This window comes from Nonomuraea monospora (genome assembly GCF_039531895.1).
GTDB lineage: Bacteria > Actinomycetota > Actinomycetes > Streptosporangiales > Streptosporangiaceae > Nonomuraea > Nonomuraea monospora.
In genome coordinates, this window is sequence record NZ_BAAAQX010000033.1 from 55317 (window position 1) to 112421 (window position 57105).

48 protein-coding genes (2 of these 48 running past the window's edge) are annotated in these 57105 nt (G+C 73.6%); 14 read left to right on the forward strand and 34 right to left on the reverse strand.

Annotated elements, in window-relative coordinates:
- The 15 genes from ABD331_RS44320 to ABD331_RS44390 form a co-directional block, all read right to left on the reverse strand.
- Nucleotides 1-663, reverse strand: partial view of a hypothetical protein gene (locus ABD331_RS44320; RefSeq protein ID WP_344489180.1) — the start only. Its footprint begins 1236 nt before the window's first position; the window shows 663 of its 1899 coding nt (coding positions 1-663); it begins with the start codon at nt 661-663; its stop codon lies off the left edge, out of view.
- Nucleotides 664-704: 41 nt separating this feature from the next.
- Nucleotides 705-1571, reverse strand: coding sequence for an ABC transporter permease (locus tag ABD331_RS44325; protein WP_344489182.1), 867 nt, complete (start codon nt 1569-1571; stop codon nt 705-707).
- 31 nt (nt 1572-1602) lie between these two features.
- Nucleotides 1603-2697 (reverse strand): ABC transporter substrate-binding protein, encoded by a 1095-nt coding sequence (locus ABD331_RS44330; protein ID WP_344489184.1) that lies wholly within the window; start codon nt 2695-2697, stop codon nt 1603-1605.
- An 11-nt stretch (nt 2698-2708) separates the two neighbouring features.
- The gene (locus ABD331_RS44335; protein WP_344489186.1) at nt 2709-4310 is read right to left on the reverse strand and encodes a carboxylesterase/lipase family protein; all 1602 of its coding nucleotides are present in this window, start codon (nt 4308-4310) and stop codon (nt 2709-2711) included.
- Nucleotides 4311-4364: 54 nt separating this feature from the next.
- Nucleotides 4365-5165: a GntR family transcriptional regulator gene (locus ABD331_RS44340; RefSeq protein ID WP_344489188.1), complete on the reverse strand. Its 801-nt coding sequence runs from the start codon at nt 5163-5165 to the stop codon at nt 4365-4367.
- Between the two features lie 17 nt (nt 5166-5182).
- Nucleotides 5183-6034 carry an amidohydrolase family protein gene (locus ABD331_RS44345; RefSeq protein WP_344489191.1) on the reverse strand — a complete coding sequence of 284 codons (852 nt, stop codon included), beginning with the start codon at nt 6032-6034 and terminating at the stop codon, nt 5183-5185.
- Nucleotides 6035-6069: 35 nt separating this feature from the next.
- Entirely contained in the window at nt 6070-7050 is a 981-nt protein-coding gene (locus ABD331_RS44350; protein WP_344489195.1) for a substrate-binding domain-containing protein, read from the reverse strand.
- A gap of 69 nt (nt 7051-7119) precedes the next feature.
- Complete coding sequence (locus ABD331_RS44355; protein WP_344489198.1) at nt 7120-7998, reverse strand: hypothetical protein; 879 nt, start codon at nt 7996-7998, stop codon at nt 7120-7122.
- Complete coding sequence (locus ABD331_RS44360) at nt 7995-9146, reverse strand: DUF3500 domain-containing protein (protein ID WP_344489201.1); 1152 nt, start codon at nt 9144-9146, stop codon at nt 7995-7997. Before ABD331_RS44360 ends, ABD331_RS44355 begins: the two co-directional genes overlap by 4 nt.
- A complete protein-coding gene (locus ABD331_RS44365; RefSeq protein ID WP_344489204.1) occupies nt 9143-10033 on the reverse strand; it encodes a substrate-binding domain-containing protein in 891 nt (296 codons plus the stop codon). Before ABD331_RS44365 ends, ABD331_RS44360 begins: the two co-directional genes overlap by 4 nt.
- Nucleotides 10033-11676 (reverse strand): thiamine pyrophosphate-binding protein, encoded by a 1644-nt coding sequence (locus ABD331_RS44370; RefSeq protein ID WP_344489207.1) that lies wholly within the window; start codon nt 11674-11676, stop codon nt 10033-10035. The genes ABD331_RS44365 and ABD331_RS44370 overlap by 1 nt, the downstream gene beginning before the upstream one ends.
- Nucleotides 11673-12689: an amidohydrolase family protein gene (locus tag ABD331_RS44375; protein ID WP_344489210.1), complete on the reverse strand. Its 1017-nt coding sequence runs from the start codon at nt 12687-12689 to the stop codon at nt 11673-11675. The genes ABD331_RS44370 and ABD331_RS44375 overlap by 4 nt, the downstream gene beginning before the upstream one ends.
- Entirely contained in the window at nt 12686-13543 is an 858-nt protein-coding gene (locus ABD331_RS44380; RefSeq protein ID WP_344489212.1) for an HpcH/HpaI aldolase family protein, read from the reverse strand. Before ABD331_RS44380 ends, ABD331_RS44375 begins: the two co-directional genes overlap by 4 nt.
- The gene (locus ABD331_RS44385) at nt 13527-14438 is read right to left on the reverse strand and encodes an SRPBCC domain-containing protein (RefSeq protein WP_344489216.1); all 912 of its coding nucleotides are present in this window, start codon (nt 14436-14438) and stop codon (nt 13527-13529) included. Before ABD331_RS44385 ends, ABD331_RS44380 begins: the two co-directional genes overlap by 17 nt.
- A 16-nt stretch (nt 14439-14454) precedes the next feature.
- Complete coding sequence (locus ABD331_RS44390) at nt 14455-15261, reverse strand: ABC transporter ATP-binding protein (protein WP_344489219.1); 807 nt, start codon at nt 15259-15261, stop codon at nt 14455-14457.
- Between the two features lie 358 nt (nt 15262-15619).
- Here ABD331_RS44390 and ABD331_RS44395 point away from each other — a divergent pair, with 358 nt between their 5' ends.
- On the forward strand, nt 15620-16804 hold the full coding sequence (locus ABD331_RS44395) for a lactonase family protein (RefSeq protein ID WP_344489222.1): 1185 nt from the start codon (nt 15620-15622) through the stop codon (nt 16802-16804).
- A gap of 32 nt (nt 16805-16836) precedes the next feature.
- Nucleotides 16837-17838, forward strand: coding sequence for a hypothetical protein (locus tag ABD331_RS44400; RefSeq protein WP_344489225.1), 1002 nt, complete (start codon nt 16837-16839; stop codon nt 17836-17838).
- A gap of 5 nt (nt 17839-17843) precedes the next feature.
- Here the strand turns inward: ABD331_RS44400 and ABD331_RS44405 are convergent, their stop codons facing one another.
- The 7 genes from ABD331_RS44405 to ABD331_RS44435 all read right to left on the reverse strand — a co-directional run bounded on the left by ABD331_RS44405 (nt 17844) and on the right by ABD331_RS44435 (nt 26141).
- Nucleotides 17844-18581, reverse strand: coding sequence for an enoyl-CoA hydratase/isomerase family protein (locus ABD331_RS44405; RefSeq protein WP_344489228.1), 738 nt, complete (start codon nt 18579-18581; stop codon nt 17844-17846).
- 18 nt (nt 18582-18599) lie between these two features.
- A complete protein-coding gene (locus ABD331_RS44410; RefSeq protein WP_344489231.1) occupies nt 18600-19229 on the reverse strand; it encodes a response regulator in 630 nt (209 codons plus the stop codon).
- Complete coding sequence (locus ABD331_RS44415) at nt 19226-20254, reverse strand: sensor histidine kinase (RefSeq protein WP_344489234.1); 1029 nt, start codon at nt 20252-20254, stop codon at nt 19226-19228. Before ABD331_RS44415 ends, ABD331_RS44410 begins: the two co-directional genes overlap by 4 nt.
- Nucleotides 20255-20450: 196 nt before the next feature.
- A complete protein-coding gene (locus ABD331_RS44420; protein WP_344489237.1) occupies nt 20451-21626 on the reverse strand; it encodes a hypothetical protein in 1176 nt (391 codons plus the stop codon).
- 93 nt (nt 21627-21719) lie between these two features.
- Nucleotides 21720-22292 carry a dienelactone hydrolase family protein gene (locus tag ABD331_RS44425; RefSeq protein ID WP_344489240.1) on the reverse strand — a complete coding sequence of 191 codons (573 nt, stop codon included), beginning with the start codon at nt 22290-22292 and terminating at the stop codon, nt 21720-21722.
- 44 nt (nt 22293-22336) lie between these two features.
- On the reverse strand, nt 22337-25810 hold the full coding sequence (locus tag ABD331_RS44430; protein WP_344489242.1) for a WD40 repeat domain-containing serine/threonine protein kinase: 3474 nt from the start codon (nt 25808-25810) through the stop codon (nt 22337-22339).
- A gap of 202 nt (nt 25811-26012) precedes the next feature.
- Nucleotides 26013-26141, reverse strand: coding sequence for a hypothetical protein (locus ABD331_RS44435; RefSeq protein WP_344489245.1), 129 nt, complete (start codon nt 26139-26141; stop codon nt 26013-26015).
- Between the two features lie 37 nt (nt 26142-26178).
- On the opposite strand from ABD331_RS44435, the gene ABD331_RS44440 reads away from it, so the two are divergent.
- Nucleotides 26179-26349 carry a hypothetical protein gene (locus tag ABD331_RS44440; RefSeq protein WP_344489248.1) on the forward strand — a complete coding sequence of 57 codons (171 nt, stop codon included), beginning with the start codon at nt 26179-26181 and terminating at the stop codon, nt 26347-26349.
- On the opposite strand, the gene ABD331_RS44445 is transcribed toward ABD331_RS44440, so the two are convergent.
- Nucleotides 26309-27820 carry an MFS transporter gene (locus tag ABD331_RS44445; RefSeq protein ID WP_344489251.1) on the reverse strand — a complete coding sequence of 504 codons (1512 nt, stop codon included), beginning with the start codon at nt 27818-27820 and terminating at the stop codon, nt 26309-26311. The genes ABD331_RS44440 and ABD331_RS44445 overlap by 41 nt on opposite strands.
- 321 nt (nt 27821-28141) lie before the next feature.
- Between ABD331_RS44445 and ABD331_RS44450 the strand changes: the two genes are divergently transcribed.
- Nucleotides 28142-28999: a siderophore-interacting protein gene (locus ABD331_RS44450; protein ID WP_344489254.1), complete on the forward strand. Its 858-nt coding sequence runs from the start codon at nt 28142-28144 to the stop codon at nt 28997-28999.
- A gap of 164 nt (nt 29000-29163) precedes the next feature.
- Here the strand turns inward: ABD331_RS44450 and ABD331_RS44455 are convergent, their stop codons facing one another.
- Nucleotides 29164-30681 (reverse strand): ATP-binding protein, encoded by a 1518-nt coding sequence (locus tag ABD331_RS44455; protein ID WP_344489257.1) that lies wholly within the window; start codon nt 30679-30681, stop codon nt 29164-29166.
- Nucleotides 30682-30872: 191 nt separating this feature from the next.
- Here ABD331_RS44455 and ABD331_RS44460 point away from each other — a divergent pair, with 191 nt between their 5' ends.
- From ABD331_RS44460 to ABD331_RS44470, 3 genes are read left to right on the forward strand one after another with little or no spacing between them, the layout of a single operon-like run.
- Nucleotides 30873-34328: an nSTAND1 domain-containing NTPase gene (locus ABD331_RS44460; RefSeq protein ID WP_344489260.1), complete on the forward strand. Its 3456-nt coding sequence runs from the start codon at nt 30873-30875 to the stop codon at nt 34326-34328.
- Between the two features lie 29 nt (nt 34329-34357).
- Nucleotides 34358-35008: a hypothetical protein gene (locus tag ABD331_RS44465; RefSeq protein WP_344489263.1), complete on the forward strand. Its 651-nt coding sequence runs from the start codon at nt 34358-34360 to the stop codon at nt 35006-35008.
- Nucleotides 34981-37464, forward strand: coding sequence for an NACHT domain-containing protein (locus ABD331_RS44470; RefSeq protein WP_344489266.1), 2484 nt, complete (start codon nt 34981-34983; stop codon nt 37462-37464). Before ABD331_RS44465 ends, ABD331_RS44470 begins: the two co-directional genes overlap by 28 nt.
- A 57-nt stretch (nt 37465-37521) precedes the next feature.
- Here ABD331_RS44470 and ABD331_RS44475 read toward each other — a convergent pair whose 3' ends face one another.
- The gene (locus ABD331_RS44475) at nt 37522-38055 is read right to left on the reverse strand and encodes a GNAT family N-acetyltransferase (RefSeq protein WP_344489269.1); all 534 of its coding nucleotides are present in this window, start codon (nt 38053-38055) and stop codon (nt 37522-37524) included.
- Complete coding sequence (rsgA, locus tag ABD331_RS44480) at nt 38052-39134, reverse strand: ribosome small subunit-dependent GTPase A (RefSeq protein ID WP_344489272.1); 1083 nt, start codon at nt 39132-39134, stop codon at nt 38052-38054. The genes ABD331_RS44475 and rsgA overlap by 4 nt, the downstream gene beginning before the upstream one ends.
- A gap of 296 nt (nt 39135-39430) precedes the next feature.
- Between rsgA and ABD331_RS44485 the strand changes: the two genes are divergently transcribed.
- Nucleotides 39431-41503, forward strand: a complete 2073-nt coding sequence (locus ABD331_RS44485) for an MFS transporter (RefSeq protein ID WP_344489275.1) — start codon at nt 39431-39433, stop codon at nt 41501-41503.
- Nucleotides 41504-41542: 39 nt separating this feature from the next.
- On the opposite strand, the gene ABD331_RS44490 is transcribed toward ABD331_RS44485, so the two are convergent.
- The 5 genes from ABD331_RS44490 to ABD331_RS44510 form a co-directional block, all read right to left on the reverse strand.
- Nucleotides 41543-42067 (reverse strand): hypothetical protein, encoded by a 525-nt coding sequence (locus ABD331_RS44490; protein ID WP_344489278.1) that lies wholly within the window; start codon nt 42065-42067, stop codon nt 41543-41545.
- Nucleotides 42068-42241: 174 nt separating this feature from the next.
- Nucleotides 42242-42499 carry a hypothetical protein gene (locus ABD331_RS44495; RefSeq protein WP_344489281.1) on the reverse strand — a complete coding sequence of 86 codons (258 nt, stop codon included), beginning with the start codon at nt 42497-42499 and terminating at the stop codon, nt 42242-42244.
- Between the two features lie 132 nt (nt 42500-42631).
- Nucleotides 42632-43210, reverse strand: a complete 579-nt coding sequence (locus ABD331_RS44500) for a TetR/AcrR family transcriptional regulator (RefSeq protein WP_344489284.1) — start codon at nt 43208-43210, stop codon at nt 42632-42634.
- Complete coding sequence (locus tag ABD331_RS44505) at nt 43207-43896, reverse strand: SDR family NAD(P)-dependent oxidoreductase (RefSeq protein WP_344489287.1); 690 nt, start codon at nt 43894-43896, stop codon at nt 43207-43209. Before ABD331_RS44505 ends, ABD331_RS44500 begins: the two co-directional genes overlap by 4 nt.
- A 33-nt stretch (nt 43897-43929) precedes the next feature.
- On the reverse strand, nt 43930-44910 hold the full coding sequence (locus tag ABD331_RS44510; protein ID WP_344489290.1) for a patatin-like phospholipase family protein: 981 nt from the start codon (nt 44908-44910) through the stop codon (nt 43930-43932).
- Between the two features lie 143 nt (nt 44911-45053).
- Between ABD331_RS44510 and ABD331_RS44515 the strand changes: the two genes are divergently transcribed.
- The gene (locus ABD331_RS44515; RefSeq protein ID WP_344489293.1) at nt 45054-45707 is read left to right on the forward strand and encodes a class I SAM-dependent methyltransferase; all 654 of its coding nucleotides are present in this window, start codon (nt 45054-45056) and stop codon (nt 45705-45707) included.
- On the opposite strand, the gene ABD331_RS44520 is transcribed toward ABD331_RS44515, so the two are convergent.
- The 3 genes from ABD331_RS44520 to ABD331_RS44530 all read right to left on the reverse strand — a co-directional run bounded on the left by ABD331_RS44520 (nt 45694) and on the right by ABD331_RS44530 (nt 51380).
- Entirely contained in the window at nt 45694-46890 is a 1197-nt protein-coding gene (locus ABD331_RS44520; protein ID WP_344489296.1) for an FAD-dependent monooxygenase, read from the reverse strand. The two genes, ABD331_RS44515 and ABD331_RS44520, sit on opposite strands and share 14 nt — an antisense overlap.
- A 113-nt stretch (nt 46891-47003) precedes the next feature.
- Nucleotides 47004-50012 (reverse strand): ATP-binding protein, encoded by a 3009-nt coding sequence (locus ABD331_RS44525; protein WP_344489299.1) that lies wholly within the window; start codon nt 50010-50012, stop codon nt 47004-47006.
- A gap of 69 nt (nt 50013-50081) precedes the next feature.
- Nucleotides 50082-51380: an FAD-binding oxidoreductase gene (locus ABD331_RS44530; protein ID WP_344489302.1), complete on the reverse strand. Its 1299-nt coding sequence runs from the start codon at nt 51378-51380 to the stop codon at nt 50082-50084.
- Between the two features lie 47 nt (nt 51381-51427).
- Between ABD331_RS44530 and pdxR the strand changes: the two genes are divergently transcribed.
- The 5 genes from pdxR to ABD331_RS44555 all read left to right on the forward strand — a co-directional run.
- Nucleotides 51428-52843: a MocR-like pyridoxine biosynthesis transcription factor PdxR gene (gene pdxR, locus ABD331_RS44535; RefSeq protein ID WP_344489305.1), complete on the forward strand. Its 1416-nt coding sequence runs from the start codon at nt 51428-51430 to the stop codon at nt 52841-52843.
- Between the two features lie 202 nt (nt 52844-53045).
- Nucleotides 53046-54068, forward strand: a complete 1023-nt coding sequence (locus ABD331_RS44540) for a FecCD family ABC transporter permease (protein ID WP_344489400.1) — start codon at nt 53046-53048, stop codon at nt 54066-54068.
- Nucleotides 54068-54868: an ABC transporter ATP-binding protein gene (locus ABD331_RS44545; protein ID WP_344489308.1), complete on the forward strand. Its 801-nt coding sequence runs from the start codon at nt 54068-54070 to the stop codon at nt 54866-54868. Before ABD331_RS44540 ends, ABD331_RS44545 begins: the two co-directional genes overlap by 1 nt.
- Nucleotides 54865-55845: an ABC transporter substrate-binding protein gene (locus ABD331_RS44550; RefSeq protein ID WP_344489311.1), complete on the forward strand. Its 981-nt coding sequence runs from the start codon at nt 54865-54867 to the stop codon at nt 55843-55845. The genes ABD331_RS44545 and ABD331_RS44550 overlap by 4 nt, the downstream gene beginning before the upstream one ends.
- Nucleotides 55842-57105, forward strand: partial view of an MFS transporter gene (locus ABD331_RS44555; RefSeq protein WP_344489314.1) — the 5' portion only. Its footprint extends 23 nt past the window's final position; the window shows 1264 of its 1287 coding nt (coding positions 1-1264); the start codon lies at nt 55842-55844; its stop codon lies beyond the right edge, outside the window. The genes ABD331_RS44550 and ABD331_RS44555 overlap by 4 nt, the downstream gene beginning before the upstream one ends.

A 57105-nucleotide genomic window follows, 5' to 3' on the forward strand; every position in this document is an offset into this window, starting at 1 on the left:
GAAGCCGCTGCCGTCGGGGCGGATGACGTAGACGCTCAGCTCCTGCGTGTGCTCCCAGCCCTTGCCGTCGTTGTGGCCGCGCCACGGCGTGTTGCGGTCGCTGGAGAAGGCGATCCACTGGCCGTCGGGCGACCAGGCGGGCCGGAAGTGGCCGTCGGGGAGCGCGGGGTCGCCGGCCACCGCCGCGCTGCTGGTCAGGCACTTCAGCTTGCCGGCGCGCAGGTCGTACACCCAGATGTGCGCCTTGCGGTCGCCGCGCGTGGAGACGAACGCCAGCTTGCCGCCGTCGGGCGACAGGACGGCGCTGTCGTCCATCGCCGGGCCGGTGAGCAGCGGCTGGATGTTCGTCCCGTCGATGCGGGCGCGGTAGAGGCAGGAGTTGCCGTCGCCGGTCCGCTCCGAGGTGAAGACGACCGTGCGGCCGTCGGCCGACACACTGGCGTGGTAGTCGAAGCCGGGGGTGGCGAGCAGCTTGCGCTCGTTCGTGCCGTCGGCGTTGGAGATGTACAGGTCGGACGTGGAGGGGCCGATCCGGTTGATCAACATCACGCCCTTCTTGCCGCTCCCGGCGGCGGCCACCGCGAAGGGCTGCGGGAGCAGGGCGGTGCCGACGGCCGCCGCGCCGGCGGCCAGGAACGACCGGCGCTTCATTCCGTTGTCCATCGTCGTACCAGGTCCTTTCTTCGGGGGGTGGGTCAGGCGCGTCAGGAGTGCTCCGCCGCCGACGGGCGGCTGCGCGGGGTGAGCCCGAGGCGCTTGAGCGCGAGGCTGTCGAGCCAGCTCAGCAGCCCGTTCAGGATGAGCGTCATCGCGATCAGGACGATCAGGCCGGCGAACTCGCTGGCCGCGTCCAGGTTCTGGGCGGCGGTGAACAGCCCGTGGCCGAGCCCCTCGGTGGAGGCGATGAACTCGGCGCCGATGACGCCGAGGATGGCGAGCGGGCCGCCGGTCTTCAGGGCGGCGAAGAACGGCGCCGCCAGCGTGGGGATCGTGACGTAGACGAGCAGGTGCAGCCGGCGCCCGCCCATCACCTGGACGATCTCCACCAGCTCCCGCTCCCGCAGCCGCAGACCCAGGTAGATGTTGTAGAACATGACGAACGCCGGCCCGATCATCGCGATGGTGATCTTCGACCAGGCGCCGATCCCGAAGAACAGCAGGAACAGCGGCGCGAGCGCGATCTTGGGGATGCCGTTGAAGGCCGCGATCAGCGGTTCGAGCACCCGGCCCGCCAGCGGGAACGAGCCCAGCACCAGCCCCAGCACGGCGCCGAGCACGACGCCCATGGAGAACCCGGCCACCACCTCGATCACCGTCGCCCTGATGTCGCTCCACCCGGACGCCGAGCCGAGCAGCTCCACCAGCGACGCCGCCACCTCGGTGGGCCTGCTGACGGCGTACTCGGGCAGGACGGGGCCGCTCAGCACCTGCCACAGGCCCAGCACGACCGCGATCACCACGACCCGCAGCGCCACCAGGGTGCCCTGGCCCTGCCACCGGTCGCTCCGCTTCCTGGCCGCGACCACGACCTCGGTCTTCTTCCTCACCGGACTGTCGGTGGCAGCCACCATGTCAAACTCCTTTCCGTCCGCGGCGGCAGGGTCATGCGCCGCCGCCGGACGGCACGTACGTGTTGGTCCAGTCGTTCGGGGTGACGGTCATCACCTTGGGCAGCACCCCGAGCCCGTTGACGAAGTCCAGGGTCTTCTTCCACGTCGCGTCGTCCATCGCGGCGCTCGCCGGCCAGCCGGCCTGCTGGAGGCTGGCCTCCAGCACCGGGACGGGAATGCCCTTCATCTCCTTGGAGGCCAGGTTCAGCAGCTCGTCGTCGTCGAGGTGGGCGCCCATGTACGCGGTGGCCTCCTGGACCGCGGCCACGAACTTCTTGGCGACCTCCGGGTTCTTGTCCAGGTAGTCCTTGCGCGCCACGATCAGCTCGCCGTAGCCGGCCTGCTCGCCCGACCATTCGGGCACCCGCTTGGAGTCGGCCACCACCAGGCCCTCACCGGCCTGCTCGATGGACAGCGGCGTCGGCTGGCCGGTGATGAACCAGTCGATCTGGCCGCTGTTGAGCGCCGCCTTGTTCGCGGCCGGGCTGGGCAGCGACACCCACTTGACCTTGGCCGGGTCGACGCCGCGCGCCTTGAGGAAGTTGCTCGCCTGCGCCTTGGTGTTGGCCGAGCTGGCGCCGCCGATGGAGCCGTCCAGCGCCTTGGCCGCCTCCTCCACCGGGGTGGCGGCGGTCAGCTCGTGGGCGTCGGCGAACTTCTTGCTGACCACGATGCCCAGCGGGTTGCCCAGGCCGTCGGCGGCGACGGCGACCTGCGGCACCCCCTTGGCCAGCGCGGACAGGAAGCCGGTGGGGCTGGAGTTGAGGAAGTGCACCGAGCCCGACTCGAGCGCGGCGGGGCCGGTCGAGGCGTTCGTCGAGACGAACGTGACCTTGAGCCCCTGCTTGTCGAAGTACCCCTTGGCCTGCGCCACCCGCAGCGGCAGGTCGAAGATGCCCTCGCCGCTGCCGACGCTGATCGCGACCGGGCCGCTGCCGCTCTGGCCGCCGGACCCGGAGTCGCCGCACGCGGCCGTCAGCGAGGCGCCGAGGGCCAGGACGCCGGCGAGCGCGACGGCCCGCCAGCGCCTACGGGTCACCGATGCGCGGCTGCCGACGAGAGCGCCGTCCGTGAGGTGGTGTCCCATGTCATCTCCTGTCACCATGCTTCTTCCTGACTGAAGAAGCGCTTCCAGAACTTGAGGCGGGCGGGATCCGCCACGGGGATCGGCCCGAAGGCGTCGCCGAGCTCCATCACCACGGCCGAGCCCGGCGCGTACGCCGGCCAGTGCGGCAGCCCCGGCCCGTTGGGGTCGCCCGTGGCGGCGAAGTTGGCCCAGTACGCGGACATGACCTCGGCGATCCGGTGATCCTCACCGGTCCATCCGGCGCCGCCCCCTGCCGCACCGTCTTCGCGAAGGTTGCCGAACACGAACTCGATCTCCGAGCCGTGCGAGGCGCGCCGCGGGTCCTGGCCCCGCACCGGCGAGGCGTGGGTCCAGTGGTAGGTGTGAACGGGCAGGCCGGCGTGCTCGCTCCAGTCCGCGGCCCACAGGTACGTGGAGACGCGGGCGTTGTCGCGCACCGCCGCGCAGTGCGCCCTGGCCGCCTCGTCGTCGGTGCTCGCCGGGTAGAGCCGCAGGAACTCCTCCGCCAGGGCGCCGAACCTGCGCCGCGCCGCGGCGGTGAAACCGTCCAGCGTGACGTGCACCGGCGGCATGCCAGGACGCCACGTGCCCGCCCCGGCGGCGCGGTAGGTGGCGAACGTGCTCTCCGGCACCGCGCCGCTCTCGTCGAGGTTGTTGCCCGCCAGGTAGCCGACCACGTTCTGCGCGCCCTTGGCGTAGGTGTCCGCGTAGCCCGCCGGGATCACCCAGCCGTCCACCACCGGCCTGAACAGCGGAGGCTTGGCCGGGCCGCCGGTCTCCACCGCGTCGTCCACCGCGGCGTCGCCGTCCACCAGCCGCTGCCAGGGCAGCGACCGCAGCAGGGCTGTTGACGTGCCGCCGCGCTCCTCGGCGTACCGGGTGCCGGAGCGCTCGGCATCGGGCAGCGTCCGGTACGACGTCGCCAGGTAACGCAGCTCGGTGTCGCGGCTGTGCCGGGCGTGGCTCTGCGCGACCGCCCGGTGGAACAGCCCCTCCGCCAGCGGCGACATGGCCAGGAAGTTCACCGCCCCGGCGCCGGCCGACTGACCGGCGATCGTCACCCGCCCCGGGTCGCCGCCGAAGCCGGCGATGTTGCGCCGCACCCAGCGCAGCACCGCCACGCAGTCGAGCAGCCCGTAGTTGCCCGAGGCCCGCTGCCCGGACTCCTCGCTCAGCTCGGGGGTGGCCAGGAAGCCGAGCGCGCCCAGCCGGTAGTTGAAGGTGACCACCACCAGGCCCTTGCGGGCCAGGTGCTCGCCGTCGTAGCGGGGCTCCGCGCCGGAGCCCACGCGGAAGCCGCCGCCGTGGATCCAGACCAGCACGGGACGCCGCTCCCCGGCGTCGGCGGCGGCCGTCCAGACGTTGAGGTACAGGCAGTCCTCGTCCATCGGCAGGCCGGCGCCGACGTCGGCGTTCGGGGCTTGCGGGCACATCGGGCCGAACGCGTCGGCCCTGCGCACCCCGGGCCAGGGCGGCGCCGGGCGCGGCGGTCTCCACCGCGCCTCGCCGACCGCGGGAGCGGCGTAGGGCACGCCACGGAAGACGGTGACCTCGTGGTCCCGCCCCGGCACGCCCTCCACCAGCCCGGATTCGGTTTCCACTGGGTGGCGCATGATTGGGGGGTCCTTTCCTGGCCGTGCGGCGAAACGGCTCGCCGCACGGGGCTGTCAGTCGGCCGCGTGCGTGACGGCAGGGGCGACCGGGGCGGGCGGCTCGGCGAGCCCGGCGTCCTGCCCGGGTGGCGTGTCCTGGCCGGACGGTGCGGCGCGGTCGAGCGCGCCGGCCTGGCCGGATGCGGTGGCCGCGGCGGCGTTGTCGGCGATCGTCTGGAGCAGCAGCGCCCGCCGGGCCGAGGCCACGTGATGGCGCATCGCGGCCACCGCCGCGTCCGGGTTGCGGGTGACGATGGCCAGGAGGATCGCCTGGTGCTCCTCCAGCGACCCGCTGCGCGGGTGCTGCGCGGACAGGTTGCGGTACTGCCGCATGACCAGCGGATACAGCAGCGTGTCGTACGCCCGCGCCAGGATCTCCTGATGCGCGGCCTCCTTCACCTGCTGGTGGAACCTGCGGTTGGCCTGCGAGTACCCCGCCTGGTCACCGAGCCTCTTGCAGCCCTCCATCGCCGCCAGCGTGCCGCGCAGCTCGCCGATCTCCTCCTCGGTGGCCCGCTCGGCGGCCTTGCCGGCCAGCGCCGACTCCAGCACCTCACGCGCCTCCAGGATGTCGGCCGCCTCGGCGGCGGAGAAGCTGCGCGTCCGCACGCCCCGGTTGACCTCGCTGGTGACGTAACCCTCCTGGGTGAGCCGGACCAGCACGGCCCGCATGGTGCTGCGCGAGACGTTGAACCTGCTGGTCAGCTCGACCTCGGTGAGCCGCGTGCCGGGCGGCATGCCGCCCGACAGCAGCAGCGAGCGCAGCCCCTCGTACGCCTGGCTCTGCCGGGTCTGCGAGTTCCTGTCCGGTTCCACGGCGTCGACCATGGAAGTCAGCCCGTGTACCCGAGACTCGGATACAACCGGCGCGCCGTGCCCGCGAAGATCTCCGCGCGGGCGTCCTCAGGCAGGCCGGCGAGCACCTCCTCGGCCAGGCGCACCAGCTCGGGCAGCGACTGCTCGGCGGCCGGGCAGTTCGAGCCCCAGGCGATCCGCCCGGCGCCGAACGACTCGATCACCGGGTCGAGGAAGCCCGCCGCCTCGGCGCCGGCGTCCTGGAGCCGCTCCAGGTTGCGGTGGGTGAGCTTGAGGTGGAGGTTGCCGTGCCGGGCGAGCCTGGCCACCTCGGCGCCCGCGCCGGCGGGCGAGGCGGCGATGTCGGGGTAGCCGATGTGGTCGAGCAGCACCCGCACGCCGGGGAAGCGCTCCAGCACCTCCTCAAGCTGCTTGGTGGCGGGCCCGAGGCGCATCTGCAAGCAGACGGTGACGTCCAGGTCGCCCGCCTTCTCCCAGAACGCGTACGTCTCCGGCGCCGCGAACCACTCACCCTGGACGGGCACCGTGCTGCCGCTGGTGAACAGCCGCACCCCCGCCAGGCCGCCCCCGGCGGTCGCGGCCTCCAGGGCGGCGGCGGCGTCCGGCCGCAGCGGGTCGAAGGTGCCCACCGCGACGAAGCGGCCGGGCCGCCGCGCGGCGCTGTCCACGACGTAGGAGTTGTCGTAGCCGTACGCGGTGGTGGCCTGCACCAGCACGGCCTGCGCGATGCCCGCCTCGTCCATGGCGGCGGCCATCCCGCCGGCGGTGACCGGCCTGGACTCCGCCCACTCCGACTGCTTGCCGCCGAGCGGCGCGCGCGGATATCCGGCCAGGTCATCGGAGATGACATGGCAGTGCGTGTCGATCATGTGCACGTTCTCGTCTTCCTTCCGTACGGGACGCGTCAGGCGTCCTGGTAGTCGCCTTCCGCGAACAGCTCGCGCACGTCCGCCGGGAAGCCCTCGTCCAGCAGCCCCTGATCGCGTGCGAAGCGCACCATCGCGCGCAGGCTCGGCTCGTTGACCCCGATCCCGTAGGGGATGGGGTCGCCGCCGAGCTGCCGCGCCTGGCGGGCCAGCCGGGGCACCGCCGACCAGCCGGGGTCGGCGGCCAGGTGCCGCCGCTTGCTCCCGGCCAGCGCCGCGTACAGCGCGGTGGGCAGGCCGGGGTCGCGTTCGACCAGCTCGGAGCGGATCGCGATCACCGAGTGCAGGGGATAGATGCCGGTGCGCAGGTACCAGTCGGTGGTCAGCACCTCGGCGTCGGCGAACAGCGGATAGTCGTCGCCGGCCTCCTCGGTGGTGAGCCCGGCGGCCGTCCAGTTCGCGCGGGGCGGGCCCGCCCGGCCGGTCCCGGCGTTGCCGGTGAGCGCGGCGTCCAGCTCCCCGGCGCGCAGCAGCTCGCCCAGGGACCGCCCGTCGGTGACGCGTTCGACGTTGGCGGGGACGCGGCCCTCGACGTGGTCGTCGTCGTCCACCACCCAGGTGATCTTCTGGTGCGCCACGCCGTACTCCTCGGACAGCACGCCGCGCACCCACACGCCGGTGCTCACCGAGTACGCCCGCACCCCGATCCGCCGTCCCTCCAGGTCGCGCGGCACCCGGATGCCGGAGCGCGCGCCGCACCGGACGTCCTCGTGGTGGAAGCGCCGGTTCAGGAACACCGGGATCGCGGTGAGCGGCACGCCCGCCTGGCGGGCCATCAGATAGGACACCGGCGCCAGCTCGCACACGTCGAACTCCAGGTCCCTGATCATCCGCCGGTAGGCGGCGATGATCGGCCTGACCTCCACCGGCTCGACGCGGTACCCGTCCACCTCGACGTCGCCGTCCAGCAGCGCCCGTCCGTGCGGGTACTCGCCGAGGGCCACCGAGAGCTTGTCCATTGCCTGCCTTCCGATCCGAGCGTGAGATGTGTGGTGGGGGACCGGCCCCCGATCGCCGGCCATCCGGCCTCAGCCGCCCAGGCGGGACGGCGGGACGCCGAGCGCCGCGCAGGAACGCGCGACCAGCTCGTCGAAGTCCACCGGCCGGGGCAGCGCGTCCTGCTCCAGCGCGTACGCCGCCGCCTGCGTCACCGGCCCGCGCAGCGCCTCGAAGCCGACCGGGTTCATGTCCACGGGACCGTTGCGAGGGGTGGCGGCCAGTACGTCGCGCATCGCGTCGTACGCCGCGAGGATCGCCGCCGAGTACGCGCCCGCCGCCCGCTCGCCGACGCCCACCACGTGATTGACCGGGACGAACCCCTTGTCCTTCGACCAGGCCGTGGCGACCGTCGCGGGGTCGGGGATCGCGGTGCGGACGCGGTCGTCCGACGGCAGCTCGTTGCCCATGATCCCGAAGTCGACGCGGCCCTCCAGGAAGTCCGCCTGGAGGCGGGCGCCCTCCGGCGCGCGGCGCACCCACGACGGGTCCGCCTGGCCGTCCACGTGGCCGCCCTCGTACACGACCCAGTCGACCTTGCGCAGGTCCACGCCGAACTGCTCGCTGAGGAACCCGCGCACCCAGACGCCGGTGGTCTGGCTCCACGAGCGGATGCCCACGGTGCGGCCCTCGACGTCGTCCACCGTCAGGTCGCCGCAGGTCACCAGCGTCTGGTGCTGGAAGCGGCCGAGCGCGGTGACCGGGAGCAGCAGCACCGGCCGCCCGTGCGCGACGGCCTGCAGCAGCGTCACGATCGGCAGCTCGCACAGGTCCGCCGACGACTCGGCGATCATGGGGCGGGCGGCCCTGTTCACCGGGCGCACGTCCAGCCGCTCCGCCTGCGTGCCGGTCCCGCGCGCGGCCGCCCGCACGGCGTCCGCGAGGTCGTCTCGGCCCAGAACGAACTTCACTTGCTCTCCCTCGGGTGGAACCGTTCGTGGTGCCGGCGCAGCAGGTCGATGCCGTAGTCGCCGCCGTTCGGCGTGCGGACCACGGTGTGGATGTGCCGCCGCGTCGGCGTGTCGTTGTCGAACATGACGCCGGCCTGGTGCTCGAACTCGATGAGGATCACCGGGCTGTGGATCCGGTAGTAGAAGACGTCGTTCACGTCGCCGATCCAGGAGAAGTACGTCTCCCGCTCATGCGCGAGGACCTCCTCCATCCGGACGGCGGCCTGGTCGTCGCGGGCCCTGTTCACGTACAGGCCGATCAGGTCGGCGGCGATCGCCCGCTGCGGCCCGCTCAGCTCGCCCAGGGGCAGGCCCGCGTAGTTCAGCTCGAAGTTGTCGCGGAACGCGCCGGCGAACAGGTCGGGCGGCATCTCCTCGGCGATCACCGCGCGGTCGCGCTGCTCGCCGGTCAGGCTGTGGAAGAGCCGCTCGCCGACGGCCTCCTCGCGGCGGAACGCGGTGGTGCCCGCGTACCTGCCGGACTCGGCGACCACCGGCTCCGCGCCGAGGAACGACGGCGTGAGCACCATCTGGTCGCCGACGAACACGCAGTTGACGCAGACGTGGTGGCCGTCGAGCTGCCAGCCCCACGGGCGGCCCTTCTCCGGCGAGCCGTAGACGCTGAACCAGTACATCCACTCGTTGAGCAGGTGCTCCTCGCCGCGCAGCTCGCCGATCGTCAGGTTGAGCCGCATCATGTCGATGACCTGCGTGTATCCGTACGCGCTGAGGCTGTCGCGGACGAGGGCCAGCGCCCTGTCACGCTTGGCCTGGTCGAGGTCCTCCAGGCACAGCCCGTGGCGCAGGAAGTAGCGGGCGCCGTTCGCCCAGTGCCGCCAGGTCACGTCGTCCATGCCGAACCTGCCCTGCGCCAGCTCCCGCGGAGTCAGCGCGGCCAGGTAGTCCTCGGCCGTCCGCCGCACGCCGGCCACGTCCAGGCCGGTGGTGCGCAGCGGGAACAGGCCCGGCCGCACGCCCTCGGAGGTGGCGACGCCGCGGAACGGCTCGTCGGCCGCGCGCCGCCGCCAGTCGATCTTCGCCAGCAGTTCCGGCGTGAACTCGGCCGGTTTCCTGGTGGGGGCGTGGCCCCGCTGTCGCAGTCCCGTCATCGCAAGAGGTCCGTTTCCTTCTCGATCGCGCCGACGTCGATGGGCGAGCGCACCAGCTCCTGTTCGAGGGCGTACCGGGAGGCGAGGGCCAGGCAGCCGGCCAGCTCCTCGCTCCAGCCCGCGGCGACCGCGCGCCCGGCGGGCGAGTCGTCGCGGCCGGCCGCGGTGGCGTCGATCGCCTCCGTCAGCGCGTGGTAGAGGGCGCGCACCGCGCCGGGGGCGGCGCGCAGCACGTCGTCGCGGACGACGACCACGTGGTTGGCCGGGACGAAGCCGTGGCGCTCCACGTAGGCCCGCGCCGCCGCGTCCGCGTCCTGGATGACCGGGACGAGGCCCTCGCCCTGGCCGCCGATCGCCCGGGGGCCCAGCACGGCGGCGGCGACGTCGCCGTCCCGCAGCAGGTCGGCGACCCGGCCGGCCGACGAGCGGGTCACGTACGCAGGCTCCCGATACTGGCGCACGTGCGGCTCTTCCGTGGTGACCCAGGTGACGTCCGAGGACTCCAGGCCGTACTCCTCGCGCAGGATGCCGCGTACCCACAGGCCCGTGGTCTGGCTGTAGGCCCGCACCCCGACGCGCCTGCCCGCCAGGTCGGCCGGCGCGAGCGCCGGGCCGTCCGGCAGGCGGGTGAGCGAGCCGTGGTGAGTGCCGCCGATCAGCACCACGGGCAGCAGGGTGATCGGCACGCCCGCCTCGCGGGCCTGGAGGTAGGTCGCCAGGGCCAGCTCGCAGACGTCGAACTCCAGGTCGCGGACCATGCGGGCGAACGCCCTGTGCAGGGGCGCCGTCTCGGTGAACCGGCAGGTCACGCCCTCGACGGGGATCGTTCCCGCCTTGAGCGGCCGCGTGTGCGGGTAGTCGCCGAGTTGGACGGTGAGCGCGGTCATCACACGTCCTCGCCGTGCAGGAGGCGGCGATACGGGACGCTCATCACGCCGCGGCTGATGCGCACGTCGATCACGGTCGGGCGGGGCGCGCGCACGTACTCCGCGAGGGCGGCGCGCAGCTCGCCCGCCGTCCTGACCGTGGCCCCGCCGCCGCCCAGCGCCACCGCGACCGGGCCCAGCTCGGGTGTCGGGATCAGCGCCAGCTCAGGGTCCAGCCCGGCCGCCGCCGCCTTGTGGAACTCGGCGCCGAGCCCCTCGTCGTTCATGACGACGACCAGGATCGGGATGCCGTACCGGCAGGCCGTCTCGAACTCCGGCAGGTGCATCAGGAAACTGGCGTCGCCCTCCACCACGAAGGCCGGCCTGTTGCCGTTGGCCACGATCGACCCGATGGTCAGCAGCGGGGCCTGGCCGATGGCGCCGAACATGCCGTAGTTCGACAGCACGTCGCGGGAGCGCTGGAAGAGCATGGTGCCGAAGTCCGTCTGGTGCCCGCTGCCCAGCACCAGGCCGATCTCGGCGGGGATCTCCTCGTCCAGGACGTGGATCACCTCGCGCGGGTCCATCCGGCCCGGCTCACCGCGGAACTCCGCGGGCGCGACCAGCGGGGCGGTCAGCCGGTGCAGCACCTCCGCCGTGTGGTAGCCCTCGATCCGGCCGTCCAGCGCCTGGCTGAGCTGGGTGAGGCCGGTGACCGCGTCGGCCCTGAGGTAGGCGTCGGCCACCGCGCCGTTGCCCATGACCAGGTGCGGAGCCGTGTCGATCTGGACGTATCGGGCGTCGGGGAACAGGTAGCCGTGCTCGATCGTGTAGTGGTTCAGGCTGGCGCCCACCGCGATCACGCAGTCGGCCTCCTGCAGCAGCTCCATCGCGACCTTGTTGCCGTACAGGCCGGCGATGCCCACGTGGTAGTCGCTGTCGCCGCACAGCCAGTTCTTCGCCTGGAGGGTGGTGGCCAGCAGGGCGCCGGTCTGCTCCTGGAGGCGCAGGATCTGCTCGCCGGCGTCCGCGCGGCGGGCCCCGCGCCCGGCGATGATGACCACGCGCTTGCTCGACCGGATGATGTCGCGGGCCCGCTCGACGGCGGCCGGGTCGGGCAGCGAGCACACCCGCGGGATGAGGGCGGTGGAGGGCACGTAGTCGTCGAGCTCCTCGCACTCCTGCTTCTGCACGTCGATCGGCGCGCTGACCATGATCGGCCGGGACTCGGTCCTGGCCAGGTAGAACGCCTTCTGCACGGCTTCCGCCGCGAGGTCGGCCCGCGACACGTGCACGAACCCGCACTCGATCGCGGCGGCGAAGCGCCGCTGGTCCAGGTACTGCACGGCGCCCTGGTCGCCCCACGGCGTCTCGCCGCAGAAGGCCACCAGCGGCGTACGCGCCCGGCTGGCCACGATCATCGACGTGGCGAGCTGCGCGGTGCCCGGCCCGCTGGTCGTCGTCACGACGCCCGGCTGCCCCTTCGCCCGCGCCCACCCGTCGGCCATGCCCAGGCCGGAGCCCTCGTGCCGCACCTCGAACAGCCGCACGCCCCGCTGGGCCAGGGCGTTCATCCAGTGCATGTTGGCGTCGCCCATCATGCCGAACACGTCGCTGGTGCCCTCCGCGACGAACGCCTGGGCCAGAGCCTCGTAGACCTTCATTTCAGAGCTCCTTCAAGCCGGCCGAACACGCGCAGCGCGTTGCCGCCGTAGATCGCCTCGTCCGCCGTGCCGATGGAGTCCAGCACGTACTTCGTGTCGTCGAACCGCCGCCCGGTCTCGGGGTCCACGGCGCGGACGGCGCCGATCATCTCCGAGGCGAACAGGATGTTCTCCTGCGGGATGACGTCCAGCAGCAGCTCCATGCCGCGCCGGTGGTAGACGCAGGTGTCGAAGAAGACGTTGTTCAGCACCGCCTCCTCCAGCGGCGGCCGGCCCTGGTCGATCATGAACCCGCGATAGCGGCCCCAGTGGTACGGCACCGCGCCGCCGCCGTGCGGGATGATCAACTTCAGCGTCGGGAAGTCGACGAACAGATCGGACATGCAGAGCTGCATGAAGACCGCGGTGTCGCCGTTCAGGTAGTGGGCGCAGGTGCCCTGCAGCGCGGGGTTGCGCGACATCGCGACGTGGATCATCGCGGGCACGTCCAGCTCGACCAGCTTCTCGTAGAGCGGGTAGTAGACCCGGTCCGTCAGCGGCGGCGCCTGCCAGTGCCCGTCGGAGGGGTCGGGGTTGAGCAGGCAGCCGACGAACCCCAGCTCCTCGACGCACCGCTCCAGCTCGGCGACGCTGTTGCCGATCGAGGCGGGCAGGGCGTCGCCCGGCGACTGCGGAAGCTGGCAGGCCCCGACGAACCGGCCGGGGAACAGCCCGCACACCCGGGCGATCAGGTCGTTGCTGACCCGCGACCAGTCCAGGCTGGTCCGCTCGTCGCCGTAGTGGTGGGCCATCTTGCCCGCGCCGGGGGAGAAGATCGTGACGTCGGTGCCGCGCTCGCGCTGCAGCTTGAGCTGGCCGTTCTCGATGGCGGCACGGATCTCGTCGTCGCCGATGCTCAGCTCGTCAGGGGAGACGCGCGCCCCCGTCGACTCGAACGCCTCGATCTGCCGCTGCCGCCACCGGCCGAGCGCGGGCGGCGCGGTGGTGAAATGACCGTGACAGTCGATGATCATGAATCACTCCTGGTGAGGGTGCGGCCCAGGTCCAGGCCCGGGTACGAGCGCACCGGGGCCGACATCAGGAACCGGTAGCCGTCGTCCAGCACCTGCTTGACGTTGTCGGCGGTGACATGCGGATGGCCGACGGCCACGCCCCGCTCGCCGCAGACGTCGAGGATGCGGCGCTTGGCCTCCATCACGCGCGGATGGTCGTACTGGCGGGGCACGCCCAGCTCCTGGCTCAGGTCGCCCTCGCCGGGCAGCACCAGGCCGATGCCGGGGACCTGGTCGAGGATGTCCGGCAGGTTCTCCACGCCGCGCTGGCTCTCGATCATCAGGCCGACGAGGATCTCGCCGTCCGGGTCGAGCGGCCAGACGTCGCTCCTGGCGTAGTACTCCTGGTTCGACACGCCCCAGTAGCGGGCCGCCGCCGCCGGGCTGTCGCCCCGCACGCCCGCCGGCTCGTAACGCTCGGTGCCCGGCAGGCGCGGGTAGCGGCAGGCCGCCACCGCGTTGTACGCCTCCTCCACCGAGGTGACGTGCGGCCACACGATGCCGTACGCGCCCAGGTCCAGCGCCTGCTTGGCGTGCCACTGCGCCTTCTCGCCGCCGTTGGCCGGGATGCGCACCAGCGGGGTGACGCTGGCCGCCAGGCTGTCGGACTGGAAGATCTGGCGGCGGTTCAGCAGGTACTGCAGGCTGTCGCGCAGCGCTATGACGTCCCACGGCTTGTGCTCGGCCTCGAAGATCAGGCCGTCGTAGCCGGCCGTGCTGAACTCGACGGCCACCGACGGGTCGGCGGCGGCGAAGGACGCGAAGACGTGCCGTCCCGCCGCCAGGCCGTCGATCACCCTATTGAGCCTGGGCATTGCCTGTGCCCGCCTCCTTCGACTGGTGGATGGTCATTTGTGCTGGGTGGCGCCGCCGCCTCAGCCGCGCCCACCAGGCGCGCAACCGCCCGAACAACCCGCCGGGCAACGGCGCCGCCCCCTTGGCGGTGCCCGCACCCGCGCCTGCGCCTGCGGTGGTGCCTGCGCCTGCGCCTGCGCCTGCGCCTGCGCCTGCGCCTGCGGCGGTGCCTGCGCCTGCGCCTGCGGCGGTGCCTGCGCCCGCGCCTGCGGCGGTGCCCGCGCCTGCACCCGCACCAGCACCAGCGCCTGCGGCCGTGCCTGCGCTTGCACCCGCACCCGCACCCGCGCCAGCACCAGCACCAGCACCAGCGCCTGTGCTTGCGCCTGCGTCTGTGGTTGCGGCGGTGCCTGCGGCCGTGCCTGCATTGGGGGGCGCGCCGGCCGTGGCCGCCGCGTCGGTGGTGGTGGGGGTGGCGCAGTGCTGGATGAGCCGGTCGGAGAACTCCCTGGTCATCCGCGTGACCACGGCGCCCGCCCCCGACTCGACCAGCCCGGCGAGCTTGCCGTTGATGCTGATCTCCCCGCTCACCGCCACCCGCGCCCCATCGGCCCCTTCCACCACCCGGAAGGTGGCGTCCGCGGTGAACCGGGTGGCCCGCTGCCCGTCCCGCCCGCGCGCCGACAGCCGCCCCTCGAACTCGTCAGGGGTCAGCTCCAGCGTCACCCGGGCGGCGAACTTCACCCGCACCGCGCCGAACTTGACGACCAGCGTCCCGTCGAACGAGCCGTCCTCGTGGGCCGCCCCCAGCTCGGCGCCGCCGATGCAGGACACGACCTGCGCCGGGTCCGAGATGACCTCCCACACGCGAGAGCGGGGGCTCGGGACGGCGATCTCCTCAGTGATCGATATCAAGGTTGCCGCCCTCGCCTCACGCCGTCGCGTCCGAGGTCGCGGGCTCGGAGCTGAACAGGCTCCAGAGGTCGTTGTAGAGCTCGGCGAACTCGCGGGAGTCGACGAGCGAGCTGATCTTGCGCGGCCGTTCGAACGGGACGGGCAGCACGCGGCGGATCCGTCCGGGCCCCTCTGACATCACGACCACCTCGTCGGCCAGGTAGATGGCCTCGTTGAGGTCGTGGGTGACGAAGACGAGCGTGCCGTTCTGCTCCTCCCACAGGTTGAGCAGGTCCTGCTGGAGCCGGAGCCGGGTGATGGCGTCCAGGGGGCCGAAGGGCTCGTCCATCAGCACGATCGACGGGTCGTAGATGAGCGCCCGCGCGATGGCGACGCGCTTCTGCATGCCGCCGGACAGCTCACGCGGGAAGTGGTTCTCGAACCCGGTGAGCCCGACCACCTTGATCCAGTGGTCGATCCGCGCGTCGCGCTCCTCCTTGGGGACCTTGCGGAACTTCAGCGCCAGGCCGATGTTGGCTTTCACGCTGAGCCAGGGGAGCAGGTTGGCCTGCTGGGTGACGTACGCGGCCTCGGAGTTCACCCCGGTGACCCGCTCGCCGTCGAAGTGCACGTCCCCCTGCGTCGGGAAGAGCAGCCCCGCGGCCAGGTTCAGGATGGTGCTCTTGCCGCACCCGCTGGGCCCGATCACCGCGACGAACTTGCCGCGCCCGACCTGGAACGACACGTCCTCGATGGCGGGCCGGTGAGCTCCGGGGAACTCCAGGGTCACGTGCTCGAAACGAAGTGCGTCCGGTTGGGGGGCGAGATGGTCGTTGGACAACATGTGCCTCCTTGACCGCCGGAAGCGGCGGTAGGGAAGTTTGTGTGCGTATGTCCGGGTGGTGGCGACACCCGTGCGCACAGTCGCTGATGCGTTGGTTCGTGGTTGGTGCGTCTGGCGTTCCCACGCCGATCCGCTCGCCTGCTTCGTGACTGAAGGATTGTCCGACAAGCGATGAACGAAACGTAACAGCGGCGACTCATAACCGCAAGACTCCGCATCCTGTGAGAAACCTGATTGTCCAACAATCGCCATCGGTACTAGACGATCAGCCCTGGGCGGCCTCAGACTGTGGCACTACGTGGTTGGTGTCCGGCGCTCTCATGACCGTGTTCCTCGCGGACAGAGAGGCCATCGCACCATGTGGGACCTTGAACACCCTGAGACCGACACCTCGCCGGCCTGGCGGCCCTCCCGCAGGAAGGTGCTGGGCGCGCTGGCGGCGTCTGCCGTCGCGGCGACGCTCACCGGCGCGCGCGCCGCGAGAGCGCAGACCGGCTCCCGGCCGGAGCTGCTCTACATCGGCACCTGGCGTGGCACCCAGGTGAACGGCGCCCGCTTCGACGCGGGCGACGCCACCCTGACGTCGCTCGGCGTCGTCGCGCAGGTCAACTCGAGCTGGCAGGCCAAACACCCGTCCAAGCCCGTCCTGTACGTCGGCAGTGGCGACGCCGGCGGCACCGTCTCCGCGTTCACGATCGACAGGACCAGCGGCGCGCTCGCCCTGATCGGCAAGGTGACGACGGACAGCGCGGGCACCGCGGGCGGCCTGTCGTACATCGGCGTCGACCGGCACTCGGGCACCGTCCTGGCGGCGAACTTCGCCGCCGGCCTGACCGCCGCCCTGCCGATCGTGCGCGACGGCGGGCTCGGCTCCCCGGCGTCCATCGTGGTCGACACCGGCTCGGGCCCGCACCCGCGCCAGGCGGGCCCGCACCCGCACCACGTGGTCGTGGACCCGACCGGCAGGTACGCGCTGGTCGCCGACTTCGGCGCCGACCGCGTGTTCGCCTACCGCTTCGACCGCGCCACCCGCGTCCTGACCCCCGGCCCGGTCGCCTACGCGGTCAACCCCGGCTCAGGCCCGCGCCGCCTGTGCTTCCACCCCAACGGCCGCACCCTCTACCTGCTGAACGAGCTGACCGCCGACCTCCAGGTCCTCGGCTGGAACCCCAGGACCGGGGAGATCACGCAGGTGCAGAGCCTGTCCACCGACTCGCCCGAGTACACCGGCGCCAAGAGCGGGGCCGAGCTGGGCATGAGCCGCGACGGCCGCTTCGTCTACGCCTCCAACCGGGGCGAGCACACGATCGTCGTGTTCGCCGCCGACCGCAGGACCGGCCGGCTCACGCTCGTCCAGCGCGTGCCCTGCGGCGGGACGTCGCCGTGGAGCTTCACCATCCACCGGAGCAACCGGTGGATGTTCGTGGCGAACCAGGTCAGCAGCACCGTCAACCTGTTCGCGCTCGACCCGCGCTCCGGCAGGCTGACCGACACGGGCACGTCCATGGCCGTGCCGAACCCGGATTGCGTCACGTTCGCCTAGGCGCACCGGAGGATGATCGTTACCCTGCCAGCATGCCACTGAGTCTGCGATCATCCGGCGCGGCGGCCGTGACCGCCGCCGCGCTCGCCACCACCGCCCTCGCGCCGGCGGCGCCCGCAGCCGCCGCCGACCGCGTCTTACGGGTCTACAGCAACAACCTCGAAAATCTGGTGTTCAACAACGCCGACGGCACCTGCACCCGCGTCTCGGGCCCCGACCACCTGCGCTCCATGCTGGTCGACGACAACGGCGCGACCGGCACCTCCGGCGTGCAGGCCCCCGACCTGCTCATCGTCCAGCAGGTACGCGGCACGGGCCAGGCCGGCGCCTACGCCGACCAGCTCTCGGCCAAGTTCGGCTACGCGGCGGGCACGTACCAGGCGATCGTCGCCTGGGACGACCCCGAGCCGTGGGGCGGCAGCCACCACTGCAGCCAGCAGGACCTCGGCGACCTGAAGAAGAAGCAGACCAACGCCATCCTCTACAACACCAGGACGCTCAGCCTCGGCGACACCTCCAAGTACTGGAGCGCGGGCTGGCTCAAGCCCGGCACCGCCTACGACGGCGGCGCCGGCTGCACGCTGTACAAGCCGCCGAGCAACGACGCCAGCGCCGCCAACACCCACAAGTGGAAGCGCACCAGCGCCATCGCGGCGCGCTTCACCATCAAGGCGACGGGCACGTCCGTCTTCGCCGCCACCATGCACCTGCCCGAGCAGAACGGCGCCAACGCCTGCGCCGGAGACGGCGACACCGGCATCGGCGGCTCCGGCATCCACGTCGGCGCCGACGCCACCAGCCTGATGAACGCCTCGACCATCCGCGTCATCGGCGTCGACGCCAACCGCGCCGGCATCGCCCCCGCCACGCTCAGCGGCTTCGGCATGACCGGCTACGGGACCAAGGCCACCATGGGCGCCAAGAAGATCGACTACCTGTTCGTCAAGGGCGCCGTGCGGTCGTCGAGCGTCGGCCACACGGTGAGCGGCACCAGGTCGAACCACCTGGCGCTGTACGGGTTCATCACGTACTGAGCCCGTCAGGGGCGGCGCAGGGAGGCCAGGTAGCCGCGCAAGGTCGCCATCGTACGCTCCGAGCTCCACATCCTCAGCACCTCGACGTCGTCCGACGCCTGGAACGCGCGGACCCGTTCGAGGGCGGGCGTGTGGAGCTGGCGCTTGGAGAAGGCGTACACGTCGGACGGCACCGCGCACAGCTCCTCCGCGCGCCGCAGCGCCTCCGTCACCAGCCGGTCGGGCTCCACCACCTCGTGCACCAGCCCGATCTCCGCCGCCCGCCCGGCCGGCAGCCGCTCCGCCCTGAGCACCATCGTGTCCAGCGCCGGGCCGACCGCGTGCCGCATCACCTCCAGCGGCACCGTCGGAAACGGCACCCCGGCCGCCAGCTCGGTCAGCCCGATCGTGCCGCCCGACATCAGCCGCACGTCGCAGGCCGCCGCCAGCACGCACCCGCCCGCCAGCGCGTGCCCGTTCACGGCGGCCACCACCGGCTTCGGATGCCCGAACAGCGCCAGCACCGCCTCGCTCAGCGCCGGCAGGAACTTCTCGACGTAACCGGGACCGCCCTCCACGATCCGCTTCAGGTCCACGCCCGCCGAGAACGCCCGGCCGCCGCCCGTCACCACCACCGCGCGGGCGTCGGCCACCGAGGCCAGCACCTCGGGAACGGCGCTCAGCAGCTCCAGGTCCAGGACGTTCACCGGGCCGTTGGCCAGGGTCAGCACGGCGATGCCGCCGTGGTCGGCTGTCTCGATCATCTGAGGTCCTCTCCCTCGTCAGGTCACCTGGCCGCTGCTCCAGGCCCAGGCGGCGATGCCCACCCGGTTGGCGGCCCCCACCTTGCGCTGGATGTGGGCGACGTGCGTCTTCACGGTGCCCGCGCTGATGGTCAGCTCGGCCGCGATGCGGGCGTTGGTGTGCCCCCGCGCCACCAGCCGGGCGATCTCCAGCTCGCGGGTGGTGAGCGGGTCGTCCAGCGGGGGCGGCGGGCGGTGGTTCAGGGCCTTGAGCAGGCGTACGGTCACCTGCGGGCTGATCAGGGTGTCGCCCGCCATCGCCGCCCGGACGGCCTCCACCAGCAGGGCGGGGCCCGAACGTTTCAGCAGGAAGCCGCAGGCGCCGTGCCCCAGGGCGGTGTGGACGTACTCGTCCAGGTCGAACGTCGTCACCACGATCACCCTGGTCTCGGCGGCCAGCCGTCTGGTCACCTCCAGGCCGTCCACGCCGCCCGGCATCCGGATGTCGGCGAGGACCACGTCGGGGGTCAGGTGGCGGGCCAGCTCGATGGCTCGCGTACCGTCGGACGCCTCGCCGACGACGGTCATGTCCGGCTGGGCGTTGAGGATCAGCCGGAAGCCGATCCGCACGTCCTCCTGGTCGTCGGCGAGCAGGATCCGCGTCGTCATGCCGGGATCTCCGCCACGACCTGCCAGCCACCACCGTGCGGCCCCGCCGTCAGCCTTCCGCCGCGCGCCTTCAGCAGGTCGCCCAGGCCCGCCAGCCCGAAACCCCCGCCGGCCCTGGTGCCCGGCGAGCTGCCGCCACCGTCGTCCGCCACCCGCACCCGCACCATCCCGCCCTCCTCACGCACCTCCACCACCACGACCGTGGCGCGCGGCGCGTGCCGGCGCACGTTGGTGAGCGCCTCCGTCACCACACGGTAGGCCAGGGACGACACCTCGCGCCGCGGCGCCGCCTCCACCGTCAGCTCCACCCGCACACCCGGCGAGAACGCGTCCGCCAGCCGCTCCAGCCCCTCGACGCCCGGCCCCCGCTCACCCAGCGCGTGCACCGTACGGTCCAGCGAGGCCAGCGCCCGCTGCCCGGCGTCCTCGATGCGCCGCAGCGCGTCCGCCACCGGCTCCGGCAGCGCGCCCGCCACCACCTGCGCGGCCTGCGCCTGCACCAGCATGCCGTTGACGTCGTGGGCGACGAAGTCGTGCAGGTCGCGGGCCAGGCCCAGCCGTTGCGTCCGGGTGGCCTCCTCCACCGCGCGGCGCCGGTTGTCGTCCAGTCTGCGCAGGTAGAGCCCGATCCCGGTGGCCGCCACCGCGCCCATGGCCCAGGCCGAGCAGGCGCCCAGAGCCAGTTGGGGCGGGCCCGGCCAGATGGCGCGCAGCAGGATGAGCGCCACCGCCGCGCCGCTCAGGGTCGCCGAGACGGCTGCCTGGCGGGCGGGGGAGTGGCGGATGGTGCGGACGGTGAGCAGCAGGAGCACCGCCACCTCGGCCACCAGCGCCACGACGTTCGCGCCCGTCCAACCGGCCAGCGGATGCGCCAGCGTGACGGCCAGCGACACCACCCCCGCACCCCCGGCCACCACCGCCGCCCGCGCCACGCTGCCCGCCTCCGTCCCGACGACCGCCCGTGCCGCGCCGGCCGCCCGCGCGGCTCCGGGTGCCCCGGCCCTCGCCCTGCCGTCCCGCTTCACGATCGCGAGCCTAACCACGCACGGCCACCTGTCCCACCCCCGCGCTCGCCCCCACGCGCGCTCGCCCCCACGCGCGCTCGCCCCCGCCTTACGCTGGCCCGGTCTTGCGCTCGCCCCGGCCACGCGCGCCCGTCAGCCGCGCCCCGCGACGGTCGCGGCGCGCGTGCCACCTGCCTGCCACGCGCGCCCATCGGCCCTACGCGCGGAGGTCCGCCGGTTGGGCGGGCAGGGGGTCGCCGAGTCCGCAGGAGCGGCACCGGCCGCGGCGGCGCAGGTGGTAGGCGAGGGTGGCGGCGGCCAGGGCCACCCCCCACAGCGGCCACAGCAGCGACGGCACCCAGGTCGCCCACATGTCCCACGAGTAGTCGTGCACCATGCGCAGCCGCCAGAACGTCAGCCCTCCCGAGAACACGATCACCGACACGACGGAGGCGGGCACGACGGCCAGCATGGGCGGCACCGGCCGGCCCGCTCTGAACCAGATCCACCACGGGTACACCTCGCCCCAGCGCTGCGCCAGCCCGAGCGTGAGGATCGCCCCGCCCAGCCCCATCAGGCTGAGGAACAGCCCGGCCCAGCGCAGCCCCGACTCGTCCAGCCACTGCCAGAACTCCTGGGTGATCCCGAGCGGGAGGCCCGCCGCCCAGGCGAAGCGGCTGGCGTCGTACCCGGCGGGGATGGCCGCCGCGACCACCACCGCCCACACCCCCCACCGCCGCGCCGCCTCCGGCGTCGCCCACCTTGCCACCCGGCCCGAGCCCCCGCCCCATCCCGCCGCACGGTCCGAGTTCCCGCCCAGCCCCGCCGCACGGCGCGGGCCCCCGCAGGCCGCCGCGCCGTGCGAGCCGCGCCCGCAGGCCGCGCACCGTCCCGCCGTCCGCCGCTGGTAGGCCAGCGCGGCCAGCGCCCACAGCAGCCCGCCCACCAGCACGACGAACAGGTTGATCCGCGACCACGGCACCAGCTCGGCCATCGGCTGCCCGCCCGGTACCCCCGTGAAGAGGAACACCGCCAGCAGCGGCGCGTAAGCCACCACCATCAGCACCCGGTTGTCCGGCACGACCACGGTGAGCCCGGCCGCCGCCACCCACGCGAACCCGAGCAGCACCGGCCGCCCCCACCGCACCCCCCGAGCGCTCGCCACCCCCGCGAAGCCCCCCACCAGGCCGAGCACCGCGATCAGCGGCGCCGCCACCTCCGGGCTCGCGTCCCCCAGCACCGACAGCCCCGGCTCCCAGTCGGGATCGCTCCTGCCGAAGGGGAACCCGGCGCCGCCGAACGCCCAGAACAGCCCGAGCGCACCATAGCCGAGCGACCACGCGGCCGCCGCGTACCCGGCCCACCGGGGCCAGGACGCCATGATTCTTCTCATGGCTCAAGCCTGGTGCGGGCCGGGGACGGCGCCCATCCGCCGTTCGGCAGATCTCGGCCGGCACGACCGGCCGCGACCCCGCCGAAGGGCGGATCACAGACCGGCGAGGAAGTCCTCGGCGATGGCCCAGGCGCGCCCGGCCGCCTCGGCGTCGTAGTCGGCCAGGTCCGGGTCGGTGAACAGGTGGCCCACGCCGGGGTAGCGGAAGACCTCGACGTCGGCCCGCGCCCGCCGCATGCCGAGGTACCAGCTGTTCAGCCAGTCCGCGGGCTCGTAGGTGTCGGGGTCGGCGACGTGTAGTTGGACGGGCAGGTCGTCGGCGGAGACGCCGTCGGCCATGTCGGACGTGCCGTGCATGAGCAGCAGGCCCAGGGACCGCTCGTCGCCCAGGGCCAGGTTCTGCGCGATGGCCGCGCCGAGGGAGAAGCCCGCGTAGACCAGGCGCTCGCCGGACAGCGGGGCCGCGGCGGCCACGGCCCGCTTCAGCAGCTCGTCCCGGCCGATCTCGTCCTTGATCGCGATCCCCTCCTCGGGGGTGTCCACGACCCGGCCGTCGTACAGGTCGGGGACGTGCACCTCGTGACCGGCCGCCCGCAGCCGGTCGGCCGCCTGGTGGACGGCCGGACGCAGACCGTACATCGAGTGCAGGAGCAGAACGCGTGCCATGCGGGCAGCCTATCCAGTGAGGTCAGGCCGGGGGCGTGGAGGTCTCATGGGTGGGGCTGCGCGCAGGGGTCGCGGTAGGGGACGCCGCCCAGGTACCGGGACCACTCCCGCTTGGACAGCGTCCGCCCCGCGCTCTCGCACACGAGCGCCGCCACCGCGTCGCCGCCGACGGGGATCGTCGTGACGGTCCGGTAGCCGCGCACCCCGGCGTACAGCACGCTGTCGTCGGCGCTGAAGCGCAGCTCGTCGCCGAACCCGATCGGCACGGCGGCCACCTCCTGCCGGGTGGCGACGTCCCAGACGTGCACGGAGTACTCCTCCTGCCGCGTGCTGCTGACGGCGGCGACGAGCGTGCCGTCGGAGCTGAAGGCGATGTCGGAGACCATGGTGGCGCCCGCCGGGCGCAGCAGCGGCGGCAGCTCGGTGCCCTGCGCGTGGTCCCAGAGCTGCACGGCGGACGAGCCGAACGCGACCAGCGGCTTGGTGCGGGCGGCGGCGATGGCGACGCTCTCCCCGCTGTTGAAGCCGGATCCGGTGAGCCGCCCGGTGTCCAGGTCGAGCATCCTGCCGCCGGTGGTCACCACGGCGGTGCCTGAGTGCACCACGGCGAAGTCGCCGGTGCCCGTGTCGAGGTGGTGCCGCTTGAGCACCTTGCCGGTGGCGGCGTCCAGCACGAGCAGCTCGTTGCGGGCGTCGCGCTGGCTGGTCTCGGCCAGCGAGAGCACCAGCCTGCCGCCGTCCGGTGTGAACGCCGTGGCGACCACGCTCTGCATCGCAGGGACCGGCCAGTTCCACAGCGTCCGCCCGGTGGCGACGTCCCACGCCCGCAAGGTCCTGGTGTCGTCCGTCACCCCCACCAGCCGCCTGCCCTGCGGGTCCAGCTCGTTGGACGCCGACTCCGCCGAGTCCGGCAGAGGCGCGCCGAGCCGGCGGCCGTCCCACGTGCGCAGCCGGTCGTCCGGCTCGGCCGTGACCAGCAGAGGGCCGTCGCCGAGGCTGATCAGCCTGGCGCGGCCGGGGAGCGTGCCGGCCAGGGCGCGGGAGCCGGTGCCCAGCGTGACGGTCGAGTGGTCGAGCAGGTACCGCACGGTGCCGCCGCCCTCGATCCAGGCCTGCTCCGGCTCGCCCTCGGCGTGGTAGGTGAACACCTCGTCGCCGCTGCCCGCGTTCCACACCCGGATCGTGTTCCGGTACAGGCCGAGCAGCCGCGTCCCGTCCGCCGACGCCCACAGGCGGGCGCCGGTGTCGAACACGTCCCAGAACGGCTCGTCCTCGTCGGGGATCCGGCGGCCGGTGCGCGTGTTCCAGGCCTTGACGTCGCCGTTCGCGCAGTACATGCGGGAGCTGTCGGGGGAGAACGCGATCGCGTGGCAGGTCTTCGGCGACCACGACACCACCGACAGGTCGGACAGGCGGATCACTTTCATCCCCTCGTTCAGCCCCATGCCCGCGACGAACTCGCCGGACGCCGAGATGGCCGGTGACACGCCCGCCTCCATGTCCGGCCGGTAGGCGCGGCCGGTCCTGACGTTCCAGAGCAGCTCCACCGAGCCCATCCGGGTCACGCTCACCAGGTCCTCGTTGTCGCCGAACGCCAGGTCGGGGCGCGGCGTGCCCTCGGGCACCGCCTGCTCGCGCAGCTTCCTGCCGCTCATCGTGTCCCAGGCGGACATGGTGTTCTCGCTGAGCACGACGAGGGTCGCGCCGCTCGGGCTGAGCGCCGCCGTCCCCGGCAGCGAGGCGAACCCGGCCGGCCACTTCCAGTACGCGCGCTGCCGCCTGGCGGCCACGTCGTAGACGCGCACCCCGTCATCGCCGGCCACGGCCCTGATCCGCCCGGAGACGGCCGAGGCCGCCGCCGTCACGCCCTTGACGGCGGGGTCGCGGAAGGCCGCGCGCTCCGGCATGGTCAGCGAGCCCATCAGGCTCCGCCGGGTGTCGGGGCCTGGCGCGAGCCGCCAGCCGGTCACGCTGAGCAGCATCGCCGCGACCGGGTCGGTGGTGCGCAGCCGGTCCGCCTCGGCCGCGACCTGCCGGCCGACGGCCAGGTCGCGCTGCCGGGCGACGGCCTCGCCCTGCTCGGAGGCGCGCCTGGCCTGGACGAACGCCACCCCGGCGGCCACCGCCGAGACCACCAGCAGCCCGGCCAGCGCCACCGTGACCGTGCGCCGCCGCCTGGTGCGCCTGCGGGTCAGGGCCGTCGCCGCGTGCAGGAAGGACCGTTCGGCGCCGGTCAGCCGGACGTGCGTGCGTCCCGCCGCGGCCCAGGTCAGCACCTGCTCCAGGCGGCTGCCCTGCAGCAGGTCGCCGTCCTTGCGGCCGTGCTCGATCCAGTGGCGGGTGGCGGCGGAGAGCTGGGCGAGCGTGGCCAGGCCGGCGCGGTCGGCGTCCACCCACAGGCGTAGCCGCAGCCAGGCGCGCAGCAGCGCGGGGCGCGAGAGCGCGACCGCGCCGTCCCGCCGGGTCAGCAGGTAGGCGAAGCGCTCCAGGATGTGCTGGATCTCGGGACGGCCGTCGGTCAACTCCTCGACGGCCGCCCAGCGGACCGTCTCGTGCCCGTCCTCGGTGACGGTGACCAGGCGCAGGAACACCTCGGCCGCCAGATCGCGCTCCTCGGCGGGGAGGGAGGCGTAGACGTCCTCGGCGATGGCGCCCAGCTCCGGGTCGGCCGTCTGCGGCACGTACATGCCCGCGGCGGAACGGCTGCCCGCCGCCAGCAGCCCGCGCACGTCCCCGCCGTCGCCCGACACCAGCGCCAGCAGCAGGTCACGCGCGGACGGGCGGGCGGCGGGGTCCTTCTCCAGCGCCGCGGCGACGAGCGTGGCCAGCCGGTCAGGCAGCATGCTCAGGTCGGGCTGCGCCGACAGCACCCGGTGCATGACGCCGCCCAGGTTGTCGGCGCGGAACGGGTCCTCGCCCGTCGCCGCGAACACCAGCACCGCCCCCCACGCGAACACGTCCGCCGCGGTGCCCGCCCGCTGCCCGGTGAACACCTCGGGCGCCATGTAGCTGGGCGTGCCCGCCACCTCTCCCGTCCTGGTCAGCGACATGTCGGTGGTCCGCGCGATGCCGAAGTCGATCACCCGCGGGCCGTCGGGGCCGAGCAGCACGTTGTCCGGCTTCAGATCGCGGTGGATCACGCCCGCGTCGTGGATGGCGGTCAGCGCCGTCGCCACCGCGGTCGCGAGCCTGTGCAGGTCGTCGCCGGTGAACCTGCGCCCGCCCTGTACGGCCCGGCGCAGGCTCTGCCCCGGCACGAACTCGCTGACGATGTACGGCGCGTCGCCGCCCAGCTCGACGTCCAGCACCTTGGTCGTGCAGAACGACGCCACCCGGCGCGCCGCCTCCGCCTCCTTGGCGAACCGGTCACGCGCCTCGGCGCGCAGCACCTTCACGGCTACGCGGGTCCCCGCCGCGTCGTAGGCCTCGTAGACGACGCCCTGGCCGCCCGCGCCCAGCCGGCCCGCCAGCCAGTAACCGCCGATACGAGGCGGGTCGCCCGCCAGCAATGGATCCACGGCGGGTTAGACGCCGGCCGCCCGGCAGAGGTTCTGCCCAAATGATCAACGGCTGCCGACGGTGAGCACCCAAGCCCAAGCCACGGGTCGCCGGCGCGTTCCCCGGCACGGCGTCAGTGCCAGGCGTCCAGGTGCCCGCGGATCTGCACTGGCCGTAGTGCTCGACGCAGTGGTCGAAGTAGGCCACGGCCGCCGCCACCGCTCAGTCGCTGATCCGCACCGCCGGGCTGCCGACGATGTCGCGGACCACCTCGGGCCGGTACGGGCCGCCGTGCGTGAGCATCCAGTTGCCCAGCCCGAGTGCCTCGGCGGCCAGCCGCATGCTCTGCATCGTCGCTGAAGTACAGCCAGCACCAGTCGAGCACCTTGTGGTAGTCGCGCTCGATCTCCACCAGGCGTTCCCGCTCGGTGCCAGGGTCGTAGACGAACGCGCGTTCTGCTTCCTGCGCAGGAGGGAGAGCGGGGAGCGGTTCGTCCGCGTCAAGCGGCGGGTGACCGTCAACGAGTGGATCGAGGGGTTCGTGGTGGCGAGGGGGTGAACTTGTCCTGACGGGTCGGCTTCCTGGTGGGGCGGGCGCAGGCGTACAGGACGGCCAGCGCCGCCATCGTGGCGGTGGCCGCGGCGGCGAGCGCGAAGCCCCCGTGCGCGCCGAACGCGTCCACCGCCCGGCCCGAGGCCGCCGCCGCGATGGCCGAGCCCGCCGCGCTTGCCGAGTTCAGCCAGGTGAACGCCTGCGTCAGGACGTGGCGGTGTACGGTCGCCTCGGTGAGCACGCTCGCGATCACCAGGATCGGCGGGATCGCCGTCCCGGTCAGCGCCACCGCCACGCCCATGCCCGGCAGCGAGCCCGCCAGCGGCAGCGGCACGCAGGCCAGCGCCAGCGCCGCCGTTCCCACCGCCAGCTGCACCCTCGGCTCCGCGCGCCACCTGCGCAGGCCGTACAACCAGCCTGCCAGCAGACCTGCGCAGCTCGACGCCGCGTACAAGGGGGCGGCGGCGCCGGGGACGCCCTGCTCCACCGCGAAGGCGGCCACCGAGACCTGCATGGCGCCGAAGAACACGCCGATGGCCAGGTTGAGGGCGGCGAGCACGACGAACCCGGGCCGCAACAACGACCACCCCGCCCGCTCCGCCCCAACCCTGACGACCGCCGCCTGCGCCTGCGCGGCCTGCGCCTGCGCGGCTTCAGCGCGCATCGCGTCTGCGCGCGCCCGCATGTGCGCCACTTCTGCGCGCGGTGCCTGCGTGCGCGGTGCTTCTGCGTGCGGCGCCTGCGCGTGCGGTACTTCTGTGCGCGGCGCCTGCGTGCGCGGTACTTCTGCGTGCGGCGCCTCCGCACGCGCTGCCCCCTCACGCGGCACGGTCGCATGGGGCGTCGGCGTCGCGCCGTGGGACGGGGCCGGGGGTGGGGGTGGGGCGGTGCGGTGTTGGGCAGCGAACGCGAGGCCACCGGCCACCACCAGCCCACCCGCCACCACCGACCCGACCGCCGGACGCCCACCGGCCCCCACCGCGCTGACCAGCACCGGCCCGACCAGATAAGCCATCCCGTTGGCCATCGACTCCAGCGCGAAGGCGGCAGGCAGCTCACCTGACCGCCCACCCCGCAGCAGGGCCGACCACCGCGCCGCCGACAGTGCGCCGAGCTGCGGTATGGTCGCCCCCACCGCCGCCCCCGCCACCGTCATCGCCCAGTTCGCCCGCCCAGGCCCGACCACCACCAGCAGCGCCACCACGGACGCGGCGTGGGCGAGGAGCGCGGGCGGCAGTACGCGGGTCTGCCCGTAGCGGTCCATCAGCCGTCCGAGCTGCGGCCCTGCCACCGCCTCCGCGACGGCGAACCCGCCGGCCACCAGCCCCGCCACCCCGTAGGAGCCGGTCCTGTGCTGCACCAGCCAGACGATGCCGAGGCTGGTCATGGCGATGCCGACCCGCCCGCCGGCGGCGGTCAGGAAGAAGGCGGCGGCGCCAGGGGTGCGTAGGAGATCACGATAGGTCCCCGGAAACATGAAGCGTCCCTTTCGCCGCCCGGCGGGGCGAACCACCCGGGGTCGTCGGCGTCCGGATGTGCCGACCCGTGGTCTCGCCTGGAACCGTCCAGCGCCGGCGTGGAGTGGGGACGCGCGCCCCACGCCGGGCTCCTTCACCGGGCAGAAGTCTCACGTTGGATCCCCGAGCCTAGGCAACGGGTCGCGGACGCGTCCAGGGGTTTGCGGACGAGCGCCGGACCGGCCTCGGTGTGCGGGCCGCCTGGGAACTGGGCAGATGGCAGGGGCACTTGACGGTCGGCGGCTAAGTTAGGCTTACCTAATCTAGCGAGGAGGAGTCCCATGGCGACGGAATCGACCAGGCGTGCCCCTCGGTGCACCACCTCTGTGGTGCTGCGCACCGAGCAGCTCACCCCCCACATGATCCGCGTGGTGCTCGGCGGCGAGGGGCTCGCCGAGTTCAAAGCGGGTGAATTCACCGACCACTACGTGAAACTGCTGTTCCCGGTGCCAGGCGTGGAGTACCCGGAGCCGTTCGACATGGGGGTGATCCGCGCCGAGCTGCCCCGCGAGCAGTGGCCCACGACGCGGACCTACACCGTCCGCTCCTGGGACCCGCAGGCGCGGGAGCTGGCCATCGACTTCGTCTGCCACGGCGCGCAGGGCCTGGCCGGGCCGTGGGCGATGCAGGCCGAGCCGGGTGACGTGATGCGATTCATGGGCCCCGGCGGCGCCTACGCGCCCAGCGCCGAGGCCGACTGGCACCTGCTGGCCGGCGACGAGAGCACCCTGCCGGCCATCGCCGCCGCGCTGGAGCGGCTGCCCGCCGGCGCGACCGCCAAGGTCTTCGTCGAGGTGGAGGACCCCGCCGAGGAGCAGGAGCTGCCGACGGACTGCGCGGCCGAGATCGTGTGGCTGCACCGCCAGGGCGGCCCGGTGGGCGAGGCGCTGGTGCGGGCCGTGCGGGAGGCCAAGTTCCTGGACGGTACGGTGCACGCGTTCGTGCACGGCGAGGCGACGTTCGTGAAGGAGCTGCGGCGCTACCTGCGGGTGGAGCGGGGCGTGCCGATGGAGCAGCTCTCGATCTCCGGCTACTGGCGGCTGGGGCGCGACGAGGACGGCTGGCAGTCGTCCAAGCGGGAGTGGAACCAGCGGATCGAGGAGGAAGAGGCGAAGGTGCTGAGCGACTCGCCCGCGTGATGAGCCGGTGACCGTCCGGCCGCACTCCTCCGGCGGCCTGGGCGGTCACCTCCCGCCCGCCGCACCCTCCGGCGGCCTGGACGGTCACCTCGCGCCGACCGCACTCCTCTGGCGGCCTGGGTGGTCACCTGCCGCCCGCCGCACTCCTCCGGCGGCCTGAGCGGTCACCTCTCGCCCGCCGCCGAGGTCCGGGCGGCGTGGTCGCGTACCAGGTCGTGGGGTTGGTAGCGGCCGGGTGCGATCTCGCGCAGGAGGTGCACGTCCAGGAGCCCCTCCAGCAGCCGCGCCGCACGCGCGGCGGTGGTCCCCAGCGAGGCGGCGGCCTCATGGACGTCGAAGACGGCCCCGAAAGCGCCCAGCATCCGGTACGCGCGCCGCTCCCCGGCAGCCAGCCCCGCGTAGGACAGGTCCAGGGCGGCGGCCACGTCGTGCCGTCCGGCCCGCAGCTCGCCCAGCCGGTCGACCGCCAGCAGGTCGAGCAGCTGCCGGGCGCTCCAGGTGGCATGCGCCCGCAGCCGCGCCCCCGCCACGCACACGGCCAGCGGCAGCCGCCCGCACCGCTCGACGACCTCGCGCAGGACGTCCAGCGGCACGTCCGCCACCCGCCCCACCCCCGCCGTCCTGATGAACAGCGCCACCGCCTCCGCCACCGGCGGCACGTCCAGCGACAGGCTCTCTCCCAGGCAGCTCAGCCGCCGCCGGCTGGTGACGATCACCCGGCAGCCGGGCCCGGCGGGCAGCAGCGGGTGCACCTGGTGGTCGTCGGCGGCGTCGTCCAGCACGACGAGGACCCGGCGCTCGGCCAGCACGCTCCGGTACAGCGCGGTGCGGTCGTCGAGGTGGCAGGGGATCCTGTCGCAGGGGACGCCGAGCGCGCGCAGCATGCGGGCCAGCGCCTCGCCCGGCTCGACCGGGGCCGCGCCGGGGGAGTGGCCGCGCAGGTCCACGAAGAGCTGCCCGTCGGGGAAGCGGTGCGCGAGCCGGTGGGCGGCGTGCACGGCCAGCGCCGTCTTGCCGACCCCCGCCATGCCGTCCACGGTCGCCGTCCTGCCGATCCCGGCCAGACCGTCCATCATGGTCGTCCTGCCGATCCCGGCCAGACCGTCCATCATGGTCGTCCCGCCGACCCGCGCCATGCCGTCCATCGCGGCCGTGCCCGCGCCGTCCCCCTCCAGGATCGCCAGCTCGCGCCCCCGGCCGACCAGTGCCGTGACGTCGGCGGGCAACTGGCGGGGGACGATCGCCGCCGCACACGGCGGACCTTCCCCGGCCCGCTCGCCGTTCCCGGCGGCGGCCGTCACACCGCGCGCGACGGAGGCCAGCAGCGCCCGCTCCTCCCCGTCCAGCTCCAGCGCCTGCGCCAGAAGCAGGACCGACGTGGTACGGGGCTGCCAGAGCCCGCCGCTCTCCAGCCTCCGCACGGTCCTGACGTTCAGCCCCGCCCGCTCGGCGAGCTGCTCCTGCGTCAGCAACGCCCGCTGACGCCACCCCCGCAGCAACGCCCCCGACGACGACTCCGCCCCCGCCCCCGCGCCCGCGGTCGCACCTGCCCCGCCGCCCGCGCCCCCGACGCCGCTCGCGACCGCGCCCCCGACGCCGCCCGCGCCCCCGAGGCCGCCCCCGACTGCGCCCCCGACGGCGCTCCGCCCGGTGCCGAGCACGGCAGATCGTGCTGAGTGCAATGTGTCTCCCCGACATCCCCCGTTGAGGATCTCCGGCCCGCCCCCGCGAAGCCGGTCCCCTCCCGATCAACTGAACAGCAAGGTCCATCAGAACCGCGTTCGCGCCGTTCCAGCCACTGACGGGACGACATTGGACGAAATCGGACGGTACTCGTTTGATGGGGAAAGCCGCGTTTGTCAGAATGACCGCCATGGGCGATCGGGGGGACCATCCGGACGAGGTGTGCCCCTACCAAGGCCTGGCGCCGTTCGAGACGGGCGAGGCCGAGCTGTTCTTCGGCCGCACGCGCGCCTCGCGCGACCTGCTCGACCGCCTGGCCAAGCGCCTGACCGGGCACGGCTCGATCCTGCTCGTCTCGGGCGCCTCCGGCGTCGGCAAGTCGTCGCTGTTACGCGCCGGCCTGCTCCCCGAGGTGGCCAGGGGGACGCTGACGGGGGCGCGGGAGTGGCGCTGCCTGCTCATCACCCCCACGGCGGACCCGTCGCGCGCACTCACCCAGGCGCTGGACGGGAACGATCCGCGACGGCCGGGCGAGCGGGTGCTGCTGGTGGTCGACCAGTTCGAGGAGCTGTTCACGCTGGTGCCCGGCGAGCGGGAGCGGCAGGCGTTCGTGGCGGCCCTGCACGCGCTGGCCGACGGCCCGGACGGCGCCGCGGTGGTGATCGGGGTGCGCGCGGACTACTGGGACCGCTGCGCCGCCTACCCGCAGTTCGCCGAGGCCATCCAGGACGGCCAGGTGATCGTCGAGCCGATGACGGAGCCGGACCTGCGGCTGGCCATCACCGGGCCGGCCGCCGCTGCCGGGCTCACCCTGGAGCCGGGCCTGGTGGAGATCATCCTGGACGAGCTGCGCGCGGGAAGGGACGCGGGCGGCCGGTTCCAGGCGGGCGCCCTGCCGCTGCTTTCCCAGGCGCTGCGCAACACGTGGGAGCGGCGGGTGGACGGGATGCTCACCGTCCACGGGTACGAGGAGTCGGGCCGGGTGCGCGACTCGGTGCGGCGCACGGCCGACGAGGTGCTCGACCGGCTGTCGCCGCAGGACCGCAAGGCCGCGCTGCGGATCTTCCGCAGGCTGACCCTGATCACGGCGGGCGGCCAGGTGGCGCGGCGCGGCGCACGCCTGACGGAGATCCACGCCGCGGCCTCCGCCCCGTCGGAGGAGCTGCTGTCCGCGTTCGCCGACCGGCGCCTGCTCACCCTGCACGAGGACACCGTCGAGATCGCCCACGACGCCCTGCTGACCGCCTGGCCCACCCTGCGCCAGTGGCTCGAACCGGACCTGGCCGCCCAGTCCGTCTACGACCGGCTGCTCGACGCCGCCGCCCAGTGGTCCGACAACCACCGCGACCAGGCATTCCTCTACCGGGGGGCCCGCCTGCTCGCCGTCCAGGACAGCCGCCCCCGCTGGGACCGCGACCCCGACAGCTTCCCGCCGCCCGGCCCCACCGCGGAGGCCTTCCTGGCGGCCTCCGTCAGGGAGGCCAGGCGGGCCGGCCGCCGCCGCAGGCTCGCCGTCTCCGGCCTGGCGGTGCTCTCGGTGGTGGCCGTCATCGGCGCCGTCGCCGCCGTCAACGCGGCCGGCGAGGCCGGCCAGCAGCGCAGGCTGGCGACCTCCCGCCAGCTCGCCGCGCAGAGCGAGGTCACCGGGGACGTGCCGCTGTCGTCGCTGCTGGCCGTGGCGGCCTGGAAGATCGCGGAGACGGACGAGGCCCGCAACCGGGTGCTGTCGGCGGCCACCCGTACGGGACGGGGCAGCCTCACCGGGCACACCAGGGGCGTCATGGCGCTGGCGTTCAGCGCCGACGGCTCGACGGTGGTGACGGGCGGCGACGACGGGACGGCGCGCCTGTGGGACGCGGCGACGCGGCGGCAGCTCGGCGCCCCGATCACCCGCGCGCGCTTCGACTGCTCGGGCGTCGAGCTGGCCCTGAGCCCCGACGGCCGCACGCTGGCCACGGCGTGCCTGAGCACCGTCCGCTTCTACGACGTGGCCAGCCGCCGCGAGGTGGGCGCCCCGCTGAAGCACGAGAACGTCGTGTCGGCGCTCGCGTACGCCCCGGACGGCAGGACCATCGTGACCGGCGACTTCAGAGGCGTCGTCCGGCAGTGGGACACGGCCACCCGCCGCCCCCGCGGCCCCGCCATGGGCCGCCCCGACCACGACAGGAACTTGCGGAGCATCGTCAACGACGTGCTGTTCACCCGGGACGGCGGCACCCTGGCCGTCGCCGCCGGCAAGGCCGTGCGGCTGTGGGACACGGCCACGTCCCGCCCGCGCGGCGCCCCGATCGCCGCGCAGCGGGAGACCGTCCTCGACCTGGCGCTCAGCCCGGACGGCGGCACGCTGACGACCCTGAGCCACGACAACACCCTGCGCCTGTGGAGCATGCCCACGGGCAAGCAGACCGCCGTCATCAGGGACAGGAACACCGGCTTCAACAGCGTCGCCTTCAGCCCCGACGGCACCCGCATCGCCACCGCCGGCCGCACCGGCCGCACCGTCCTGTGGGACACCGCCAGCAGGCAGCAGGTGGTCGCCCTGGCCGACAACCGCATGGCCGTCGAGCAGGTCGCGTTCAGCCCGGACGGGAACCTGCTGGCCGCCGCCGGCGACGACGGCGTGATCCGGCTCGCCGACCCGCGCACCCACCTGCAGATCGGCCGGCCGATGCGCGCCGAGTCCGCCGTCGCGCTCAGCCGCGACGGCCGCGTCCTGGCCACCGGAGTCCCCGGCGGCCCCGGCGTCCAGCTCTGGGACGTGGCCACCCAGCGGCCACTCGGCCCCCCGCTCACCCCCGAGGGCGCCCGCCGGGGCGTGGCCCAGCTCGCGTTCCTGCCCGACGGGCGCACCCTCCTGTCGTCCAGCCTCGAAGGCCTGTGGCTGTGGGACGTCGCGGGCCGCCGCGTGCTGGCGCACGACGCCGCCCTGTCGGGGGTGTCCGAGCTCAGCCCGGACGGCAGGTTCGTCGCCGTGCAGCACGAGAAGGGCATCGTGTTCTGGGACGTCGCGGCCCGCCGCAGGTTCGGGCCGCACATCGTGCTCGCCGACCACACCGACGTCATCACGGGGATGGCGATCAGCCCCGACGGCCGCCTCGTGGCCAGCGCGGGCTTCGACGCGCGGGTGCGGCTGTTCGACGTGGCCACCGGCCGCCAGTCGGCGGGCACCCCGTCCGCCGTGGCCGGCGGGCTCGTCAACGACCTGGCCTTCAGCCCGGACGGGCGGACGCTCGCGTTCACCGCCGACGACGACGCCGTGCGGCTGTGGGACGTGCCGAACCACCGCCCGGCCGGCGTCGCCCTGATCGCGAAGGACGACGCGTCCACCGCGCTGGCCTTCAGCCCGGACGGCGAGATCCTCGCCACCGGCACCGCGCGCGGCGACGTGCTGCTGTGGGACCTGCGCACCTACCGGCCGCTCGGCACCCCGATGACCGGCCACACCAGCGGGGTGAACGCGATCGCCTACCAGCGCGACGGCGCCGCCGTCGCCACCGTGGCCGGCGACGGCACCGCCCGGCTGTGGAACGCCGGCACGCCTGCCGACCTCGTGGGCGCCGCCTGCGCCAACGCGGGCCGCTCACTCACCCGCCAGGAATGGGAGAGCCTCATCAAGCAGGAGGAGTACCGCCCGACGTGTCCGTGACCCTCGACCTCACCACGGGGAGAGCCAGCATGTTCCTGCGAGGCCTACGGCGCCGGACGGGCAGGCCGGTCCCGGAGCTGGTCGGCCTGTTCCGCTCGATCGTCGATGGCGGCCGCGACTACCACCCGATCGCCTCCGACTTCCTGGAGCACTTCATGGACGGCGCCGGCGCGTCCAGGACGATGTCGCCGCGCTGGCTGCGCTCGTTCAAGGTGATCAGGAAGGCCGAGCGCAAGAACCAGCGCCGCTTCGAACGGCAGCTCGCCCGGCGCGCCGCGCTGCTGGACGACCACGACTCGGCCTGGCTGCACGACCACTGGGACGCGCGGATCAACGCGTTCATCGGCACCGAGCTGTTCTACGTGAGCCGGATGAGCCTGCTGCGCTCGCAGGGCTCGTTCGTGCTGACCAGGGACGGGCGGGAGGTGCGGGTGTCCGGCACGGTGCGGCACCGCTGGTTCGACCCCTACGACTGGGACCGGGGCCGGTGGGTCTACATCCCCCGGCACGGGTTTGTGCCCATCGCGGTCGGCAGGGAGCTGGTCGAGGCCGACGAGGCGCGCAACTTCCTGATGGAGTCCCGCCATGTGCAGACGCTGGAGGGCGTGTGCCTCCGGGGAGGCCGGCTGCGGCGCGCCCGGGGGAGGTTCACGTGGGCGCTGGTGAGGGCGGGCCGGTGACGGACGCGGAGCGTTCCCGCCCGCCGGGCCCCGAGGAGGCCGGTGACGCGGCCGAGTTCGTCGAGGCGCTGGCCGGGCTGCGGCAGTGGGCGGGGGATCCGTCCCTGAGCAGGCTGCGAGCCCTCGGCGGGCAGGTGGCCGCCTCGGACGGGACCATGGTGGACGCGCTGCCGAAGAGCACCACCTCGCACGTGCTGCGGCAGAGCGACCGGCTGCCGAGGTGGGAGTTCGTCAGGGCGTTCGTGACGGCCTGCCTGCGGTCCTGCGACCACCCGGCGGAGCTGATCCCCGGGGAGCTGGAGCGGTGGCGGGCGGCGCGGACGAGCCTGGCCGCGCCCGCCGCGCCCCCGCCCGGCGCAGGGGAGGAGGAGACCGCCCGCCACGACCCGGACCCCGCGATCGAGCTGCTGGTCCGGCGGGTGGTCCGCGAGGAGGACAGGGCGCGCAAGGGGCTGCTCGGCGGCTACGACATCGCGCCCGTGTCCTTCGGACAGGACGGGGACGACCTTCAGGCGATCGGCCGCTTCTTCGGCGCCCTGCGCCCCCAGCGCCTGATGGTCGTCGGCGAGTCGGGCGCGGGCAAGACGGTCCTCGCCATCGAGCTGGTCCTGCAACTCCTCGAACCCCCCGGGCGCCCGCGCCTGGTCCCGGTCCGGCTCAACGCGGCCAGATGGACCCTGGGCAGCCCTTTCGAGGCGTGGCTCGCCGACCAGCTCGTCCAGGACTACGGGCTCCCGTCCCGGGACGCGCGGCGCCTGGTGCGCGACCGCCGCGTCCTCCCGGTGATGGATGGGCTCGACGAGCTGGACCCCGACCCGTCGCCCGGCGCCCCGCGCCGCGCGATCGGCCTGCTGGAGGAGCTCAACCGCTACAGCGACCTGTCCGGACGCCGCCCCGGCGCCGTCGTCGTGACCTGCCGGGCCGACCGCCACGCCGAGCTGCGCGACGCCGGGGCGGGGCTCGGCAACGCCGCCCTGATCCACCTGCACGACCTGACCAACGACCAGATCGCCGCGTACCTGCGCGCCCGCTGGCCGGACGGCCACCCCCGCGCCGTCCACCGCGACACGATCCGCGCGGCGCTGTCGGGCCCGGCGGGCAAGGCCGTGCACGCCGCGCTCGCCACGCCGTGGCGGCTGCTGCTGACCGTCACCGCCGTGGAGTCCGGCTCGGACCCGGCCGAGCTGCTGCGCGCGGACCCGGACGCCGACCCGCACGACGGGGCGGAGCGGATCGCCCGGCGGCTGCTGGAGGCCTACGTCCCGGCCGCGACCCGCCTGGCGCCGCGCGCCGCCCACGGCACCCCGTACCAGCCGGACCAGGTGCGTGCCTGGCTCGTGCACCTGGCGGCCCACCTGCGGTGGCAGGCCGCCCGCACCAGCGGGACGGAACGCCCGCCGCCCGGCCTGACGGCCATCGACCTCGTCCCCCACCTGCTGTGGCCGGTCGGCGGGTGGCGGCTGGTGCGGGCGCTGCACTGCCTGTGCTGCGTGCTCCTGGCGATCACCGCCATGCTGGCCTTCTGGACGGGCTCCGCGGTCGACGGCCCCGGCGACCTCGGCCCAGGGCTGCACCCCGAGCAGATGCTGACCCTGGCGCTCATGGCGTCCTGGGTGGGCATCGCGACCGGCCTGTCACTGTCGTCGTGGCCGTCGGCGGCCGGCGGGCGGGCCAACGTCCCGTCCCGGCGGCGGCTGGCGGGCGCGCTGCTCGGCGCGATGGCGGGCGTCCCCGTGGGGGTGCTCGGCGGCCTGGCCGGGCTCGCCATGACCGGGGGCCGGATCTTCGGGCCCGGCTTCGCCGTCGTCGCGGGCGGGACGGGCGGGCTGACGCTCGGCGCGGTCATCGGGCTCACCGCCGCAGGCCGCGTCGGCGCCGAGCGCATGACCGTCTCCGAGGCGGTCCGCGCCGAGCCCGTCACGCTGCTCGGCTTCGGGCTCTGCGGCGCCCTCACCGGGCTGGCGCCGCTGCGGCTGGCGCACGCCGGCCCCGTCGAGCTGGTCGCGGGGGTGAGCGCGGCGTTCGTCCTGGCCGTCGCGCTCGGGATCGCCTTCAGGATCGCCACCGGCGGGTGGAGCATGGACGCCGAGCTGGCCCACCCGCGCGAGGCGCTGCACCGCAACCCGACGATCGGGCTGGCGTTCGGCCTCACCGGCGGGGTCGCCGCCTTCCTGGTGTTCGTGATGAACCAGGACGTACTGGAGTCGCTGGTCTGCGCGCTCATCGGCGGCGTCAGCTTCGGCCTGGCCTTCGGCGCCGTCGCCTGGACCCGCACCATGATCGGCCTGGCGGTCGCCGCCACGCGCGGGCTGCTGCCGCTGCGGCTGTGGACGTTCCTCGACTGGGCGTGCGAGGCGCGGCTGCTGCGCGTCAGCGGCGCCACCTACCAGTTCCGGCACCGCGAGCTGCAGGACTTCCTCACCTCCGGCCCGCAGGACCTCCGCGACGAGCGGTGAGGGCGCCCTGCCGGGCAGGGCGCCCTCACCTCACGGGTCAGTCGCTTTCAGACGCTTTCAGACCCCGAACGCCGCCGGGTAGCGGATGGTGCCCGACGGCACCGGCCGCGTGTCGTCGAAGACGAGGGCCATCATGTACGGGTCCTCGACCTCGAACGGCGCCCGGATCCCGTACCGCGAGGCCGGCACGAACCCGAAGCGCGGATAGTAGGTGGCGTGCCCGAGCACCAGGACGAGGTTCTCGCCCTGCCGCCTGGCCTCCTCCAGCCCGGCGCGGATGGCCGCCGAACCGGCCCCGTGCCGCTGCGCCGCAGGGAGGACGGCGCACGGCCCCAGCGCGAGAGCCGGAGCCCCGTCCACGTGGCACCGCGTGAACAGCGCGAACCCGGCGATCGGGCCGCCGGGCCGCTGCGCCACCCACGACATGCCGGGCAGCCACGCCGCCGGGTCGGCACGCAGCGCCTCGACCAGGTCGGCCTCCAGCGGGGTGGGGAAGGCCGCCAGGTTGACCTCGCGGATGGCGGCGAGGTCGGCCAGGGTCTCAGGACGGGTGATCCAGGTGCCGGTGCCGGTGTCGGTGCTGGTCGTCATGATTGCCTGTCCCTGAATCGGTAGGTCGCGCGCAGGTGGCGCGTGATGGCCTTCTGGTGTTCGGTGCGCTCGCCGCGCACCCGGGCGTCCGTGCGCGCCGCCGCCCACGCGTTCTCGCGCAGCAGCTTGCGGTAGCTGGCGAGGCGGCGTTCGGGCAGCTCGCCCGCCTGGATGGCGGCCTGGACGGCGCAGCCCGGCTCGGTGTCGTGCGCGCAGTCGCCGAACCGGCACCGCCCTGCCAGGTCCTCGATCTCGGCGAAGACCTGCTCCAGGCCGTCGCCGGCGTCGTACAGGCTGATGCCGCGCAACCCGGGCGTGTCGATGAGCACGCCCCCGCCGGGCAGGGGCACCAGCTCGCGCCGGACGGTGGTGTGGCGGCCCTTGCCGTCCTGGGCGCGTACCTCGCCGGTGGCCAGCCGCTCGTCCCCGAGCAGCGCGTTGCCGAGGCTGGACTTGCCCGCGCCCGAGGACCCGAGCAGGACGGTGGTGCCGCCCAGCAGCGCCGTCAGGACGTCGACGTTCTGGCCGGTGGTGACGCTGGTGACCAGGACGTCCACGCCCGGCGCCAGCTCGCCCGCCTCCTCTCGTACGGCGTCGGCGTCGGTCGCCAGGTCGGCCTTGGTCAGGACGATGAGCGGCTGGGCGCCGCTCTCCCAGGCGATGGCCAGCAGCCGCTCCAGCCGGGCCGGGTCGAGCGGAGCGGCCAGGGAGACGGCGATGACGACGGTGTCGACGTTGGCGGCGAGCACCTGCCCGTGGGAGGTGCGCGACGCCGACGAGCGCACGATCGTGCTGTGCCGGGGCAGCAGCGCCACCAGCCGCGGCTCGCGGCCGGGGCACAGCGCCGCCCAGTCGCCCGCGCAGGGCATCGAGATCGGGTCGGACGCGTGCGGCACCGCGAGCGCGGCCCGCACCGGGCCCGTCCCGGTGATCGCGTCGCACAGGCCGCGATCGACCCGGGCGATCCGGGCCGGTACGAGCCCGGCGTCGCGGTGTTCTGCGAAGGCGTGGTCGAGTGATTCCGTCCAGCCGTACCGGGACAGCCCGGCGTCGGAAGGACGCGTGAAATGGTCGGACAACGTGAGACACCTTGCGGGAAGGGGCCCCGACGAGACGCGGCCACCAGCCTCGCGCCCTTGAGGGGCTACCGCGAGGAGGGGAGAAGGGTCAGACCGGGGCCCGGGACGTGAGGAATGTCCGGGCGCTGCACAGGGCAGCGGTCTTCACCGCGGTCATCAAACCTCACCTCCCTCTCATCCGAGATCCAACACCGAACGAGCGGCAGCCTAGCACGCCATCGGCAACCCCAGGGATGTGCACTCTGCACACGCTTGTATAGTCCAAACGGACTTAACGGGCAATAAGGGGACATAACGTGCACTCCGCGCCTACCTCGCGCTCTGGCGGCGGCATCGTCAGCGTGCTCGCCGTCGCCGGCATCGTCGGCTCCCTCATGCAGACCCTGGTGGTGCCGCTGGTCGGCGAGCTGCCCCGGCTGCTCCACGCCAGTGCGGCCGACACCTCCTGGGTGATCACCGCCACTCTGCTGGTCGGCGCCGTCGCCACCCCGGTCGTCGGCAAACTCGGCGACCTGTACGGCAAGCGCCGCATGATGCTCGCCTGCTCCGTGCCGCTGATCGCCGGATCGGTGGTGTGCGCCCTCGCCGGATCGCTGATCCCGATGATCGCCGGCCGCGGCCTCCAAGGGCTGGGCGTCGGCATGATCCCCCTCGGCGTCAGCGCGCTGCGCGACCTCCTGCCCCCGCAACGCGTCGGCTCGGCCATCGCGCTGATGAGCTCGTCCATGGGCATCGGCGGCGCACTCGGCCTGCCGATCTCCGCGGCCGTCGCCGAGTACGCCGACTGGCGGATGCTCTTCTGGGGCTCCGGCGTCCTCAGCGTCCTGGTCGCCGTGCTCATCTGGCTGCTCGTCCCCGCCACCCCCGCCCGCGGCCACGGCCGCCTCGACATCCTCGGCGCCATCGGCCTCGGCATCGTCCTCGTCTGCCTGCTGCTGGGCGTCTCCAAGGGCGCCGACTGGGGCTGGGGGAGCGGCACCACCCTCGGGCTGCTCGGCGCGGCCGTCGTCGTGGCACTGCTGTGGGGCCTGTGGCAACTGCGCGCCCGCGACCCGCTGGTGGACCTGCGCACCACCGCCCGCCCCCAGGTCCTGCTCACCAACCTCGCCTCCGTCCTCGTCGGCTTCGCCATGTACGCGCAGTCGCTCGTCGTCATCCAGGTCCTCCAGCTACCCGAGGCCACCGGCTACGGCCTCGGCCAGTCGATGCTCGCGGCGGGGCTGTGGCTGGCGCCGTCGGGGCTGATGATGATGGCCGTCTCCTCCCTGGGCGCCCGCCTCTCGGCCGCCCGGGGGGCCAGGACGAGCCTGTTCGTCGGCGCGCTGATCATCGCTCTGGGGTACGGGGCCGCGTTCGGGCTGATGGGGTGGGCCTGGGGGCTCATGGTGGCCAGCAGCATCGGCAACATCGGGGTCGGGCTGGCGTACGGGGCCATGCCCGCGCTCATCATGGGGGCTGTGCCGCAGAGCGAGACCGCTTCGGCCAACAGCTTCAACACGTTGATGCGGTCCATCGGGACTTCTGTCTCGGCGGCTGTGGTGGGTGTGGTTCTGTCGCAGATGACGGTGACGCTGGGCGGGCGGGCGGTGCCGTCGGAGTGGGGGTTCCGGACGGCGTTGCTGGTGGGGTGCGGGGTTGCCGTGGTGGCGGCCCTGGTGACACTCACCCTCCCCAAGCAGAGGCGCGCGCCCGAGCCCGCGATGGAACCCGCCCCCGAGCCCGCCCCCGAGCCCGCGCTGGGGCCCGCAATTGGGCCCGCGATTGGGCCCGCCGCGAGGCCTGCCGCCGAGCCCGCCACTGCGCCCGTCACTGGGCCCGTCACTGGGCCCGTCACTGGGCCCGCCACTGGGCCCGCGCCGGTGCTGGTCCCGGCCGTCGTGGCAGCGGCGTCCTCGAACACGCCCGCCTGGCCGCCCACCCCCGAGTCGCCCACCATGTCAGTGCCGCCTGAGGAGCCGCCTGTGACGCAGGTCTGGCCGCCTGCTCCCGTCCGGATCGGGCACGAGGAGCTGGGGCCGTGGCGGGACGCGTTCCGCCCGTCCACCCCCGCCTGGGACAGCCGCACGGAGGACCAGCACCCGCACCCCGCACCCCCCGCACCCCCCGCGCCCGAAGCCGAGACCACCATCCCGCGCGCCCAGCTCCCCAACCCCCACCCCGCCGTCCCGGACCCTCACCCCGCCGTCCCGGACCCGCAGCTCACCGCGCTCCGCATGCAGAACGCCGAGCTGCGCGCCGACAACACCGCACTGCGCGAGGAGAACATCGAGCTGCGCGAGGAGAACGAGGCCCTGCGCAAGGAGCTCGACGTCCTCATGCAGGGCCTGTCCACCTGGGTCCAGCACCTGGCCGACGACCGCACGTCCTGACAGGGCTGGGCCGGGAGCCCCCGGCCCAGCCCATCTCACCTACTTGCCACGGACCACGGTGAACGAAGCGGTGTCCACCTTGTTGCCCACCTTCACGGTCACCGTCTTGCTCCCGGCCTTGGCACCGGCCGGCACACTCAGCGTCTTGGAGCCACGCCCACCGGACAGCGACACCCGGTAGCTCTTCCCCTCAGGGCTGGTCACCGTCGCCGAGGAGCCGCCGCTGGCGACGATGCTCACCGTGTATGATGCCCCGGCCCGCACCCGCCCCGGCGAGACGGACGCGGAAACCTTGGCGACCTTCGAGGCGGCGATCCCCGCGACGTCGCTCTTCCGCTTCTTGCTTTCGGCCCGCGCCTTGGAGTTCCGGTCATCCTGCTTCCGGACGTCCTGCTTGCCGCTCTTGCGGTCCGTGAGCTGCGTCGAGCGGTCGCCCGGCTGCGGCGCCTGGGCCGTCGCCGCAGGCTGCGGCTTGGCGGAGTCGGCGAGCGCCGCCCCCGACAGGGGCGCGGTGAGCAGGGCCACACTGGCGAGGGTCACGACGAGGGGCTTGGAGAAGCGCATGATACGACCTTCCAATCCGGGACCGACCTGGCCGAATCTCTTCGTTCAGCCCCCGAGGCGGCCCCACGCCAGACACTCTGCTGACCGATTCTGAGAGTGGCCTCCCACGATCCTTGGTTTTTCATGAACGCGAAAAAGCCCGCCGGCGGGAATGCCGGCGGGCCCTTTCAGTGATCAGTGCTTCTTGTGGCAGTGCCACTTGTAGTAGTAGTGGTAGTGGCCCTTCTTGTGGTAGTGCCCCTTCCACCAGTGGCCCGGCTTGTAGTACTTCTTGTACCAGTGCTTGTGCCAGTAGTAGCCGCTCGGGCACTTCATGGACGCGCTGGCCGTGGTGGCGTCCGTGGCCACGCTGGCCTGGGCAGGAGCCGCGGTGGCGAGACCGCTAAGGGCCAACGAGGCAGCCAGCACGCCGCCTGCGAGAAGCTTCCGCATGATTCCTTCCTTTCCCGTGAGATTGATTCTCACGATAGGAAGGCGGTTAATTCCGCTCTATGTAGAAGTACCGGCTCGGCGACAATTGTTTGTGCTCGACATCGTCCCGATCAATGCACGAGGCCTGAATAATCAGGCGCGCAGTGATCGCCACACGCGGTCGGGCAGAACCCGCGCCGCCTCTGCCAGGTCGATCTCCGGCGCCCCGGCCAGCCAGCGTCTGGTCACCTCGGCCACCGGCCCGACGAGCAGCATCTCCACCTGCGCCACGGGCAGCCGGGCGACCGCGCCGCCGTCCATGTGCCCGAGTATCCAGCCGTTCAGCCGCTCCAGCCGCGGCGCCTTGCCGGCCGCGATGCGCTCGGCGTACGGGCCGAGGTCGATCGCGTACGGCGCCGCGTGGATGAAGCGGGCCTGGTCGGGGTGTTCGGCCGTGAAGCCCAGGTAGGCGGTCACCGCGCGGCGCACGCCGTCGCGGGCGTCGGCGGCGTCCTCGACGGCGGACGTCAGCGTGTCGAGCAGCGCGCCCATGCACCGGCTGTAGAGGGCGGCCGCCAGCCCCTCCAGGCTGCCGAAGTGGTGGTACACGCTGCCCATGCTGACGCCGCTGCGCGTGGTCAGGGCCCGGAGCGTGAAATCGTCAGGGTAGATGGCGAGGGCGGTGTCGAGCAGCTTCGTGACCGTCTCCTCGCTGCGCTTGTGCCGGGTCATCGGGTCGCCGTCAGCGCCTCGGCCTCGTCCCAGACGCGCCGCGCCAGCTCGCCGTCCAGCGCGGGCCCCCGCAAGGGGACCTCCTCGAGTTGGTCGAAGTAACGTCCGGTACCGGTGCCGCCTGCCAGCGCCACCACCGGCCCCGCGCCCTCCTCGACCGTCGCCCACTTGCGCTTGACGGCCTTGAGCAGCCACCCGGCGGGCCCGCCGCGGTCGCCGAGCCCGGTGCGGATCACGCCCGGGTGCACGGCGTCGATCGTGACGCCCGCCTCCCGCCACCGCTCGGCGAACAGCGGCACGGTCAGCAGGTTGCACAGCTTCGTGTCCGCGTACGTACGCAAGGACGAGAAGTCCGCCCCGGCGGACGTGCGGTTGACCGCGAACGACTCCTCCACCCCGTCACTCGTCAGGACGCGGCGGCCCGGCCAGAGGCCCGCGTTGTGCACCAGCACGTCCACCCGCGGGCACCTGGCCCGCAGCTCCTCGGCCAGCCGCCGCACCGACGCGGTCGTGGCCAGATCACCCGCCACGAACTCGACGTCCCCCCGGATGCCCGCCGCGGCCTGCCGCCCGCGCTCCGCGTCACGCGCCACCAGCAGCACCCGGTGCCCGTCATCCGCCAGCCGCTCGCACACCGCACGCCCGATGCCGCGGTTCCCGCCGGTCACCACCAGCACAGAGCCCATGGCAGAGCATCTTTCTAAAGAATTGCTCTAGTTTCAATGGGCGGGAACGTCCTTCAGCACCGCCGTCGCGGCGGCGTGACCCACCTCGAAGGCGGTGTGCAGCAGCGCCGCGTCGCTCTCCAGGCGGCTGATCGCCGGCGAGGTGTCCGGCGGCCGGATCGACAGGACCGCCGGGCCGCCGCTCAGCGACGGCCCGTCCAGGTCGTGCTCGTCCAGGAGCCGGTCGTCGGCCGCCAGCCGGGCGTCCCGCGACAGGAACGCCGTCCGCAGAGCCAGGGTGTGACGGCGCAGGCCGACGCCCGTGAGGAGACGCGCCCCAAGCGACGGCGACGTACGCGCGGAAGCCCTGTCGACCGAACGGCGGGAACGCAGCACGAGCACGTGCGTGGCGCCGTCGCGCAGCGCCTGCCGGAACGGGATCGACTCGGCCACCCCCGCGTCGTACAGCAGCCGGTCGCCGATCGCCACCGGCGGGCCGGCCAGCATCGGCAACGCGGCGCTCGCCCGCAGCGCCAGCCGCAGGGCACGCTCGTCGGTCAGCGCCGCGTGCAGATCCACCGACTCGCCCGTCAGCACGTCCGTGGCCAGCGGGTGGAACTCGATCGGGGCCGCCAGCACCGAGGCGAAGTCCAGCGGGAACTCCCGGACGTAGACCGTCTCGATCAGGCCCCGCACGTCCACCACGGGACGGGCGCGCAACACGTTGCCGCGGCGGATCAACGCCCTGGCGAACACCGGATCCGTCCAGCCCCGCAGCCCCTCCGGGCGGGTGCTCAGCAACCACGCACCCGAGATCGCCCCGGCCGAGGCGCCGTAGACGGCGTCGAACAGCGGCAGCAGGCCGAGCTGCTGGATCGCCAGCGCCATGCCCGCCGACACGGTGCCGCGCATCCCGCCGCCCTCGATCGCCAGCGCCACCCGGTGGCCGTCGTTCCTCTTCCCCGGGCGGCTCGCCTCGGTGGCCCGGCTTGCGAGTACGGCCAGTATCCGGTGTCGGCTTGTGACGTCCTCCACAACGGGCTCCTCAAGGCGGGGGATCAACGGGACCACGACAGATTACGCCGCGGGTGGTTCGCGTTCGCGTGGGGGTGTGGCGCGTGCGCAGCACAGCGGCGGACACCGACAATGCGGCCGGATCGGCACTAAGGTGGCGGCTCATGAACGCGGACACCTGGCTGGAGGACACCCGGACCTCCTACGACACAGTCGCCCTCAGCTACGCCGACCAGCTACGCGGAGCGGTGAGCGAACGCCCCTACCTCCAGGCGGCCCTGACCCTGTTCGCCGACCTGGTCCGCACCACCGGCGAAGGACCGGTGGCGGACGTGGGATGCGGGCCGGGCCACGTCACGGCCCACCTGCACGACCTGGGCCTGGACGCCTTCGGCATCGACCTGTCCCCCGCGATGATCGACGTGGCCCGCCGCGACCACCCCCACCTGCGCTTCGAGGTGGGCTCGATGACCGACCTGGACCTCCCGGACGCCTCCGTCGCCGCCCTGCTGGCGTTCTGGTCGCTGATCCACGTCCCCGACGACGCGATCCCCACCGTCCTCGGCCACTTCCACAGGGTGCTCCGACCAGGAGGACCGCTGCTGGTGGGCTTCCACGCCGGCGACGAGTCCGTCCTGAAGACGCAGGGGTACGGCGGCCACCCCATGCGGGTGCACGTCCACCGTCGCCGGCCCGAACAGGTGGCGGCGTGGCTGGGCGAGGCCGGGTTCACGGTCGAGGCGCAGTGGCTGCTCGGCCTCGACGAACGCGCCCCCGGGGCCGTCCTCTTCGCGCGAAAGAGCGTCACCTCCCGGTGAGCTGCCGGTAGTCGCGCAGTGTGATGTTCTCGGCGGTCCTGCGCGCCATGTTCGCCGCCAGGTTCTTGCCCGGCAGGTACGGCAGCAGCCGGTAGTACCGGTTGAGGAACCCCGCCACGAACCGGCTCTGCGGGATCATCAGCTTGGCCACCCCGTCGCCCATCTTCCGGCAGCCCGCCGCGTACTCCCGCATCTCCTCCTCGTACCGGGCGAAGGTGGCGCGGTGGTCGCCGCCGGCCGCGGCCAGCTCGCCCGCCAGCACGTACGCGCCCACCACCGCCAGCCCCGTCCCCATCCCCGACAGCGACGAGGGACAGTACGCGGCGTCGCCGAGCAGCGCGACCCGGCCGCGCGTCCAGGAGTCCATGGCGACCTGGCCGACCGAGTCGAAGTAGAAGTCGGGCGCGTGCCACATCTCGCCCAGCAGCCGGTCGCTCTCCCAGCCGTTGCCGGTGAACTGCTCGGCGAGGATGTCCTGCTGGCGGGCCGCGTCACGGCGATCCAGGTCCAGCAGCGGCGAGCCGAAGTAGAAGGTGGCCCTGGCCTCGGTGTTGCCGCGGGCGCTGTACATCGCGACGAGCTTGCCGCCGGTGCGGTAGGCGTGGCCGGTGTGGTCGAGGCCGAGGTGGTTCGCGGTGGTGAAGATCGCGCAGTAGACGCCGAGGTGCCTGACGTACCGGTCCTCGGGGCCGAACGCCAGGCGGCGGGTGTTGGAGTGCAGGCCGTCGGCGCCGACGAGCAGGTCGAAGCGGCGGGGCGCGGAACGTTCGAAGGTGACGTGCACCCCGTCGGCGTCCTCGGTGAGTGAGGTGATGGAGTCGCCGAACACGTACTCGGTGTTCTGCTTGGTGGCGTCGTAGAGGATGCGGGACAGGTCGCCGCGGAGGATCTCGACATCCCCGGCGAACAGGTCGGCCGGGAGTTCGGCCTGGGGCTTGCCCGCGCTGTTGACGTACCAGGTGGAGCCGGTGCCGGTGCGGGCGCGTTCCACGGCGGGCAGGATGCCCATGCGGCGCAGCACCGTCAGGTGCGCCTGGCCGCGGAAGTCGACCGCGTAACCGCCGTCGCGGAGGGCGGGGGCGCGTTCGACGATCGTGGGCTGGAAGCCGTAGCGGTGCAGCCAGTAGGCGAGGGCGGGGCCTGCAATGGAGGCGCCGGAGATCAGGATGGTGCGGGTCGTCATGGGGTGGAGCTTGGCGGGCGCTGCTCACCGCGGCCTCACCGCGCGCTCACCGCCCGTGCATTTTGGGTGTGTCTGTGTGGGCCGTCTCTGTACGCGCTGCCTCTGTGACGTCTTCACGAGAGGACGGCCTCTACGAGCGGCTCCGGCAGGCCGAGGAGGCGCAGCGCGTCGGGAACGGAAGCGCCGATCGCGGACGCGGAGGCGGCGCTCTGCCGGTATCGGGCGCGGGCCGTGACATGATCCCCCCGCGCCTCGGCGACGCGGCCCAGCCCGGCCAGCGTACGAACCCGGTTGCCGACGCTCTTCACCCAGTGCGGGTCGATGCGTTCCAGCGCGTCGGTGTACAACCGCTCGGCCTTACCCAGCTCGCCCCGCAGAAGAGCGAGGTCACCGAGCCCGCGCAGGGCGGCGGACAGCCCGGCAGGGCTGCCGGCACGACGGGCCAGACCGGCCGCCCTGGCGTAGTCGGCGCCCGCGGCCTCAGGGTCGTCGGCGGCGAGGTGATCGCCCCGGTTGACCAGCAGGTCGGCGCTGTCCTCCAGGGCGCCTAGCTCGTCGGTGAGCGCGAGGGCTTCGTCGGTCAGCTCGACGGCCCGCGTACGGTCGCCGCGCCCGGCCGCGAGGCCCGCCAGGACGTCGAGGGCCAGCGCGGTGCCCCAGCGGTCGCCGAGTGCGCGGTACCCGTCGGCGGCCAGGTGGAAGGCGTGTTCGGCCGGGCCGGGTTCCTTTTCGCCGAGGTGGCCGAAGCCTGTCACGTACAGGGAGGTCGCGCGGGCCCACGGCTCCGGGTTGTCGCGCTGGGCGGCGACCAGCTCGTACGCGTCGTGCGGCTCCGCTTCGCTCGCATTGTGCATGATCCACAGCAGCAGGGCCGCCGGGTACTTGCCGGGCTGGTCACCGGGCCATGCGGTGGCCAGCGCCTCGCCCGCCGCCGCGCGATGTCGCTGCCAGGCTGGGCGGCCGGCGATGGTGGAGGCGGCGACGAGCACGCATGTCGCGTACTCCTCGCCCAGGACGGGTGGGGGCGTGTCGCCGATCGTGTCGAGCAGGGTGATGGCGTGCGGTGCTGCCGAGGCTGACACGCCGCGGATCCACAGGTACGTCGAGATCGCCCCGATCAGGCGCAGCGCCGTCTCCACGTCCCGCGCCGCCACTGACCGGCGCAGTGCCGCCATCAGGTTGTCGTGTTCGGAGATGAGGATCGGCAGCCAGTCGAGCTGCTCGGCCCGCCGCAGCCACGGGTCGGCGGTCCGCGCCAGGTCGAGGAAGTACTGGGCATGGGCCCGCCGGACGGCCTCACGCTCGCTCGCCGCGTCGTGCCGTGCGTGTGCTACGTCGAGTCGTGCGTGCGCTGCTTCGGGCCGTTCGTCTGGCGCGTTGAGTCGTTCGGCGCCGTACGCGCGGATCGTCTCCAGCATGCGCAGGCGCCCGCCACCCACCGCCTCCAGCAGCGACTTGTCCACCAGCGACTCCAACGTCTCCTCATCGGTGCCGCACACCCGCACCGCCGCACCGGCCGTGGCGCCGCCCGCGAAGACCGTGAAGCGGCGGGCGGCGCGTTGCTCGCCGGCCGACAGCAGGGCCCAGCTCCAGGCCACCACCGACCGCAGCGTCCGGTGCCGTTGGTCGGGGGTGCGGTTGCCGCGGGCGGTGACGCTGAGCAGGTCGTCCAGACGGACGGCCAGGTCGTCGAGGGAAAGGGTGCGCAGTCGGGCCGCGGCCAGTTCGATGGCCAGCGGGAGGTCGTCGAGGGCCGCGCAGATCCGCCGGATGAGCGTGGGGTCGGGTATGAAGCCGCGCCGGGCGGCGCGGGCGCGGTCGGTGAACAGCCGGGCCGCCGCTTCGCCGTTCAGCGGGCGGACCTGCCGGATGTGCTCGCCGATGATGCCGAGCGGTTCGCGGCTGGTGGCCAGGACGCGCAGTCGCGGGCCGGTCGCCAGGAGGCGGGCCACCAGGGCGGCGACGTCGTCCACGAGGTGCTCGCAGTTGTCGAGGACGAGGAGGAGCGGGCGGTCCGACAGCGCTGAGACGAGGCGATCGAGTGGTGTCCGGGGGCCGTCGGCGAGTTGCAGCCCGTTCTGGCGGAGGCCGAGCGCGTTCAGGAGTGTTTGTGTGAGGCCGGTGCCGTCGCGCAGGGAGGCCAGCTCCGCGAAGCACACCTCGCCGTCGGCGGTGGCGGCGAGCTCGACGGACAGGCGGGTCTTGCCGACGCCGCCTGGTCCGGTCAGTGTGACCAGCCGTGCCACTCGCAGGAGTTCGGTGATCTCCGCCATTTCGTCGTCGCGGCCGACGAATGAGGTGAGTTGGGAGGGCGCCGGTGACGACGGGGTGTTCAGCAGTTCTCGGTGTAGCTGTGCCAGTTCGGCTGATGGGTCGGTGCCCAGTTCCTCGGCCAGTCGCCGCCTGGTCTCCTCGAAGACCATCAGGGCCTCGGCTCGCTCGCCGCCCGCCGACAGCGCTCGCATGAGCAGCCCCGCCGGACGCTCTCGTAGCGGATGCCGTTCGACCAGCTCCCGCAGCTCAGGCACGACCGCACGGTGCTCGTCGAGCCGCAGCTCTGGCACGACCGCATGGTGCTCGTCGAGCCGCGGCTCGGGAACGCTCGTGCGATGCTCGCCGAGCAGCAGTTGCGCCTCGATCCGGTCCTCCAGCGCGCCGACCCGCAGCTCCTCCAGCCGCACGGCCGCGGCCCGCGCCATCTCACTTTCCGGCAGTTCGGCCAGCGCGGCCCCCCGCCACAACGCCAGCGCCGCCGTCAGCACCGTCACAGCCCGCCGGACATCACCGGAGCCCAGCGCGGCCCGCCCTTCGGCGGCGAGCCGTTCGAACCGGCAGGCGTCCACGTCATCGTCGGCGACCACGAGCCGGTACCCGGCGCCGGCCCGCTCGATCGAAGCCTCCGCCCCCAAGCAGGCACGCAGCCGGGACACCTGCGACTGCAGCGCATGCGCCGACGGCACGCCCGCGGGCCCGAGTTCGGCGGCGAGCCGTTCGGCGGGCACGACGGCCCCCGGCCGTACCAGCAGCAGCGCCAGGAGGGCGCGGCGGGCGGGCCCGCCCAGCGGCACGTCGGCCCCGTCGTCGCGCCACGCCCTGGTGTCACCGAGGATCCCGAACCGCATACGGGTGATTATCCCCGGTCCACCGAACCGGCCCCCGGCCCACCGAACCAGACCCGGTCCGAACGGGCCTCAGACGGGGAAGTTGGCGCGGAGGACGCCGTGCGGGTCGTGGTGCCGCTTGATGCGGCGGAGCCGGGCGAGGGCGTCGGGGGAGAAGGCGTCGGCGGCGCTCTCGTCCGGCCCGAGGAAGGTGTACGGCTTGCGCCCGCTGACGGGCAGCGCCGAGGCGAGGTCGCGCTGCCGGGCGGCGACCGCCGCGGCCGTCTCCGCGTCGGCGGGGATGCCGAACATGTAGAGCGCGTACGGCTCCGTCAGCGCCCCCTGCGGCGTGTCGGACGGGCGGGTGAACGCGCCCCCCAGATGCCGCACCTGGACGCTGAGCAGCGGCGCGATCGGGTCGGCGAGCAGGGACTTGGCCGCCGCGTCGTCCAGGACGGTGAGCAGTTCGGCGCGGGACAGGCCAGGCCCGGGGTCGGTGGGCTCGGCGGTGATGGCGCCGAGCTCGGAGACCGGCATGACGCCAAGGGTGTCGGACAGTGGCCGGGCCAGGCGGTCGAGCGGCGCCAGCAGGTCGCGGGCGGCGTCCGACGGACCGAGGTAGGTGGCGTCCACGGCGACCATGGGCGCGGAGCCGGGGAAGTGCAGCAGGTCCAGCCAGACCGTCAGCTCGTCGGGCGCGTCGGCGGTGATCCGCCGGTAGGCGTCCAGCACCTCCTCCGCGTGCGAGCCCGCCCACAGGACCCGCCCGCCGAACAGGTGCGGCGCCGGGTGCAGGGTCAGCTCCAGCGCGGTGACGACGGCGAAGTCCCCGCCTCCGCCGCGCAGCGCCCAGAACAGGTCGGGGTCGGAGTCCGCGGTGACGCGCCGGGCGCGGCCTTCGGCGTCCACCACGTCCAGGGCGGTGACCGCGTCCGCGACCCACCCGTGCGCGCGCCCGAACCAGCTCAGCCCCCCGCCGAGCGCCACGCCCGCCACGCTGACGACGGGGGAGCTGCCCGGCAGCCCCGTCAGGCCGTGCCGGGCGGCGGCGGCCTGGACGCGGCCGGACGCCACGCCCGCACCGACCCGCGCACGGCGGGCCACCGGGTCGATCTCCAAGGTGTCCAACCGGCCGGTGCGCAGCAGGATCGTGCCCGCGGCGCTGCCGGACGCGCCGTGCCCGTTCGGCTGGACGGCGACGCTCAGCCCGGCCGCACCGGCGTGACGGACGAGGGCGCTGACGTCGTCGGCGTCGGCCGCCTCGACCACGGCCGCCACCGGTTGTGCGACGGCCAGGTTCCAGGGGCGGTGCGCGGCGTCGAAGCCGGGGTCTCCAGGCAGCAGGACGGGGCCGCGGACGGCGGTGCGCAAGGCGTTCATAGCGTTCATGCACCCCACGCTATTGCCAGAAAAGACCGGATATAGGGTGCATTGTCGTGGCAATTGAGTGGGTCAATTTGGCGGAGCGGCTCGGCAGTGACCTGCACCTGGAGCTGACAGGCCCCGGCAGCCGCCGCGCCGTGCTCACCCGCGCGCTGCGCGACGCCGTACGGGACGGGCGGCTGGCCCCCGGCACCCGGCTGCCGCCCTACCGCTCACTCGCCGCCGACCTCGGCCTGGCCCGCAACACCGTCGCCGACGCCTACGCCGAGCTGGTCGCCGAGGGCTGGCTGGTCGCCAGGCAGGGGTCGGGCACCCGGGTGGCGTCCAGGGCCGAGCCCGCCCGGCAGCCGCGCGTACCGGGGAAGGTGCCCGCGCGCCCGGCCCCGCCCCTGCACGACCTGCGGCAGGGCAGGCCCGACGCCGCCTCCTTCCCCCGCGCGGCCTGGCTGGCCGCCGCCCGCCGCGCGCTGAACGGCGCACCCAGCGAGGCCTTCGGCCCCGGCGACCCGCAAGGACGTCCCGAGCTGCGCCGCGCGCTGGCCGAGTACCTGGCGCGCGCCCGCGGCGTGCGCACCACGCCCGACCGGATCGTGATCTGCTCCGGGTTCGCGCACGCGCTGCGGCTGCTCTTCGGCGAGCGGGTGCTGCGCGGCCCCCTCGCCGTCGAGTCCTACGGGCTCGCCTTCCACCGCGCCGTCCTGGCGGCGGCCTCCGTCCGTACGGTGCCGCTCACGCTCGACGAGCACGGCGCCCGCACCACCGAACTGGCGGGACTCAAGGGCGTCAGGACGGCGCTGCTCACCCCGGCACACCAGTTCCCCACCGGCGGGCCCCTGCACCCCGAGCGGCGCGCCGCCGCGGTGGACTGGGCGCGCTCCTGCGGCGGACTGATCCTGGAGGACGACTACGACGGCGAGTTCCGCTACGACCGCGAGCCGGTGGGCGCGGTGCAGGGCCTCGACCCCGAGCGGGTCGTCTACCTCGGCTCGGCCAGCAAGAGCATCTCACCGGCGCTGCGCATCGGCTGGATGGTGCTGCCCGAGCACCTCATCGCCCCCGTCCTGGCCGCCAAGGGCGAACGGGAGGCCTGGGCCGGCGTGACGGACCAGCTCACGCTCGCGGACTTCGTCGACTCCGGCCACTACGACCGGCACGTCCGCCGCATGCGCCAGCGGTACCGGGCCCGCCGCGACCGCCTCGTCACCACCCTCGCCGCCCGCGCCCCGCACGTCGCCACCACCGGCATCGCCGCCGGGCTGCACGCGGTGCTGCGCCTGCCGCCCGGCACCGAACGCGCCACCGTCCAGGCCGCGGCCCGGCGGTCGATCGCCGTGGAGGGCCTGGCCGGCTACCGCCACCCGGCCGCCGTCATGCCCGCCGAAGACGGCCTGGTCGTCGGGTACGCCACGCCGCCCGACCACGCCTACGGGCCCGCGCTCGACGCGCTCTGCCGCGTCCTGTCGCGCTGAGCGGATCACCAGCTCACGCCCTGGCCAATGAGGCTCCGTCACCGCGTACAGGACGGCGGAGGCGAAACGATAACGGTCATCATGCCGCCCTGGGGAGATCGTGGTGATTTGTGATGGTACGGTCTTGCTCCGAAAATGATTCTCGTTTTCTGGAGTGTCCTTGAGAACGCAGTCAGAGTCCCCACCCACCGCCACCTTCGCGATGCCCGTGACCGTCGCCCTCCTCACCGGCGTCCTCGCGGTGTCGGTGCTGCTGGCGATCGGGCTGGGCGCCGCCGCCGTGCCGCCGGGGGAGACGCTGCGCTTCCTGTGGGCGGCCGTGACCGGCGGCTCCATCACGGCCGACGAGGTCACGGCGTACCAGATCATCTGGCAGGTGCGCACGCCGCGCGTGCTGCTGGCGGTCCTGGTGGGGGCGGGGCTGAGCGTGGTCGGCGTGGCGATCCAGGCCATGGTGCGCAACGCGCTGGCCGACCCGTACGTGCTGGGCGTGTCGTCGGGCGCGTCGGCCGGGGCGGTGCTGGTCGGCGTCACGGGCACGCTCACCGCGCTGGGCGTCTACGCGGTGTCGGCCGGCGCGTTCCTGGGGGCGCTGCTCGTGTCCGCCCTGGTCTACCTGGCCTCGCGCGGCGCCGGCGGCCTGACGCCGCTGCGGCTGGTGCTCACCGGGGTGGCCATGGCGTTCGGCTTCCAGGCCGTGATGAGCCTGATCGTGTACTTCGTCCCGGACGGCGAGTCGACGAGCACGGTGCTGTTCTGGTCGATGGGCGGCTTCGGCGCGGCGACCTGGGGCGCGCTGCCCGTCGTCGCGGCCGTCACCGCCGCCACCGTCGTGGTGCTGCGCCGTCACGCGCGCAGCCTGGACGTGCTCGCCCTCGGCGACGAGACCTCGGTGAGCCTCGGCGTGGACACGGTCAGGCTGCGGCGCGGCCTGTTCGTCCTGACGTCGCTGGCGACCGGCGCGATGGTCGCGGTCAGCGGCGCGATCGGGTTCGTCGGGCTGGTCATGCCGCACCTGGTGCGGTTGTGGACGGGCGCCGCGCACGTCCGCGTCCTCACCGTCGCGCCGCTGGCCGGGGCCATCTTCATGGTGTGGGCCGACCTGGTGGCCAGGACCCTGGTGGCGCCGCGCGAGCTGCCGCTCGGCGTGATCACCGCGCTGGTGGGCGTGCCGGTCTTCGTCGTGCTGCTGCGCCGCCGCGGCTACCTGTTCGGCGGACGCTGATGAGCAGCCTGCTCGTGCTGGACGAGCTGTCGGCGACCATCGACGGCGCCGCCATCGTCAGAGACCTCGCACTGGACGTGGCGGAACGGCAGGTCGTCGGCCTGATCGGGCCCAACGGGTCGGGCAAGACGACGGCCCTGCGATGCGTGTACCGGGCGTTGCGGCCCTCGGGCGGCGCCGTCTGGATCGACGGGCAGGAGCTGTCGCGGATGCCGCTGCGCGACAGCGCCCGCGTCATCGCCGCACTCACCCAGGAGGGACGGGCCGACCTCGACTTCACCGTCGAGGAGGTCGTCGCCCTCGGCCGCGCCCCCCACCTGCGCGGCAACCAGGCGCTCAGCGCCCGCGAACGCGACCTGTGCCACCAGGCCATGGCCCGGATGGAGGTGCTGCACCTGGCGGGGCGCGGCGTGCTGTCGCTGTCCGGCGGGGAACGCCAGCGCGTCCTGGTGGCCAGGGCGCTCGTCCAGGAGCCGCGGCTGCTGGTGCTCGACGAGCCGACCAACCACCTCGACCTGCACCACCAGATCCGGCTGCTGTCCATGCTCAGGGAGCCGGGGCCCGGCGTGCTCGTCACCCTGCACGACCTCAACCTCGCCGCCTCCGCCTGCGACCGGCTCGCCGTCCTCTCCCACGGGACGCTCGTCGCCTCAGGCCCGCCCGCCGACGTCCTCACCGAACAGCTCCTGCGCGAGGTGTTCGGCGTCGAGGCCAGCGTCGTCCGGCATCCCCTCACCGGCGTCCCGCAGGTGCTCTACGACCTCGGCGCCGCCACCACCACGGAAGGAAACCCCGCGTGAACACACCTGCCTCCGCCGCGCTCCTGGCGGGCCTGCTCCTGATCGCCGGCTGCGGCGCGCAGGTGGAGGACGGCGCCGCCGCCGCGCGCACGGTCACCGTCAAACGGTGCGGACAGGACATCGAGTACACCACCCCGCGGCGCGCCGTCGCCTACGAGGGCGGCAGCGCCGACAAGCTGTTCGCCCTCGGCCTCACCGAGCACGTCCACGGCTACGTCATGCCGCCCGCCAACCCGCCCGTCACGGAGTCGCCGTGGGCGAGCGAGTACGCCAAGGTCAAGTTCCTCAGCGACGACCTGCTCAACCGGGAGCTGGTCGTGGACGCCAAGGCCGATCTCGTCGTCGCCGGCTGGCGCTCCGGCTTCAGCGACCAGCGCGGCATCACCCCCGCCATCCTGGACGGGCTGAAGATCCAGAGCTTCATGCACACCGAGTCGTGCTTCAACTACCCCGGCCACCCCGAACGCGTCACGCCCTTCGACGCCCTCTACACCGACCTCGAACGGCTCGGCCGGATCTTCGGCGTGGAGGAGCGGGCGCGCACCCTCGTCGAGGGGTACCGCAAGCGCGTCGAGGCCGTGCGGGCCCAGGCTCCCCAGGGGGAGCCGGTGCCCGTGTTCCTGTACGACTCGGGGACCGACAAGCCGTTCACCGCGGGCCGTCAGGTGCCGCCGAACGACATCATCCGGTTCGCGGGCGGGCGCAACATCTTCGGGGAGCTGGACGCGCGGTGGAGCGAGGTGACCTGGGAGGCCGTCGTTCAGGCCAAGCCCGAGGTGATCATCATCCTGGACTACGGGGACAAGCCCGCCGAAGAGAAGATCAAGTTCCTGAAGGAGTTTCCCACCACCGCCAAGTTGCCGGCCGTGGTCAACGATCGTTTCTATGTGCTCGACTACAACGAGGGGATCAGCGGGCCGCGCAACGTCGACGGGCTGGAAGGGTTCGCGGCTTATCTGCGCGAGCTGGACGCGTGAGCGGGCCGGTGCTCCTTGACCGGCGGTTCGTCCGGTTGTGGTGCGGCACCACCGCATCGGGGCTGGCCACGTGGGCGTTGCCGTTCGTGCTCGGGCTCGCCGTCCTGGACCGGACGCTCACTGCGGGCGGGCTGGGCGTCGTGCTGGCCGCCCGCACCGCCGGGTTCCTAATCGCGGTGCCGATCAGCGGGGTGCTGGCCGATCGGTACTCGCGGCGGGGCGTGGTGCTGTGGGCGGGGCTGGCCGCCGCCGTCGCCACCCCGGGCATCGCTCTCGGGCTCGGTGGGTCCGTCCTGGTCATGGCGGTGGCGGCGGTGGTCGTCGGGGCGGGGCAGGGGGCGTGCCGGCCCGCCTTCCAGGCGCTCACGGCCGAGGTGGTGGAGGACGGGCGGCGGCGGCAGGCCAACGCGGCCATCACCTTCGCCGTCCGCGTCACCACCCTGGTCGCGCCTGCGGGCACCGCGCTGCTGGCGGTCGTCCTGGACACCTGGGCGCTCCTGATCGGCACCGCCCTGCTGTGGCTGCTCGCCGCCCTCCTCCCACCCCCCGGCGCCCCCCCCCCCCCCCCCGCCCCCGCCCCCGCCTCCGCCGCCGCCCCTGCGCCTGCGCCCGCCCTCGCGTCCGGCCCTCCTTCCGCCCCCACCCGCGCGCCCGGACGGGTGCGGCTGGTGGCGGAGTTCGGTGAAGGCATGAGGGAGGCCCGCCGCCACCCCTGGTTCCTCGCCGGTCTCGCAGCGCTGGCCGCCGTCATCTTCACCGGCTACTCAGCCACCGGCGTGGCACTCCCGCTGGTCAGCCGCGACCGCTACGGCACAGAAGCCGTACTGGCGGCGGCCCTCACCGCCTACACCCTCGGCGCCCTGGCCGGAGCGGTGCTCGTGGCCCGGTGGAAACCGAGAGCGCAGGGCTGGACCGCCCTGGCAGGCCTGGCCCTGTACGGTTTCGCCCCCCTCAGCCTCCTCCTCCCCGTGCACCCGGCCGCCGTGTTCGCCGCCTACGCGGTGGCCGGGCTGGGCATCGAGCTGTTCAACGTGCCCTGGTTCACCGCCACCCAGCGCGAGGTGGAGCCCCGCCTGCTCGCCCGCGTCTCCTCGCTCGACTTCCTCATCTCCTACGGCCTGGCCCCCGTCGGCCTGGCCTTCCTCGCCCCGGCCATCGACGCGTTCGGCTGGCGGCCGGTCCTGGCCGGGTGCGCGCTGGTGTGCTTCGTCGCCCCCGCCGCCGCGGCCCTGGTGCCGGGCACCCGCGGTTTCTCCCGCC

What these genes read in the sequence shown, in the direction of transcription:
- ABD331_RS44370 (WP_344489207.1), bottom strand. Translation starts at nt 11,676, where the DNA reads ATGAAGGTCTACGAGGCTCTGGCCCAGGCGTTCGTCGCGGAGGGCACC.
- ABD331_RS44360 (WP_344489201.1), bottom strand. Translation starts at nt 9,146, where the DNA reads ATGACGGGACTGCGACAGCGGGGCCACGCCCCCACCAGGAAACCGGCC.
- ABD331_RS44345 (WP_344489191.1), bottom strand. Translation starts at nt 6,034, where the DNA reads ATGATCGACACGCACTGCCATGTCATCTCCGATGACCTGGCCGGATAT.
- ABD331_RS44395 (WP_344489222.1), top strand. Translation starts at nt 15,620, where the DNA reads ATGTGGGACCTTGAACACCCTGAGACCGACACCTCGCCGGCCTGGCGG.
- ABD331_RS44530 (WP_344489302.1), bottom strand. Translation starts at nt 51,380, where the DNA reads ATGAACGCTATGAACGCCTTGCGCACCGCCGTCCGCGGCCCCGTCCTG.
- ABD331_RS44545 (WP_344489308.1), top strand. Translation starts at nt 54,068, where the DNA reads ATGAGCAGCCTGCTCGTGCTGGACGAGCTGTCGGCGACCATCGACGGC.
- ABD331_RS44420 (WP_344489237.1), bottom strand. Translation starts at nt 21,626, where the DNA reads ATGAGAAGAATCATGGCGTCCTGGCCCCGGTGGGCCGGGTACGCGGCG.
- ABD331_RS44365 (WP_344489204.1), bottom strand. Translation starts at nt 10,033, where the DNA reads ATGACCGCGCTCACCGTCCAACTCGGCGACTACCCGCACACGCGGCCG.
- ABD331_RS44435 (WP_344489245.1), bottom strand. Translation starts at nt 26,141, where the DNA reads ATGCAGAGCATGCGGCTGGCCGCCGAGGCACTCGGGCTGGGCAACTGG.
- ABD331_RS44350 (WP_344489195.1), bottom strand. Translation starts at nt 7,050, where the DNA reads ATGGACAAGCTCTCGGTGGCCCTCGGCGAGTACCCGCACGGACGGGCG.
- ABD331_RS44390 (WP_344489219.1), bottom strand. Translation starts at nt 15,261, where the DNA reads ATGTTGTCCAACGACCATCTCGCCCCCCAACCGGACGCACTTCGTTTC.
- ABD331_RS44330 (WP_344489184.1), bottom strand. Translation starts at nt 2,697, where the DNA reads ATGGGACACCACCTCACGGACGGCGCTCTCGTCGGCAGCCGCGCATCG.
- ABD331_RS44460 (WP_344489260.1), top strand. Translation starts at nt 30,873, where the DNA reads ATGGGCGATCGGGGGGACCATCCGGACGAGGTGTGCCCCTACCAAGGC.
- ABD331_RS44500 (WP_344489284.1), bottom strand. Translation starts at nt 43,210, where the DNA reads ATGACCCGGCACAAGCGCAGCGAGGAGACGGTCACGAAGCTGCTCGAC.
- ABD331_RS44410 (WP_344489231.1), bottom strand. Translation starts at nt 19,229, where the DNA reads ATGACGACGCGGATCCTGCTCGCCGACGACCAGGAGGACGTGCGGATC.
- ABD331_RS44515 (WP_344489293.1), top strand. Translation starts at nt 45,054, where the DNA reads ATGAACGCGGACACCTGGCTGGAGGACACCCGGACCTCCTACGACACA.
- ABD331_RS44465 (WP_344489263.1), top strand. Translation starts at nt 34,358, where the DNA reads ATGTTCCTGCGAGGCCTACGGCGCCGGACGGGCAGGCCGGTCCCGGAG.
- ABD331_RS44495 (WP_344489281.1), bottom strand. Translation starts at nt 42,499, where the DNA reads ATGCGGAAGCTTCTCGCAGGCGGCGTGCTGGCTGCCTCGTTGGCCCTT.
- ABD331_RS44325 (WP_344489182.1), bottom strand. Translation starts at nt 1,571, where the DNA reads ATGGTGGCTGCCACCGACAGTCCGGTGAGGAAGAAGACCGAGGTCGTG.
- ABD331_RS44445 (WP_344489251.1), bottom strand. Translation starts at nt 27,820, where the DNA reads ATGTTTCCGGGGACCTATCGTGATCTCCTACGCACCCCTGGCGCCGCC.
- ABD331_RS44505 (WP_344489287.1), bottom strand. Translation starts at nt 43,896, where the DNA reads ATGGGCTCTGTGCTGGTGGTGACCGGCGGGAACCGCGGCATCGGGCGT.
- ABD331_RS44520 (WP_344489296.1), bottom strand. Translation starts at nt 46,890, where the DNA reads ATGACGACCCGCACCATCCTGATCTCCGGCGCCTCCATTGCAGGCCCC.
- ABD331_RS44425 (WP_344489240.1), bottom strand. Translation starts at nt 22,292, where the DNA reads ATGGCACGCGTTCTGCTCCTGCACTCGATGTACGGTCTGCGTCCGGCC.
- ABD331_RS44490 (WP_344489278.1), bottom strand. Translation starts at nt 42,067, where the DNA reads ATGCGCTTCTCCAAGCCCCTCGTCGTGACCCTCGCCAGTGTGGCCCTG.
- ABD331_RS44525 (WP_344489299.1), bottom strand. Translation starts at nt 50,012, where the DNA reads ATGCGGTTCGGGATCCTCGGTGACACCAGGGCGTGGCGCGACGACGGG.
- ABD331_RS44400 (WP_344489225.1), top strand. Translation starts at nt 16,837, where the DNA reads ATGCCACTGAGTCTGCGATCATCCGGCGCGGCGGCCGTGACCGCCGCC.
- ABD331_RS44405 (WP_344489228.1), bottom strand. Translation starts at nt 18,581, where the DNA reads ATGATCGAGACAGCCGACCACGGCGGCATCGCCGTGCTGACCCTGGCC.
- ABD331_RS44475 (WP_344489269.1), bottom strand. Translation starts at nt 38,055, where the DNA reads ATGACGACCAGCACCGACACCGGCACCGGCACCTGGATCACCCGTCCT.
- ABD331_RS44450 (WP_344489254.1), top strand. Translation starts at nt 28,142, where the DNA reads ATGGCGACGGAATCGACCAGGCGTGCCCCTCGGTGCACCACCTCTGTG.
- ABD331_RS44375 (WP_344489210.1), bottom strand. Translation starts at nt 12,689, where the DNA reads ATGATCATCGACTGTCACGGTCATTTCACCACCGCGCCGCCCGCGCTC.
- ABD331_RS44335 (WP_344489186.1), bottom strand. Translation starts at nt 4,310, where the DNA reads ATGCGCCACCCAGTGGAAACCGAATCCGGGCTGGTGGAGGGCGTGCCG.
- ABD331_RS44540 (WP_344489400.1), top strand. Translation starts at nt 53,046, where the DNA reads ATGCCCGTGACCGTCGCCCTCCTCACCGGCGTCCTCGCGGTGTCGGTG.
- ABD331_RS44380 (WP_344489212.1), bottom strand. Translation starts at nt 13,543, where the DNA reads ATGCCCAGGCTCAATAGGGTGATCGACGGCCTGGCGGCGGGACGGCAC.